Origin of the sequence: Massilia agilis (assembly GCF_024756255.1) — a bacterium.
GTDB lineage: Bacteria > Pseudomonadota > Gammaproteobacteria > Burkholderiales > Burkholderiaceae_D > Telluria > Telluria agilis.
The window spans coordinates 1,078,466-1,131,504 of sequence record NZ_JANUHB010000002.1 but is presented as its reverse complement, the minus strand read 5'-3'; the positions used below and the strand labels follow the sequence as shown (position 1 = coordinate 1,131,504).

The following is a 53,039-nucleotide window of genomic DNA, read 5'->3' as shown; positions in this document are numbered from 1 at the left end:
TTCGAAGAAGGCAAGCGACACACGAAAGTCAAACTGAACGGCAGAACGAGCTTCCTACCGAGGCACCCAAGCAAGGAACTAGCAACAGGGCTTGTAGAGGGTGTGAAGAGGCAACTAAAACTAAAGTGAGGGGAGCCCCGAAAGGGGTTTCCCTACGATCACCACATCAAGATTCAACGCACCTAGAAAAGGGCAAACCTATGAAATATCCAGCGACCTTTACCCGAGAGCCCGAGGGAATAGTGGTTGCGTTCCGAGATCTTCCCGAAGCAATTACTCAAGGGGATGACGAGGATGACGCAATGGTTATGGCACGCGATGTGCTGCGTGAGACCATGGGGGTTTATCTGTCTGAAAAGCGCCCCGTACCACTTCCTTCAAAGGCACGTCGAGGTGAGCAACTTGTAGAGCTACCGCCAAGTGTGGCCGCAAAGGTTTTTCTTATGAACGAAATGCTTGCGCAAGACGTGGCGCCATCTGAGCTTGCGCGGCGAATGGGAACGACCAGGCAAGAGGTCAATCGGCTCACGGACTTGGAGCATTCGACGAAGATTGACCGTATTGCGGATGCGATCTCAGCTCTCGGTAAGCACTTGGAACTCGGGATCGGAAACGATCAGAGCCTGTTTGCTCAGCCCTAGTGGTTCGATCTTCGAACCATGGTGAGGATTCCGCATCAGATATCGTTCGCAAGTCTGGTGCGGAATCTCTTTTGCTGATCGCGCAAAGCTGCAACTTCTTTCGGGTGCAATTTGCGCCAGCGCTGCCAGCTTTCGTCCTTGAGCTTGTGTCTTATCCAAGCGGGGAGGTCAGGCTTCGGGCTGAATGGAGCCCGGTGGCGAGTGCACCGCTCGCAATGGCCAGAGGCAAGATGCTGCTCGCAAAAGAACAGACCGCAACCAGTTTCGCCTCCGTACGGCTCGCCACCGCAGACGTAGGCTAAGCCACGGTCAATGGCCTTATTGCAATCGGGATGATCGCAATGCGCTGGCACGCCGTAACCGATGTCGCGGTTCCACTTCCTATCAAACCCTACCGCCCAGCCCATCATGCCTCCAGAGTTAGAAGTTTTTCGATTGCCGCTTTCGCCTCGGTCATCGCTTGGTCAAAATGGAGTGACGGCCGGACGCGGATCCGCAGGCGCCGGCATGTGATGTCCGCTGGTAGGCGAGTCACGTAGTACATCTTCAACAGTAGGAACTGCTTTGGAATGAGCTTCACCACGGTTCGCTCGAGCAGCACCGCGTCTACCTCGTCCACCGGATCGCTGACCTCGTGTCCACTCCAGACATTCCCCAGCGCTGCCTTGCGCATCCGGTCGCAAATAAAGCCCGTGATGCTGTTGGCGTCAGAGGGCCGTGTGCGGACCTGGCACCAGCGGGACCAGTTCTGCAGGCGGCTCTCAATGTCTTTTTGTTGGCTCAAGCGGCCTCCTTTTGTAATTCCTTCAGCTTCCGCCGATACGTGGTGATGATTTCCCTGAGCTCGGGAATAGAATATTTGCGCTCGGTTTGGTCGGCTTCCAGCGCTTCCACCGCCGCCTGTCCAATACGAGCGATCAGACCAATTCGGTAGCTGACGTGGTTGCCGGCCAAGTGCTTGTTGCAGTGCTTGCATTGAGCCCATACGTTCTGTTCTACGAAACGGAGGTGAGCAGCACTGCCCACGCTCCGGTAATGGCCCGCGTCGACTTGATTTCCGCTCCAGTCCAGAGGTAGACCACACGAAATGCAGCGATGACCAGCAATCCGGCATACCTCGCGGCGGTAGGCGTTGAATACTTTCTGAGCCTCGAGCAGCCACGTTGGCTTGCGCTTGAACTTCTCCAGCGCCTTCTTCGTGGCAGCTCGATCTTCCTGCTCCTGTTTTCTCTCGGCTCGTTGTCGCTGTGCGACTGCTAAGAGTTCTGCGCATACCGAACCGCATGCTTTGTGCGAAATCGAGCGGGGCTCAAACTCTGCCCGGCACGACTTCACCGCACATTTGCGCTTCCTACGTTTGCGCGGCTGGTCGGAGGTTCTAGAAAAGGTCAAGCTGCCACCCTCAGGCATTGTTGAACCTGCCGCGGTACCACAACGACACCAAGCGACGACAGTGGCGTCAGGTCAACATTGAAGCCAAACAGAGCAGAACCGTGGCTCGCTGCCTCCTGGCGTCCGTTCTCTCGCAACACCCCGAACTTGAGGCGCCCTTTGAAGAACAGGATTGAGTCGGCAGCGAGCAAAGCCTTCTGGAACGTCCGCGTGTCGGGATGCGCTGGGATCAGCAGGGCGACTCGCTTGCCCATCCGTGCCTCAGCGATACACCGAGTTACCCAGCGATCTCGAGCTTCGCCATAAGGCGGGTTGCACCAGACCGTATCGCCATCCCAAGGGAGCGAGCATCCGTCCTGGGGAAGACAGTAGAAGGCGCGGGCGTCGGTCGGGTTACCAGGCTCAGTACACGGATCTAAATCAAAGCCGCCGAGCAATGATCGCACCGGCTCAAGTACATATGCTGGAGTAAGCATCGCTTGGCGGGCGTGATCGTCTGGCCGGCGACGCTTGGCGTTGTCGAAACGATGCGATGCGCTCATGCACTAACCCTCCGCGACCACTCGGGTTCGTCGCTGCGTGCTATTCGCTTCGGCGGAACGTACGGTTGCCGGATCATGACATTGATGGAGCGGGGCAGGGCGATTTCTCCGGCGGGCTTCCGTGCTACCGGTCTTTCCTCCTGCTCCAGCATCTCCAGTGCAATCTGCGTCAGGTCGTATTTCCCGTCAGTGCGAACTTCGAGCCAACCGCTGTTGACCGCTTCCCGCAACATAGCGGTGCGCTTGGCCGGCTGATCGCCAAAGTCGACCGCTGAATAGAGCTCTTCGCGGGATTTTGGCCCTTCTGCGAAAATTAGTTGGGCGGCGCTACGTGCTGCCGAAGGGCGCTTGGTGAGTTTGCTCATGGTCTGATTTGTGTTGTTAAGCACGACGGAAGCTCGGCCAGTCGAACGAGCACACGAAGCTGTTCTCGTGCAGTCGGTCGTCTACTCGGTCGGTCACGTACTTGCCCAGGTTCTCGAAAGCCTGGTTGCTGATCACGACGACAGGCAGCTCGGCGTTGTACCGGCGGTTGATGACTTCCGTGAGCAGCAGCTTCGAGTTCTCGGTGTCCGGGGTGGCGTCGATCTCGTCGAGAATCAGGAGGTCATAGCGGCAGAAGCGCTGAACCTCGCTTTCCTCAGTCATCCCCTGGGCTTTGCCGGACGGGCTGTACGCCACCTGAATCTCGGAGATCATCTGCTTGGCCGTGCAGTAGCGGACGCTAATCGACAGGCTGTTGATCAGCGATTCGGCCAGCTCGGACGCAACGAGCGTCTTCCCCGTGCCTGGGAGGCCGATCAACGCGAGGACGGCCCACTTACGGCCAGCGGCGATCGCGTCACGGAATGCCTTGACCTGCATCCGGACGGCCCGGTGCGGTGCCGTCGTCGCCTTAAAATCTTGGCCGCGGTAGCGCTTTGGCACATCCGCGATAGCGTGGAGATCCTTTGCGCGCTCCTTGCGCTGGCGCTCGGCATCGGCGTCACGGCACGCCTTGAAGTGGCATTCGGGGCAGTACCAGGCGCGAGCGCCGAAGTTCGGGTGCAGGTAGACGATCTGCATGCCGTGGGTTTCGCAAGTGCCGTCCACCTCGTGGAAGCCGGCGGGCATCGGTGCATTGAGTCGGTCCATGTTCTCCCCCTAGTTGAACGTGATTTCGCCATCTACCGGCACGGTTACGCCGTGGCGCTGCATGCTTTCGGTCATAGCTGCGGTGGTGCTGCTGTGGTCAAGTCCGGCCACGTTGAACTTTCCGCCGGTAGCGGATGGCGCCGGCGTGGCGAGCAGTTGGGCGACGATGGGCTCGAGGTAGCCGATCGATACATCGCTCCGGTTCTTCTTGCCCAGCGCTTCCTTCGCCCGGCCAACGGCGGCGATCAGCAGGGCGTCGGTCACGGCGTCGTTCTGCGCCCAGGTGACAGCCACGGTCGGATGGCTTGCAGTAACTCTGACGCCTTGGGCACGCAGCAGCAACGAGATCTGCACGTTGCGGGCGAGCTGTAACGGTTCGCTTGGGTGATCTCTCTCCGGCGGTGTACCAGCGCCAGCATCAGTTGAGGCTTGTAGAGAGATTGCAGAATCTATTTCTGGTGTTTGGGTATTGGGTATTGGTGATTGGGTAGCCGTTGCAGGCGTTGCAGGTGCCGTTACAGGTGACGTTACAGGTGACGTTACAGGTTCCGTTGCAGTGGCGCGTCCAGTAGTTGCAGGCAGCTTCTTCACCAGCTCGCGCAGCTCCTGCATGCTGATGTTCCAGGGCGCGTGTTGGCCAGCCTCGGTAAGAAGCTTGAACAGGCGTGCACGCTCTTCCCGGTGACGCTTGACGCGGTTCTCTTCGTTCGCCTTCTTGATCTCGCGTTCCGGCTCGCCCGCGATAAAGCGCGCAATCTCAGCATCGCAGCGCTCATTGTGCCAGCCGTCGTCCTCCAGGGTGAAGAACTCATTGAGGACCGTTACGACGGCGTCGCGTTCTTCTTTCGATCTAGCCGCTACCAGGCGCTGGACGGCCTTTACGTCCGCCGGCAAAGGCTTCTCGGTGGCATAGCACTTGCGAAGCAAGCGGATATAGGCCGCGTCCTCAACGAACGAAAGGTGCGCCGTCGCCTCGGCATAGTCGCCAATGTGGAGCTCGAAGTAGTTCATTCGCAGAGGCCGTGAAGTGAGCTGCACATTGTTGGCATCTGGTCGTCGACGCGGAGGATGTCGTACTGTTTTCCGCCACGGCTGGTCTTCGACCACTCGACAACTTCGTCGATGCCAATACCGCGACCATCGGCAATTGGGAAGAACGTGGCCGGCATACCCATCTTGCTAACCAAGGTGACGATCCGTTCCCATTCACGTAGACGCGCGATCGCTTCAGGGAAGTGCCTCGACAGCAGCAATACGCTGTCCTTTACCTCGTACTTACATGGGCCGCAGCCAACACGCTTAAAGCCTTTCGCATATAGCGGGTTCAGCTTCAGGCCCATGTACCGATGCGCCTCGAACACGTCATTGATGTTCCATCGAAGGATGGGCCGATAGTTGAACAGTCCGCCGCCGACCTCGTCACACGTTCGTACGCACGCCCCCGTTCCTTGCAGCGATAATCGTCTCCGCGGGCTTTCGTCGATTCGCACTCCTTGCCATGACAGCACCATGCCGCCGGCTTCACAGGCCGGTAGCAGCACCTGCTCGATAAGCACGTCGCGTTTGAGACGTTCCGAACACCAGTCGCCCTTGAGCGAAGGGAACATCCCTTTAATCATGCACAGGTCGAGGAAGACATTCCCCGTCGGGGACATTAGTTCGGCGGCCCGTGCTGCCAGCTCCGGCGTCCACCTGTGCTTGCCGCGCTTATCGACCTCTTCGCCGGCGGCAATGCGCAGCAAGAACTGCCGCTTTGCCTCCATTTCTGAGGTGAGATCAGCCCTTACGATTCGTAACGGCTTATAGCCATGCTGCACCAGCCACTCGCTAAAGTAGGACCAGTGGTCATACGTCACCTGAAGTTCGTTTTCGGTATCAGCACTGACAGCTTCGAAGGTTTCGGGATCGACTTCCTGCGCTATTGCGACGCAAGCAGTAGCGCCACTGTCCTTGCCGCCGCTGTACGAGAGAATGTTGCGAACCTTCACGGCTTGACCCCGTCCAGCCGTGCAGCAGAGGTAAGGGAAGCCCACACAACGGCTTGCCCGTAAGGGCGCAGCTTTGCGAACAGTTCCGCTACCTGATGCGGGTCAATGACCGGGCCGTTGCTTGGAGCAGACTGTACGTTGGGGGAGCTGGCGTCTCGAGCGCGAGGACGGCAAAGATCGCAGTGGGGATTAGCGCACATTACGCGGCCTCCAGCTCGTCCTGGTTCTCCGCTTGGCAGCGGTCCCACTCGGCCTGCCATTCGGTGATGGCGCCGTACTGGTGGCTTTCAAAGCCGTGCTGGTCACGGTCGGCACCGCGTGCAAACGCATCGCGGGCCCGGGCGCGGATCGTATCGCGCGAGATCATCGGTTCATCCATCAGGGTTCCCTCGTTATCGGTTTGGCGCTCTTTGGCGCCTGTCAAAGTAAAAAAATGCTTCGGCCTTATCGCCGTGCTAAATTGCCGTTTCCTAGCAAGAATCCCTGAAAGGATCGACATGGACTTCACCCTCATCTCCCAAGCGACGAGTAGCCTTAATGCCGCGGTCACACTTGTGAAAGGTTTCGTGTCGCTCCGTGATGAAACCCAACGCCTCACAGCGGTGAATGAAATGCTGGCAAAACTCTTCGAGGCGAACAGCAAGCTCAATGACCTCGTGATTGCAGACGCGGAGAGAGCGGCCGAATATCAAACGCTCTTGCGTGAGAAGCGCGAACTGGAAGATGAACTTGGTCGAGTCAAGGCCGAAAAGGCGGACTTCGATCGCTATGAGCTTGCGGAGGTGGCGCCGGGCGTACTCGCCTACGCATTGCGCGATGCTCATCGTGGACTGGAGCCGATGCATTACATATGCCCGGCTTGCCGCAACAACAGTAAGAAGTCGATCCTCAAACGCACCGAGAATGCGACACAGATCGCGCTGGTCTGCCAAAACTCCGATTGCAAAGTTCATCTTCAGATTTCCACTAAAACACCGAGACCGATTGCCTACTCGAGCACTGGCTGGCCGGGCTAACCCACAGCGCGCAGCTTGTTGTCGTGCTTTGCCAGCTCAGCATCGATCGCACGGATCGTGCTGGCGGTGGATTCGGCTAGGTCAACTGCTTCTTTCCGGGCCGCGATCAGCGCCTCGGGCGTTTGGTTGTTGCCGGCGGCGAGAACCGCCACCACTGCCTCGGACTGCTCCTTGACCAGTGAACTTGCCAGTGTGGCGGCATCAAGGCAGCCTTCGAATGTCTGTTCAGTGCTACGGGCTTCCAGCGCCAGCGGACGCATGATCTGGTTCAGGACGTGCAGCTGCAGATCGGCAGGCAGGATCGCCACGACTGAAATCAGCATATCGGCCGGCAGGTTGCCCGCCTCATCGAGCCAGCGATACAGCTTTTGTGCCGCGGTCTTCGCTCGGTCGTACGCATCCTTCTTGCTCGAGTCGAACGTGATCCCGGTCGCGATGTCGGCGCCCAGGCGTGCGTGTGCCTCGATGACGCTGATCGCCACACTCTCGCGGCTCAACCCATTGGCATTGCGCCAGTTCTCGATCTCGGTGCGGAGAATCGAGGTAGCGGCCTGCGGCTGAGGATTGCTCTTCATGACTGTTTCCCCTTGTGAATTTATTCTTGTGTTAACAACTAGAAGACAGGGACCTGAAAATGAACAAAGACGACTTCGTCCACCAAGCCCGAACTACTCATCCGGTCCGGCGCGTGGCTACCTCATCCGCGTACGTTGTGAGCTTGATGAGCACCGAGCTCTTCGGATCCTCGTGCTCGCCAGAGAGAATCCGGCTGATCGTCGGCTGACTCACGCCAGCGATATCGGCTATCTCCACTTGCGAGCAGCCGGCGTCTAACAGCTCTTTAACCAGCGCTTGAGGGGTACGTAGTTCCATGGCCACCGAGAAAGTTGTTTCTGGACATTCTATACGAAAACGTATTGCTGTCAATGCGAAACAGCATAATGTGTTGCGTGATGAGTATGCGCTAACGCATATTTGTCAGATGGATAAACCCAACCTTCAGGTAAAGAAGAACCTCGAGTGGCTGATCGCGCGCGCTCGCACGAACCCATACGAGCTTCAGAAGAAGGCCGGGGTCCCCCAACCGACCATTCACAGGATCCTCACAGGGGAAAGCACCGACCCGCGTACAAGGACGCTTCAGCCCTTAGCCGACTTCTTCGGCGTTACCGTGGCGGACCTCCGAGACAAGGACCTGGCTAACGACCAGGCGGGTCGCGGGTTGTCACCCGGGACTTTCCAACGAGTGGAGGCGGCAGGGGAGGATGATGCTGGGTTAATTCACATTGCCAAGGTACGTCTCCGCCTCTCCGCTGGGATCAAAGGGTTTCAGGTTGAACCAGAGCCTTATGATGGGACAACCCTTACTGTGCCCGTTGCGTGGATCGAGCGCCGCGGTTACGACCCTAAGAACCTGATCGCGGTAAGGGTTAAGGGAGACAGCATGGAACCGACCCTCTATCAGGACGACCTGGTCATCGTTAATACGGCCGATACCAAGGCAGTCGACGGGCAGGTCTATGCCTTCAACTATGAGGGGGAGCCTGTCATTAAGCGTCTAACGCGCGACGCAGGCCGCTGGTGGCTGACGTCTGATAATGCCGACCAGCGCAAGTACCATCGCAAAAGCTGCGAAGGTAGCGAGTGCATCATCGTTGGGCGGGTGGTAAAGCGAGAGAGCGAACGACTATAAAGGGGATAGGGATGGGGCGCACCGGCTTCGTTGCTGTAGTAGCGGCTGTGATTTTGATTACAGCCGGCGGCATCTATCTGTCCAAGCGCGAAGCCTGGTTTGCTATCCCTGCCGCACGGGGGCCCATTCTTGAAGTTCTTCGCGACCCCGATAGTGCCCAATTCCGCAATGAGTTCCTCGGCCCTACCGGCACCCTATGCGGGGAGGTGAATTCGAAGAACGGCATGGGTGGATATGTCGGGTTTAAGAAGTTCATCGCCAATGTTCAGATCGGTCCCTATCTGGAGGATGAGGGCCCGCTTGGCCCGGAGACGCATGAGAAGACGATGGCGCTGCTCGACCAAGAGACCACTATCCTCCACCGGTTTAACAAGTACCGCGACCAGATACCAGGTCTCACAGCTCCGCCTAAAGACGAGCTCGAGAAGATGGCGCGCAGTGACCTCTTCAAAGCAAAGTGGAGTGAGCTTTGCGTGAAAGGCGCTTGAGTGACCATTGCGAAGGTCCAAGCTGCGATTGCAACGCTCAACCAAGTCCGACTGATAGTCGCTCTCGTGCCCTGCGATCTTATTTGCGGAGAGGGAGAAGAGGTATTGCGTCGGCTCGATCTCCACTTCCCTGGGTATCCCGTCACGCTCATCTGCAGAGACAGAGATTGCCTCAGTGTACAGGCGCCACCGGCTGGTGCGGCTTCGTTTTGATGCCAATAGAAACAATTGGTGAGTTTGCTTCGGTTGTGAAAAGATAAACTGTAGGCGGTTCGGTATAAGAATTGATACAAGCGCGCCATGACTTACTACACATACGATTACCTACCCGACTTATCGCTAGCCGCTATGCAGTCGGCGCGAACGCTGACACTGGTTAAGGAGACTGATCCTTCATTGTCACGTTGGGAAAACGCAGCTCTGTTTGCCTCCACGGAAAACTATGCAATTCTTCACGACACCTTCGTGTTCAGTGGGGTCAAGGGCGCAACTTATGACGTGGTGAGCTCCAGCTTTTTCGACCCGTTTATCCTTGAGGTCTACGACAACAAGGGTAATGTTATCGCCGTTGATGATGGCCAGATGGCTTACGGGTACGACCACACTAGTTTCATAGCACCCTATACAGGGCTCTATTATTTCAGCGCGTCATGGTATCAGGGCTCTTCAAGCTCGAACAAGGCAGTGGCAGCAGGCGTGTTTGAAGACTTGGACACCGTTCCAGGGATGAAGAAGAACATCATTGCCGGGAGTGACGGAAACGACAGGATATTAGGCACCGAGGATAGCGATGACGTGAATGGAGGCGCGGGTACCGACACTTTCGTATTGGGTCGCCAGCGAGCCCATTACTCAGTCATCGTTAAGGACGGGGTCGTTACCGTGACTGATACCGATGGTTTAAGCGGCACAGATACCCTACAAAACGTCGAGCGCATCCAGTTTTTTGATGAAATCATGTCTTTCGAGACCAGCGGCATCCCGGCGCAAGCGTATCGGCTATACCAAGCAGCTTTTAACCGTGCCCCTGATGCTGCAGGACTAGGTTACTGGGTAGGGCAGCTCAATCACGGCGCGACAATGCAATCCGTTGCGACCGCGTTTGTCGGGTCAAATGAGTTCAGGTCGATGTTCGGTACAACGCCGACGAACTCTCAGGTTTTGTTAGGCGTGTACCAGAACGTCCTGCACCGGCCGCCCGACCAGTCCGGATTTGACTTTTGGCTGGGCTTACTCAATAACAAATCGATCACTGTGGTTGATATGTTACTTTCGTTCAGCGAAAGCCCCGAAAACCAGGCACAAGTAATTGGCTCCCTGCACGCTGGGTACGAATATACCTTCTAGCCGTAGAGGTCCCGCATCCCGGACGCCCGCCGAGAGCGGGCTTTTTTACGACAAAAATTATGCGTTTTCGCATTGACTTTGACGATACGCAATCGTATAGTATCTCCAACGCAACGAGCTCAGCAGTAGCTAAGGTGAGGCGAAGGAGAGTAGGGATGAACAGCAGCGGGACGAAAGTAGCGCATACCAAAGGGCCATGGAAACGCGACGGCCAGGACCGAACCATCAGTTCGCCCACGGGCGTGATCTGCGAGTGCCGGTCGCACATGGGCGTTGATGAAGCAGAGGCGAACGTATGCCTGATCTCCGCGGCGCCCGAGCTGCTTGAAATCGCTGAGGAAGTGTTGGTCGATGACCTGTTTCCGTACCTCCCGGCCGAGTTCGTCGCGAAAGTCCGAGACGTGATTGCCAAGGCTACTGGAGCAGCGGAATGAGTGCCAGCTTTCGCAAAGCGCTCAAGCGCCCGCTGCTTTGGCTGAACGCTTGGCGCTTCAAACGTAGTGAGGGCGCCTGCGCTTCGCTTCTCGGGCGCCACGGCAATACGACTGCGAAGCTCTATCAGCAGCACCTCCGCCAGATGAAGCTGCGTGCGCAGCGTGAGCAGATCCGCAACTGGTAGCACAAAACACAAACCAAACTTCCAAAACAGGGGATGCAGATGAGCGACAGTATCAAAGACAATCCGGCCGCAGACGAGGTGATAGTTTCTTACAAGGGTTTCGACCAGAACTGGCGGTGCCGCGGCTTTCAGTATGCACTCGGTGAGACCTTCACCCATGACGGCAAGGTCGAGGCTTGCGCTTCCGGCTTTCATGCCTGCGAGTATCCCTTGGACGTGCTCAACTACTATCCGCCGGCCGGTAATAAATTCGCGATCGTGGAGCAGTCGGGCGAGTTGAGCCGGCATAGCGAAGATACGAAGGTGGCGAGCAAGGTGCTCAAGGTCAGTGCCGAAATAACCCTGCCTGGCCTGATCAAAGCCGCCATCGAATACACGGTTTCGCGCTGCAATCCGGTCGATCCGGAGTCGCCAGCGTACTCAAAAGAGGCGCAAGGTGCGGCTTCGGCCACCGGCACCCGCGGTGCGGCTTCGGCCACCGGCTACAGCGGTGCGGCTTCGGCCACCGGCGACAGCGGTGCGGCTTCGGCCACCGGCTACAGCGGTGCGGCTTCGGCCACCGGCTACAGCGGTGCGGCTTCGGCCACCGGCACCCGCGGTGCGGCTTCGGCCACCGGCTACAGCGGTGCGGCTTCGGCCACCGGCACCCGCGGTGCGGCTTCGGCCATCGGCGACAGCGGTGCGGCTTCGGCCACCGGCGACAGCGGTGCGGCTTCGGCCACCGGCACCCGCGGTGCGGCTTCGGCCACCGGCTACAGCGGTGCGGCTTCGGCCACCGGCGACAGCGGTGCGGCTTCGGCCACCGGCACCCGCGGTGCGGCTTCGGCCACCGGCGACAGCGGTGCGGCTTCGGCCACCGGCCCTCATTCTGTCGCGATGGCTAGTGGTTACGCTGGGCGGGCGATGGCTGGCGAAACAGGTGCCATCGTTCTCGTCTACCGGAACGACGAAGATCAACTGGTCCATATCCGCGCAAGCAAGGTCGGTGATAACGGTATCAAGGCCGGAGTCTGGTATTCGCTCGATGCAGAAGGACAATTCGTAGAGTGCGTGGATGCAGAGAATGACTAAGTCGATGGATCAAGCATACCTGCGCGCGCTCTTCGCTGATGAAGTCGAGTTGGCTGGCCTGCTCAAGTACTACAAGGTAAGTATGCCGCCTGACCTAACGCCTACTACCTGGCTTTATCCAAAGCGTAGGGATACCAGTGGTGCTCGTGATGCGATTCCTGTTCCGCGGTGGCGCCGCGAGTGGCAGAGCGCGGGTCCGCTCCTGGGAAGGTATGGGTTGAGCATCGCGCAGAACACCGTCGAGGGCTCGGTAACGGCTTTTAGCCGGACGGCGACTCAATCGGTAACCGAGAGGTTTGCAGACCATCCTGACGAGCAACTAGCAATCATGGCGGCGATCGTCCGCACCGTAATCCTGTGCCTTCAAGGTGTCGAGATCAGCCAATGAGATACCTGATCACCGTCCGCGATGAGAGCGGAGAACGCACGTACGACGCGATCGGGAACCGCGATGCACTGATGGATGCAGCGTACGACGCCGGCGCCCTGGGCGTGTCGATTCGCCGCGCCTGAGCAATTCCAACAACCATAAGACTAGGGGAAGACCATGTTTTTCAAGAACCTGCAGCTGTACCGCCTTCCGGCACCGTGGAACGTCGAGCCCAATGCGCTCGCAACCATGCTCAAGACGCAATCGTTCGTCCCGCCCAGCAGCAACGAACTGCTGCGCTACGGGTGGGATTCACCCCGCAAAAATGGCGGCCTGGTGCATGTGGTGAACCGTCAGATGCTGCTGGTGCTGGCCACCGAAAAGAAGATCCTGCCGGCGGCAGTCGTGAAACAGGTCGCAGCAGCGAAAGCGGCTGAACTGGAAGAGCAACAGGGCTTCCCGCCGGGGAAGAAGGCGATGAAGGAACTGAAGGAGCGCGCCGCCGACGAGCTGCTGCCGCGCGCCTTTCCGAAGCGCGAGAACACCTGGGTGTGGATCGATCCCGTGAACGGCTGGCTGGTGGTGGACGCCGCGATCCCGAGCAAGGCTGACGACGTGATCAAGTTTCTGCTCAAAGCTGTGGACAAGATGCCACTGGAATCCCTACGCGTGCAGCGCTCGCCGGTAGCGGTGATGACCGGCTGGCTGGAGATGGATGAGGCACCGGCCGGCTTCACGATCGACCAGGACGCCACCATGCGCGCGACTGGCGAGAGCAAGGCCCAAGTCGGCTACCGGCGCCATGCGCTCGAGCCGGACGACATGCGGCGCCATATCGCGGCCGGGAAGCAATGTACGCGCCTTGCGCTTACCTGGATGGACCGGATCTCGTTCGTCCTAACTGAGAATCTTTCGCTGAAATCCGTCAAGCCGCTTGACGTGATTGCAGAAGGGAAATCCGCGACATATGACGACGCGGAACGTTTCGATAATGACTTTGTGCTGATGGCTGGTGAGCTCGCGGAACTGTTCCGCGACCTGGTCGCGGCGCTTGGAGGTGAAACATGCCAGCAAAACGACGCCGTATCTACCGAGCCGAAACCGAGCAAGAGCGCCGGGACCGGGAAGAAATAGCTAACGCGAGAATGCTTTCTCGTCTTCGATCAACCAACCATCGCGTGGCCCGCGAATTCCAAGCCGAGATGGATCAGATCGATCAGGAAGCAGCCAAAGCTGAAAAGGCACAGGTCAACGATGAGAAAGATCCCCAGCCCTGAACAGAATGAGCCGCTAGATGAGGCCGGCTACCAGCACCAGCTTTTGCTATTGAAGTCGTTTCACTGCGCCAGGCCGGTAATCCATGAAGGGCTCAACCAGTTCATCAATGGCCTGACGATGAACCGTGCTGGCGGACACATCGAGATGACGGTGTACCTCGCAGGCAAGGCTGATGGGATCGATAGCGCTCAGGTTCAGATAACGCGGACGGGAAAATCTGCGGCGTAGCAGCACTGCAGCACGACCATTACAAAAAGAAGATTGGGGAAACTATGGAAGCGAATCGGCAACAAAAGTTCGTAAGCTCAGACTTGTGCTCATCCGAAATACGGAGGCGCATGCTTTTCCGCTATGACTATAGGTTACGGGTACTCGCCGTCGATCCAAACACCAGCATGCTTAAGTGCGCTTTCGACAGCCTCCTTCTCGGTGTTGTACTCGGTGGCTTCCGAAATCGAGCGCTGGTAGACCGTGACACGCAAATCGGGCTCGCCGTCGACGTGTTTATGCACAGAGAAGGCGTCACGGAATCGCCCTTCTGGAGCACCCGTTGGGTTCACTACCACGGTGTAATCCCGATAAATGGTACCTCGCATGATGCGCATCTTGTCTCCTTTGGATCTATTAAGACGGGAATCGTAGCACATCCCATTACGCGGCGGACTAGCCGCTGCATCAGCTGCCATCAGCCCCTTGGCAAACCACATTTGGCCGGCTGCCAGTTTGCCCGCTACACCATTCACTGAACGGAGAAACGATGAATAGCAAAACTAATGTTCCTGCAGTGAGCGGGTTGACTAAAGAGCGGGTCTTGGAGCTGGGTGAGAAAAACGCCTATGACGTGATCGAGGATGGGGGCAAGCCGGTATATATGTTCGGGCCGGCTACGCTGGTCGAGTTTGCCCAGGCGGTTGAGCGCCATGTTCTTTCGCAACGCGCCGCTGACGGTACGAGCGGGTTGACGCGGTACGGGTTGATCGGCTCGCTGATGAATCCGATGTCGCATGGCGCCTACTACCGCGTCGAGGACGTTCAGGCGCTTCTCGCCACCAAGGCAGCACAGCCAGCAGTGCACGCAAGCGATTGCGCCATGCACAACGAACCGGCCATGCCGAACGGGCCGTGCGATTGCGGGGCACGGCCAGCTGCGGGGCAGGTGCCGGAAGATCGTAAGGCGCTGCGCGATGAGGCGCTGTCGGCAGCGCGCGAATTGGGCGACTGCGAGCATGAGCATGCCCGCAACCTCGGCAAAGGCGGACCGGGCGTCGAGGAAAAGGTGCGTCGGGCCGAAGCGCGCGTAGTGGCCGCTATCAATGCGCTCGCCGCCGTCCCTGTCCCACCAGTACCTCAAAAAGATTAACGAGGGAAATGGTATGACCGCTACGAAAGAAATCAGTGTCGATTATCTCCGCGAAAAATTCAGGTATGACCCAGCAACTGGCGAGTTGTTTCATAGGCCTTCTGGTCGCCATGTAGGAGCGCCTAGCAAGGGCTATCTCAAACTGAATCTGCTCGGCACAACGAGAACTGCCCACCGCGTTGCTTGGGCGCTTTATTACGGGGAGTGGCCCCGATTACAGGTCGATCATTTAGACAGGGACCGATCGAATAACAGGATAGAAAATCTTCGCTTGGCAAGCCCCAGCCAAAACAACATGAACATGGGCGTAAAGGGCGCGGTTAAAGCTAAAGGCGTTTCTCTAGATGCGAAACGGAGGAAGTTCAAAGCCGAGATAAAGCTCAATGGCGTCACTCGGTTCCTTGGGTATTTCGAATCAGTTGATGAGGCTGCCCATGCTTATAACAAGGCTGCCATCCAATACTTTGGTGATTTTGCATGCCTTAACCCGATTGGAGAAGATAAATGAGCGACAACAAGTATAGCGGTGGCGCAGCCGAGCAGCCGGGCACGAACCTCGCGACGCAGGGGATGGCCGACTGTATGGACATGGTGCGCCAAGAGCTGATCGAGGCAGGGATTATCGACAAGAGCGTGCCGCCGATGATGGTAGCAAACGCGGTCATCGCCCACCTCGCGCGCCAGGCTAAGGCTGGGGCGGTGGATCAGGTGGATGAGCAGGCGCTGAACGACGCGGCATGGGAGTTCATCGAGAAAGCTCCTGAAAACTCGATCACCGGCCAGCTTTGGAACAACCTCAAGCAGGCACTTCGACCGGCAATCCAGAAATACATCGCATTGGCCGCTCCCACGCAGGCCAGCGCAGCGCAATCCGCCCCGGTCGCGCAGGAAGGCGAGCAGAGTGACAACCGTGGCGATCTGCTCGACTACTGCGCGGACATCTCCGGCGCTGCACCAGATGCCAGCGCACAGGCCAAATCGGCCGGTCTGGTGAAGCACGGCGACGTTCCCACAATCGAAATCACGCTGCGCCAAGCGAAGGCACTTGTTGAGTTCTTCGGCGGCCATGACGGGGAAGTGTCGATCATGGAGCGCCCTGCCGTGTGGGCCGATCAACCAGAAGGTCTCTATGCCTACTGCACCGAATACCCAGACGAGGGTAGCCAGTATCTCGGTCCGACCGAAGTTGACGACGATCTCGCAATGAATGGTGAGCCTGCCAGCGCACAGCCCGCACTGGCTGCTGGGCAGGTTGCTGGCGTAATCCTTGACCTGATCCACCGCACCCATGACCTGAACTGGTTCAGCCGGGGCGACGAGGACGAGCCGTTCAGCAGCGATGCACACGAGCGTGCTCACCTGGTCGAGTGCATCTTGAAAGTCGCACCGCAATTTGGCGCACAGGCCGTACAAGCCGATGCCCTGCACCTCGCAGCACGCGAAGTTCTGGCAACCGAGCTGGGTGAAATGGCATCGACCGGGAGCATGGTGCCGTGCGAGCACGCGCTTGGCCTGCTGCGTGATGCGGTGGAGGGTAAGGCCGCACAAGCCGAGGTGAGGGATGCGCTGAAGCTGTCGGGCAACCTGTGCGAGATCGGCCAGCTTGAGGATGAGGATGGCGAGCATGGCATTGTCATCAAGCGCGAGTTCAACTTTGTGACCATCAAGGGCTTGACGATGGACGAGGTGCGCAAGCTGGCACCGCTCGCGTTCGATGACGCAACCATCAGCATCAGCCGCCGCACCCCGGCAGACGACAGCCAGAACGCTGTGGGCGGTGCGTGATGGCCCTACGCTGGAAGAAGAACCCTCGCCCGAAAGGACTTGCCGGAGTGGTGGCTGGTCCGCAGGGCAGTGAGCTGCGCGACGGAGAGCGGCGCTACGCTACCACTGGATACATCGACGGCCGGATCAACAAGGGCAGGAAAAGTGGCTGGTATTGGGTAGCTGGTTGGCAGTCCGGCGTTCCGCACAAGAACACATGCGACAACCCGGTTCTTGATGAAGAAACAGCGAAAACAGCCGCGTTGGAGTACGTGCGCAAGTACCTGAAGACCGCCGACAGCCAGAAAGGGGGCGGCGATGCGTGACTGGAAGCGTATCCCGACAAGTGCAGAAGTGGCGGCAGTGATCCGCGCTCGCCACGGCAAGGAACTGGTCGTGTTTTCCTCGTTCAGCGACCCTGATGGCACGTTCAATGGTGGCGCAGGCGTGCGCGGAAGGATGGAAACCGCGTGGGGATTCAGCGGTGCCGATGCGCCGATCCTTGAGGCGCGCACCACATGGGACATCGACATCGAACAGCAATACGGGCGCGCAAACGAGAAGCACGAATATTGGCTCTGCGCCGCAAAAACCGACGACTAAGGACAACCATGACCACCACCACCCACACGGATACCCCGGACAGCAGCGCAACGAGCGGTAACCTTTTGCCATGCCCTTTTTGTGGCAGCCAGCCAAAGTTGCAGACCGATGGCGAAAGCGGCTACTGGATCGAGTGCACGAACTCAGCCTGTGGCAGTTCCACGAACATGCGCATCGCGTTGATGGATAGCGTTGACGGATTGCTTGCAGAGCAGTGGAACCGCCGCGCCACCCCGGCACCGCAAGCGGCCACCACGGAGCAGGCCGAGGACGCCAGCTACGCATGGATGGCTTCCGAGCAGCAGAAGGGACGCACGGTGAGCAACGCCATGCGTGAAGCGTACTGCGAGGGTTTGCTCGCATCCCCTGCGGCCACCACGGCAAGCGCGAGCGGGGAGCGTGAGGCTGCTCTGGAAGAAGCAGCAAAGCTGTGCGAGCGTCAGAACGACACGGAATGGCCGACGCCGCTTGGTTGCGCAAAAGCCATCCGCATCCTTAAAGGTAGCGCCCCAGCACCAAGCCGTGAGGCTGCTGGCCAACGCATCGACCGCCGCGAAAGCATCGCGGACAACCCCGACGCCATGATTATCCTCACGCAGAACTACCCGCGTGAGGACAAAATCAGGATCGTTGACGCCCACACGGAACGCAATGTGCGTGCCGCCCTTGCTGGCCGTGAGGTTGCTGGCGTTGATTGGCTGGGGCTGGCCCTGGAACTGGAAGCGCAAGCCAAGAGTGTCGAGTCGCAGAGCGTCGAGCGGGCCATGGCTGCTGCGGCCCACGGACTGCGATTGATGGGCGCTGGCCGCGCAACAGCGCCGCTGGATGAACGGTCGCTCGAGGCGGCGTGGGACAAATACCGAAACGGGGCCGACCTGTCGTTACGCAAAGCAACCGCATTTACAGCGGGATATCGCGCCGCACTCGCCCAGCCAGCAGCGCCTGTAGTGGACGGGGAGCTGCCGCCGCTGCCGAAGCCGAAGTACGCCGCTGATGATCTCGCGGACATCTTCACCGCCGACCAGATGCGCGAGTACGGGGCCGCATGTGCCGCCGCCGCTCGCAGCGCACCAGTGGCGCCGGAAGGGTGGAAGGTGGTGCCGAAAGACCCCAAAACCGGAACCATGCTGCATCGTGCATGGCTTGCTCTGGCAGGCGACAATCAGCCGAGATGCACCGAGATGTGCCGCATCTACGACGCCATGCTTGCCGCCGCCCCATCGCACCCCGAGCCAGCAGGCGGTGCAGCATGAGCCGCTTTTCCAAGACCATTGAGCAGGCCGATACCGGCATGGTGATTGCCGAGGTGTACAACGCAGCCACCGGCCGGCGCGTCGGGGTTAGCTTTTTCTGCTGGCCCCCGTTCTCGCAGCGCCGCCGGTTGCAGCGCGCGCATGCATGGGCGGACAAGTGGATCGAGAATTGCGACGCGTTTTGCGTTGAGGCGGGGCCAGTAGGCGGGAAGGAGCAGGCATGATCGCACCCCTGAAAGAGGTCACGAAGAACGAGTTCGACCGCTTCATTTCGGCATACCCTCGTCCACTGTCCTACGGCGTCACGAGGGTATGCGAACCGCCGATGGCGCACTACTACGACGAGCAACTACCGTCGCAAGCGCAGCGCGGGTCAGTCGAGTATTCCCAAGATACCGAGGCGGCGCGCGTCACGATGGATTGGATGGGGCCGAACGGGCAGGTTGATAAGGACGGTCATCAAAAGTTTTGGCGGTACGAAATCCGCATGGAGGATGCATGAGCGCGCTCGATATCGGAAAGGAGCCGCTGCCATGCCCTTTTTGCAGCGCCAAGCTGGGAGGTGATGATGGATATTACACGCACCCGAAGAACGGATGCTTTTTCAATGGATGGGAATTCGACATGTTAGATCAGCAGATTGACGCATGGACCCGCCGCACCACCCAGCCCGCACCCATTCCAGCGCAAGCGGGGGAGCTGGATTTGCTTGGCGAGCTGGACTGGTGCATTGCCGAAGGCCATGGAGGACCGCGTACCAAGCAAGCGCTGATCCGTGCTCGCGCCGCCATCAAAGCAGGCGGGCAAGGCGGGGAGGATGCGAGGGATGCGGCAAGGTATCGGTGGCTGCGCAGCGATGACATTGAACTGCAACCCGGGCAACGTGAGATATGCGCTGTCATGTTCCGCCTTCCCTTCTGCGAAGACCAAACCGACGAAGTGCTCACCGAGTCGGCACTTGATGAGGTCATTGACGCCGCCATCGCAGCCAAGGAGGGCAAGGCTACCCCAAGGACCAAGGACTGATCGTTTCAGCAAGTACTATGCTGCGCTATGTCACAATTCCCAAGTTTTCAGCTGAGTCGGGGTACACCGAGGACGCCATCCGGACCAAGATAAGGGATGGGATCTGGCTGGAAGGGGAGGTCTGGATTAAAGCTCCAGACGGAAGAAATCTGATCAATACCGAAGGGTACGAACGATGGGTAGAGACGGGAGAGGGGTTAAAGGTGCATCGGAAAGTAGCATCGAAATCACCTTCATGTTTAATGGCGTCAGGTGCCGAGAGCGAATACCGCTCAAGCCCACCTCCGCTAATCTAAAGCGCGCCGAGCAGCACCGCGCGGCGGTCATGCACGCGATCGCTACAGGCTGCTTCGATTACGCCGCGACGTTCCCCAACTCCAAGAACGCCGCCAAGTTTGCCGACCAGAAGGGCGACGTCACCCTGATCGAGCCCTATCTGGAGCAGTGGCTTGAGCGCATGAAACTGCAGCTCAAGGCCAGCACCTACGCCACCTACCGCAAGATCGTGCTGGGCCGCCTGATCCCCTGGTTCGGCGCGCTGCGCCTGTCTGAGTTTGGGCGCCAGCACATGCGCGACCAGCTGGTCAAACTCGAGGCCGGCAACAAGACCCTGGGAAATATCCAGAGCGTGATGCGCTGCGCCCTCGAGGAGGCGGTGGAGGTCGATGGCCTGCTTCGTTCCAACCCGCTGGCCGGCTGGACCTACCGCAAGAAGGATGCGCCTAGGAAGACCGACGAGATCGACCCGTTCACCAAGGAGGAGCAGGCGGCGATCCTGGGCGTACTCGCCGGCCAGAACCACAACCTGATCAAGTTCGCGTTCTGGACCGGGCTGCGCACTTCCGAGCTGGTCGCGCTCGACTGGTCGGACATAGATTTCGTGGCCGGCGTCGTACGCGTGAGCCGTGCGATCACACAGTATTCGGACGAGGCCGAGGTGACCAAGACCGACGCCGGCATGCGCGATGTAAAGCTACTGGCTCCGGCGCTGGAGGCGCTGGACGCGCAAAAGCAGTACACCTGGCTGGCCGGAAAGGAAGTGTTCCAGAACCCGCAGACGCTTGAGCGCTGGGCCGGCGACCAGCCGATCCGCAAGACCATGTGGCAGTACGCGATCAAGAAGGCCGGCGTACGCCCGCGCTACCCGTACCAGACCCGACATACCTACGCCAGCATGATGTTGTCGGCCCGCGAGCACCCAATGTGGGTCGCGCAGCAGATGGGGCATGCCGACTGGACGATGATCGCGCGCCGCTATGGGCGCTGGATGCCGGATGCCGACAAGCTGGCCGGCAGCCGGGCGGAGGCGCTCTACGGGGCCAGACAGTCTAGCGAAGTAGGAATCAAGACCGGACCGTGATGCTGTCATTTTGTTGGCATTCTGGAGCCAAAACGGCCCCAAACAGCCCAAATTAATGACATCGCGTATTTGCTAAGTCCTTGATTATAAAGTGTAAGGTGGTGGAGGCGGAGGGAATTGAACCCTCGTCCGCAAGCCCTCTACAGGCAGTTCTACATACTTAGCATCGCCATTTAATTTAACCCGTACAGCCCGGACGTGCGCGGTTTGGACAGGCGAGTTACCTTAGATTTAAGGTCGGACCAAGTAACCCGGTCAAACCCGAGCCCCTGTAAATGACTCTTCAGCCTTGCGGCACACCCCAGGGGCGAGGTGTTGAAGAGCTAGCAGCAATTAAGCTGCGAGTGCGTACGAGTTATCGTTTGCAGTTATTGATTTCTGGGTGTATTTACGAGGTAACCAGCCCTCGGTATGCCCTGCGCTGCTTTGTAACCCACGTCGAAACCAGGTCGCCCCCAGCGAAAGTAAAACCATTGTACTCCAATCCGTGGGCGTTTGCATGCCCCCACTGGGGCAGCGCAAACGCCCTGCGCCACGGCCCTTATTGCTGGTTGCGGTTGGCGACTTCGTTGCCGAGCATGCCGCCGCCGATGATGCCGGCCACCGTGGCCAGCTTGCGGCCGTTGCCGCTGCCGATCTGGTTGCCGACCAGGCCGCCGATCACCGCGCCAGTGCCGATCGCCATGTAGTTGGGCTGGCGCGGCGCAGGGGCGGGCTGCTGTGCATAGGTCGGGTGGTCATAGCGCGCTTCCTGCGTGTAGTGGTGCACCACACGCTTGGGCGCCGCCTTGTGGACGACCGGGGCGCGTTGCTCCACGGCCGGGGCCACCTGCTGCACGGCCGGGGCCGGCTGGACATAAGTGGCATTCGCCGGAACCAGCACCGGTGCCGCCTGGGCTACCATCGGTTGCTGGGCCTGCATGGCCGGGGTTGCGCTCATGCCATACGCGGTCTGCGTCGGTGCCGTGTAAGCGGCGGGCGCCGCGCCGTACGGGCTGACGGCCGGCATGGCCTGCGGTTCGGGCGCGCTGTGCGAGCTGGGCAGGATGCCGGTGATGGCGGCGGTGCCCGCCGCGCAGACGACGATCACGGAAGCGGCAGCCGCTGCCATCAGGGGGTGAATACGGGTGGTGGTCTTGATCGCTTCCATCTTTAGCTCCTGCTGTGTTGGTTGGTGCAGGAGTAGATTACGGCGCAGCTGACCCGGGAGCTAGACGGATTGCTGTATCAATCGTAATCAGATGTAAGGATTCAGGCCGTTGCCGCCTTCAAGGGCGCGCCGGCAAGACCGCGCAGGGTCTCCAGCAGGTCGGTCGGCGTATCAAGCAGGTAGTCTGCGCCCCAGGTGGCCGGATCGATTTCGCCGCAGTAACCCCAGGCGCAGGCCACCGTGACCATGCCGGCCGCGCGCCCCGCCTCGACGTCGCGCAGGTCGTCGCCGACGTACCAGCAATGCTCCGGCGCAATGCCCAGGCGGCGTGCGCCTTCCAGCAGCGGGGCAGGGTGTGGCTTGGAAAAACCGGTGGTGTCGCCGGACACCACGCAACCCGCGTGCGCCAGCCCGATCTGAGGGAGCAAGGGGTCGGTGAAGCGCGCCGGCTTGTTGGTGACAATGCCCCACGCCATGCCCGCCGCCTGGATGCCGTCGAGCAGCTCGACCACGCCGCCGAACAGCGTCGAGTGCACCGCCATGGCCGATTGGTAACGGTCGAACCATTGCAGGCGCAGCGCTTCGTAGCCGTCGTCGCCCGGCGCAAGACCAAACGCGGCGCCGATCATGCCGCGCGCGCCGGCCGAGGCGGTCGGGCGCAGCACGGCGTAGGGCGTGGGCTCCAGCCCGCGCTCGGTGCGCAGCCAGTTGACGGCGGCAGCCAGGTCGGGCGCGGTGTCGGCCAGCGTGCCGTCCAGGTCGAACAGGACGGCACGCGGTGCGGGCGTGCGGACAGGAAAAGTCATGTCAGGTCAGAGCGGTTTGCTGCAGGCCACCATGTAGTTCACGTCGGTGTCGTTGTTGAGCGAATAGAACTTGGTGAGCGGGTTGTAGGTCAGGCCCTTCAGGCTGTCCACCTGCAAGCCGGCGCTGCGCACGAATTGCGACAGTTCCGCCGGGGTGATGAATTTGCCGTAGTCGTGGGTGCCGCGCGGCAGCAAGCGCAGCACATATTCCGCGCCGACCACTGCGAACAGGTAGGACTTCAGGTTGCGGTTGAGCGTGGAGAAGAACACCTTGCCACCCGGCTTGACCAGCGCGGCCGCGGCACGCACCACCGATGCCGGGTCCGGCACGTGTTCGAGCATTTCCATGCAGGTGACGACGTCGAACTGGCCCGGTTCCTGCGCGGCCATTTCCTCGGCGGAGATGAGCTTGTAGCGCACCTCGATGCCCGATTCCAGGCTGTGCAGGTCGGCCACTTTCAGGGCCTTCTTGGACAGGTCGATGCCGGTGACCTTGGCGCCCTTGCGCGCCATTGCTTCGGTCAGCACACCGCCGCCGCAGCCGATGTCGATCACGTTCTTGCCGGCAAGCGGGGCCAGCGAATTGATCCACTCAAGACGCAGCGGGTTGATTTCGTGCAGCGGACGGAATTCGGAGGTGGGATCCCACCAGCGATGCGCCAGTTCGCTGAATTTGTTGATTTCGAGTTGGTCGACGTTCGTAGTCATAGGTCGGAATAATAGCTGGAAACCGCGAAGGAGCGTAGCTCCGCAGCGTCCCCGCGTTGGCGGGGACCCATGCTGAGCGCGCTCACCCGCAACGTGCACATGATGCGCCCAGACGCTTGCGGTCCATGGGTCCCCGCCTGCGCGGGGACGACGGAGCGAAATTTTGTGGTCATAAAAAAACCCCGCCGCAGCGGGGTTGTTGGGCATGCAGCCAGATTACTGCTGCTGTGCCGGCTTGGTCACCGTGCGGGTGCCAACCACTTCGATCTCCACGCGGCGGTTCTTGGCACGGCCGGCGGCGGTCTTGTTGTCGGCGACCGGCTGCTTCTCACCCTTGCCTTCGGTGTAGATGCGGGCCTGGTCCACGCCTTTGGACTTCAGGTAGGCCTTGACCGCTTCGGCGCGGCGCACCGACAGCTTCTGGTTGTAGGCGTCGGTACCGATCGAGTCGGTGTGGCCGACGGCGATGATGACTTCCAGGTTCATGTCGCCCAGCTTGCTGGTCAGTTCGTCCAGCGACTGCTTGCCGGCCGGCTTGAGCACGGCTTTGTCGAAGTCGAAGAATGCATCAGCCTGGTAGCTGACTTTCTCGGAGGTCGGGACCGGAGCCGGTGCCGGGGCCGGAGCCGGGGCAGGGGCCGGAGCTTCAACCGGCGGCGGCGGCGGAGCGACGCACTTGCCGTTTTCGAGTTTTTCCGGCGGCACGCAGATCGGCGCGTCGCAACCCGGGACGGCGTCGGCCGGGGTCCAGTAACCGGTGCGCCAGCACAGGCCGAAAGGATCGCGTGCGATCACGCCGCGGGCATCCTGCACGTAAGCGCTGTAGGGCGTCGGTGCCTGGATGTCGGTCGTCAGCGGTGCATACGGCGGGGTGGTTTGGGCCAGCGCACTGCCAGCCAACGCCGCCGAAGCTGCGAGCACGAGGGTTGCAATTTTTTTCATGTTTTTCTTCCTTTCGGTGATATCCGGCGAAACCGCACAAAACTGGTGCGTACATGTTCAGGATGGTAACACCATGCCTGTTGTGTTTGTTTCGCATTGTGAAACAAGCAATTAAGTTCTCGGCCATTTTGCCATATCGGCCAGAGCAGCACGTCTCGCGCTAAATCAAACCCAGCGCATAAGTACGGCTGCGTTGTTTCCTCGCAACATGACGGACTCGTGCGCGGGGGTGCTTGACAACTCGCCCGCGCGTCATGTCGCTCCGGCTGCTGCCCAGAGCGAATTGCGCAGTTGCCATAGCGCGCGTGGTAGAATCGAACGCTTGTAACTCACAACCACAGCCTGAAAGCAGTCGACCCTTCCAATGGATCAATTCGCAAAAGAAACAGTCCCCATTTCCCTCGAAGAAGAGATGCGCAAGAGCTACCTCGATTACGCGATGAGCGTGATCGTGGGGCGCGCCCTTCCGGACGTGCGTGACGGCTTGAAGCCGGTGCACCGGCGCGTGCTGTTTTCGATGCACGAAAGCAATACGGTGTACAACCGCCCGTATGTGAAGTGCGCGCGCGTCGTGGGCGACACCATGGGTAAGTACCACCCGCACGGCGACGCTTCGATCTACGACACGCTGGTGCGCATGGCGCAGGACTTTTCGCTGCGATACACGCTGGTGGACGGGCAGGGCAACTTCGGTTCGATCGACGGCGACAGCGCCGCGGCAATGCGTTACACCGAGTGCCGCCTGGACCGCATCTCCAACGAGATGCTGGCCGACATCGACAAGGACACGGTCGACTTCCAGCCCAACTACGACGGCAAGGAGAAAGAGCCGACCGTCCTGCCGACCAAGTTCCCGAACCTGCTGGTCAACGGCTCGTCGGGTATCGCGGTGGGCATGGCCACCAACATTCCTCCGCACAACCTTTCCGAAGTCATCAACGGCGCACTGCACGTGCTGCGCACTCCGGACTGCTCGGTGGATGAGCTGATCGAACTGATCCCGGCGCCGGACTTCCCGACCGCCGGCATCATCTACGGCGTCTCTGGCGTGCGCGATGGCTACCGCACCGGCCGCGGTCGCGTGGTGATGCGCGCCAAGACCCACTTCGAGGAAGTGGGCCGCGACGGCAACCGCACCGCGATCATCGTGGACGAGCTGCCGTACCAGGTGAACAAGAAATCGCTGCTCGAGCGCATCGCCGAAAACGTGCGCGAGAAAAAGCTCGAAGGCATCTCCGACATTCGCGACGAGTCCGACAAGTCGGGCATGCGCGTGGTGATCGAACTGAAGCGTGGCGAAGTGCCCGAGGTGGTGCTGAACAACCTGTACAAGCAGACCCAGCTGCAGGATACCTTCGGCATGAACATGGTGGCGCTGGTCAACGGCCAGCCGAAGCTGCTGAACCTCAAGCAGATGATCGAGTGCTTCCTGTCGCACCGCCGGGAAGTGGTCACCCGCCGCACCGTGTTCGAGCTGCGCAAGGCGCGCGAACGCGGCCACATGCTGGAAGGCCTGGCCGTCGCACTGGCCAACATCGACGACTTCATCGCGATCATCAAGGCCGCGCCGACGCCGCCGATCGCCAAGACCGAACTGATGCAGCGCGCCTGGGACTCTTCCCTGGTCCGCAACATGCTCAGCCGCAGCGAGACCGGCGCCGCCGGCGGCATCGAGGCGTTCCGCCCCGAGCACCTGCCCAAGCACTACGGCATGCAGCCGGACGGCCTGTACAAGCTGTCCGACGAGCAGGCCCAGGAAATCCTGCAGATGCGCCTGCAGCGCCTGACCGGCCTGGAGCAGGATAAGATCGTCAACGAGTACCGTGAAGTGATGGAACACATCGCCGACCTGCTCGACATCCTGGCCAAGCCCGAGCGCGTGACCACGATCATCAGCGACGAGCTCACCCAGATCAAGACCGACTACACCGAAAACGGCAAGGACACCCGTCGCTCGACCATCGAGCACAACGCGACCGACCTGGAGACCGAAGACCTGATCACCCCGCAGGACATGGTGGTCACGCTGTCGCACTCCGGCTACATGAAGGCGCAGCCGGTGTCCGAATACCGCGCGCAAAAGCGCGGCGGCCGCGGCAAGCAGGCCATGGCGACCAAAGAGGACGACTGGATCGACCAGCTGTTCATCGCCAACACGCACGACTACATCCTGTGCTTCTCCAACCGCGGCCGCATGTACTGGCTCAAGGTGTGGGAAGTACCGCAGGGCTCGCGCAACTCGCGCGGTAAACCGATCGTGAACATGTTCCCGCTGCAGGACAACGAGAAGATCACGGTGGTGCTGCCGCTGTCTGGCCCGAACAGCAAGTTCCCTGAAGACCACTACGTGTTCATGGCCACCTCGCTGGGCACGGTGAAGAAGACCCCGCTGAAGGACTTCTCCAACCCGCGCAAGGCCGGCATCATCGCGGTGGACCTGGATGAAGGAGACTTCCTGATCGGCGCCGCGCTGACCGACGGCGAGCACGACGTGATGCTGTTCTCGGACGCCGGCAAGGCCGTGCGCTTCGACGAGAACGACGTGCGCCCGATGGGCCGCAACGCGCGCGGCGTGCGCGGCATGAACCTGGAAGATGGCCAGCAGGTCATCGCGCTGCTGGTGGCAGAGAACGAGCAGCAGTCGGTGCTCACCGCCACCGAGAACGGCTTCGGCAAGCGCACCCCGATCCTGGAATACACCCGCCACGGCCGCGGCACCAAGGGCATGATCGCGATCCAGACCAGCGAGCGCAACGGCAAGGTCGTCGCTGCCACGCTGGTGTCGCCGAAGGACGAGATCATGCTGATCACGACCGGCGGCGTGCTGATCCGCACCCGCGTGTCCGAGATCCGCGAGATGGGCCGCGCGACCCAGGGCGTGACCCTGATCGCGGTGGAGGACGGCACCAGGCTGTCCGGCCTGCAGCGCGTGATGGAAAGCGACGTCGAGGAAGAAGCCGAAGGCGACGCGCCGGCAGAGCAGGGCGACCAGTAAGCCTTATAAGTTAGCCCAAGACCGTCGTTCCCGCGGAGGCGGGAACCCATGGACGACACGAATACTCGCGCTGTCCATGGGTCCCCGCCTGGCGCGGGGACGACGGTAGAAGTGGCGGGTTTGTGCGACAATCAATCGCACAGCTTGCCCTCAACATCGTAGAAACCCATGACCGCCACCCCCATCTTCAACTTCTCCGCCGGCCCCGCCGTGCTGCCGCGCGAGGTCCTTCAACAAGCCGCGTCCGAAATGCTCGACTGGCACGGCAGCGGCATGTCGGTGATGGAGATGAGCCACCGCGGTCCCGAATTCATCTCCATCTACAAGCAGGCCGTGGCCGACCTGCGCGAACTGCTGAATGTCCCGCCGAACTACAAGATCCTGTTCCAGCAGGGGGGCGGGCTTGGCCAGAACGCGATCGTGCCGCTGAACCTGGCCGGGCGCCGCGCGCAGCCAGCCACCATCGATTTCGTGCACACCGGTTCGTGGTCCGGCAAGTCGCTCAAGGAAGCGGCGCGCTACGCCAACGTGAACGTGGCGGCCAGCTCCAAGGACCAGGCCTTCACCGCCGTGCCGCCGCAAGCGTCGTGGAAGCTCACGCAAGATGCGGCCTACCTGCACATCTGCACGAACGAGACCATCGACGGCGTCGAGTACAACTTCGTGCCCGAGGTGCCGGCCGACGTACCCATCGTGGCCGACATGTCCTCGCACATTTTGTCGCGCGTGATCGACGTGTCCAAATACGGCGTGATCTTCGCCGGCGCGCAGAAGAACATCGGCCCGGCGGGCTTGACGCTGGTGATCGTGCGCGAGGACCTGCTCGAGCATGCGCTGCCGATCTGCCCCTCGGCCTTCCACTGGAAGACGGTGGCCGAGCACGAGTCGATGTACAACACGCCGCCGACCTACGCGATCTACATCGCGGGCCTGGTGTTCGACTGGCTCAAGCGGCAGGGTGGCGTGGCCGCGATGGAGCAACGCAATATCGAGAAAGCGCGCCTGCTGTACGCGGCGCTGGACGCCGACGATTTTTACCAGAATCGGGTGGCGAAAGAAAACAGGTCGCGCATGAACGTGCCGTTCTACCTGCGCGACGAAGCACTGAACGAACAATTCCTGGCCGGCGCGAAGGCGCGCGGGCTGCTGCAACTGAAGGGCCACAAGTCCGTCGGCGGTATGCGGGCATCGATCTACAACGCGATGCCGATCGAGGGTGTGCAAGCCCTGGTCGATTATTTGAACGAGTTTGCGGGGCGTTGAGCCGCCCGATACCGCAATCAACGTCGTCCCGGCGAAAGCCGGGACCCATACGTCGTGTGCAGGTAGGTCGAGCGCGTAGCACCAGCAAACTCAGCATGGGTCCCGGCTTTCGCCGGGACGACGCGGTGGTGAGGTCACAGCCGCGTCCTAACCCGAGCAGATAAAGCAGAACGATGACAGACAAACTGAAACCCCTGCGCCAGCAGATCGACGAGATCGACGCGCAAATCCTGGAACTGCTGTCGCGCCGTGGCCGCGTGGCGCAGGAAGTCGGCCACGTGAAGGCCGAAACCAACGCCCCCGTGTTCCGCCCCGAGCGCGAAGCGCAGGTGCTGCGCGGCGTCGCCGACCGCAATCCGGGCCCGCTCAAGAACGGCGACGTCCAGACCATCTTCCGCGAGATCATGTCCGCCTGCCGCGCGCTCGAAAAGCGCGTGACCGTGGCCTACCTCGGCCCGGCCGGTACCTTCAGCGAAGAAGCCGTGTACAAGCAGTTCGGCAGCGCCATCGAGGGCATGCCCTGCGCCTCGATCGACGAGGTGTTCCGCGCCACCGAGGCCGGCACCGCCGACTTTGGCGTGGTCCCGGTCGAGAACTCGTCCGAAGGCGCGATCAACCGCACGCTCGACCTGCTGCTTGGTACCACCACCGTCATCAGCGGCGAAGTGTCGATCCCCGTGCACCACAGCCTGATGACCCGCACCGGCACCATGGAAGGCGTCACCGTCGTGTGCGCGCATTCGCAGGCGCTGGCGCAGTGCCAGGTCTGGCTCAACCTGCACCACCCGAATATCGAGCGGCGCGCGGTGGCCTCGAACGCCGAGGCGGCCCGCATGGCCAGCCAGGACCCGAGCATCGCCGCGATCGCCAGCGAGATGGCGGGCGAGCAGTACAAGCTCGGCGTGGTCGAGGCACACATCCAGGACGACCCGCACAACCGTACCCGCTTCGTCGTCATCGGCAAGCTGCACACCAACCCGTCCGGCCGCGACCACACCTCGCTGGTGCTGGCCGTGCCCAACAAGGCCGGCGCCGTGTACGACCTTCTGGCCCCCGTGGCAAAGCACGGCGTGTCGATGACGCGCTTCGAGTCGCGCCCGGCGCGCATCGGCACCTGGGAGTACTACTTCTATGTTGACGTCGAGGGCCATGTGCAGGACGCCAACGTCGCCAGGGCGCTCGAAGAGCTCAAGCAGAACGCCGCCTTCTTCAAGGTCCTCGGTTCCTACCCGGTCAGCCTTTAAACCATCATTCGAGAGTACTTATGTCGCAATTCGGTCCAGATTACGTTCGCGCCATCGCCCCCTACCAGGCCGGCAAACCCATCGCTGAAGTCGCCCGCGAGTTCGGGCTCGACGAAGCCAATATCGTCAAGCTCGCCTCGAATGAGAACCCGTTCGGCATTCCGGAGTCGAGCAAGCAGGCGATGGCGCAAGCCGCGGCCGAGCTGGGTCGGTACCCGGATGCGAACGGTTTCGAGCTCAAGGCCGCGCTGTCCAAGCGCTACGACGTGCCGGCCGACTGGATCACGCTGGGCAACGGCAGCAACGACATCCTCGAGATCGCCGCGCACGCGTTCGTGCAGAAGGGCGAGTCGGTGGTGTTCTCGCAGTACTCGTTCGCCGTGTACGCGCTGGCCACGCAAGGCGTGGGTGGCCGCGCCATCGTGGTGCCCGCGGCCGAGTACGGCCATGACCTCGATGCGATGGCCGATGCCATCGAGGCCGACACCAGGCTCGTGTACATCGCCAACCCGAACAACCCGACCGGCACCTTCATCCCGGCTGCGCGCATCGAAGCCTTCCTGGCCAAGGTGCCGGCCAACGTGATCGTGGTGCTGGACGAGGCCTACAACGAATACCTCGCGCCGGAAAACCAGTTCGAGTCGTCGCAGTGGGTGCGCAAGTTCCCCAACCTGATCGTCTCGCGCACCTTCTCCAAGGCGTATGGCCTGGCGGGCCTGCGCGTGGGCTTTGCCATCGCCCAGCCGGCGGTGACCGACCTGATGAACCGCATTCGCCAGCCGTTCAACGTGAACTCGCTGGCGCAGGCTGCCGCGGTCGCGGCGCTGAACGACAAACAGTTCCTGGCCAAGGGCGCGCAGAACAACGCCGACGGCTACAAGCAGCTCACCGCCGCGTTCGACGAGCTGGGGCTGGAATACGTGCCGTCGTACGGCAACTTCGTGCTGGTCAAGGTCGGCAACGACGACGGCGCGGGCGCGCGCGTGAACCTGGCGCTGCTCAAGCAGGGCGTGATCGTGCGCCCGGTCGGCAACTACGGGCTGCCGCAGTGGCTGCGCATCTCGATCGGCCTGCCGGACGAGAACGCAAAGTTCATCGCGGCGCTGAAGAGGGCGCTGGGCTGAATGTTCGATAAGATTGTCATCGTTGGCGTTGGCCTGATCGGTGGCTCGTTCGCGCTGGCGCTCAAGCAGGCCGGCGCGGCCAGGACCGTGGTCGGCATGGGCCGCTCGCCGGGCGTGCTGGCGCGTGCGCAGGAGCTGGGCATCATCGATGCGGTGGCGCAGTCGCCGCAAGAAGCGATGCAAGGCGCCGACCTGGTGCTCATCGCCGCCCCGGTCGCGCAGACCGGCCCGATCCTGGCGACGCTGCTGCCGTGGCTGGAGCCGCACACGATCCTCACCGATGCGGGCAGCACCAAGTCCGACGTGGTCGCCGCCGCGCGCGCGGTGCTCGGCGGGCGCATCGCCCAATTCGTGCCGGGCCACCCGATCGCCGGGCGCGAGTCCAACGGTCCGGACGCGGCGCTGGCGGGCCTGTACCGCGGCAAGAAGACCGTGATCACGGCGCTGCCGGAAAACCCCGCCGCATCGGTCGAGCGGGTGGCCCTGGCGTGGCGCCTGTGCGGCGCGATCATCCACCGCCTGACGCCCGAAGAGCACGACAAGGTGTTCGCCGCCGTGAGCCACCTGCCGCACCTGCTGGCCTACGCGCTGGTGGACGACATCGCCGCCAAGCCGCACGCCGACTTGCTGTTCCAGTACGCGGCCAGCGGCTTTCGCGACTTTACCCGCATTGCCGGCTCGTCGCCGGAGATGTGGCGCGACATCAGCATGGCCAACCGTGACGCGCTGCTCGTGGAGCTGGACGCGTATCTGGCACAATTGACCAAGCTGCGGGCCATGCTCGCGGCCAGCGATGCGGCCGCGCTGGAAGGCGTGTACGCCAATGCCCAGCGCGCGCGGCGCAACTGGATCGAGACGATCGAGGCCGCCGAGCCGCGCCCTGCCCAAGAATCAGGAAACTAAATGACGCAGCAAAAACACTACCCCGAGCACCTCGACCTGCCGCCGGTGATGCACGTGGAAGGCACGGTGCGCCTGCCGGGTTCGAAAAGCATCTCCAACCGCACGCTGCTGCTGGCCGCGCTCAGCGAGGGCAACACCGCCATCCACGACCTGCTGGCCTCGGACGACACCATGGTCATGCTGGGCGCGCTGCGCTCGCTGGGCATCAAGTGGGACGAGGTCGATGAGCGGACCAATTTCGTGCATGGCGGCGCTGGCGTGCTGCCGGTGCGCGAGGCCGATCTCTTCATGGGCAACGCGGGCACCGCGATCCGGCCGCTGACGGCGGCGCTGGCGGTGATCGGCGGCGACTACAAGCTGCACGGCGTCTCGCGCATGCACGAGCGCCCGATCGGCGACCTGGTCGATGCGCTCAACGCCGTCGGCGCGCGCATCGAGTACACCGGCACGCCGGGCTATCCGCCGCTGCACATCCGCCGTGGCCACATCGAGGCCGACCGGCTGTCCGTGCGCGGCAACGTGTCGAGCCAGTTCCTGACTGCGCTCCTGATGGCTGCGCCGCTGATGGCCAAGGACCACGCCGTCAGCATCGACGTGGTCGGCGAACTGATCTCCAAGCCCTACATCGAGATCACGCTGAACCTCATGCGCCGCTTCGGCGTGACCGTGGAGCAGGACGGCTGGCAGTCGTTCACGGTGCAGCCGGGCCAGCGCTACAAGAGCCCGGGCAGCATCCATGTGGAAGGCGACGCCTCGTCGGCCTCGTACTTCCTCGCGGCCGGCGCGATTGCCGGCGGCCCGGTGCGGGTGGTGGGCGTGGGCCGCGACAGTATCCAGGGCGACGTGCGCTTTGCCGACGCGCTGGAAAAGATGGGCGCGACCATCACGCGCGGCGAGAACTGGATCGAGGCCCAATCGAACGGCGTGCTCAAGGCCATCGACGCGGACTTCAACCACATTCCCGACGCGGCGATGACGATCGCGGTGGCCGCCCTGTATGCGGACGGCACCAGCACGCTGCGCAACATCGCCAGCTGGCGCGTGAAAGAGACTGACCGCCTGGCGGCGATGGCGACCGAGCTGCGCAAGCTGGGCGCGATCGTCGAAGAGGGCGCGGACTACATCCGCATCACGCCGCCGGAGGAGATCCGGCCGGCTACGATCGACACCTACGACGACCACCGGATGGCGATGTGCTTTTCGCTTGCCACCCTGGACGGCAAGGCGCGGCGCGGCAATGCGATTCGCATCAACGACCCCAAGTGCGTGGCGAAGACCTTCCCCGAATATTTCGAAACGTTTTCGAAGATCGCCAAAAGCGAGCTATTTTGAAGCCAGCTGGACGTAGGGTGGGCAAATCCTGCCCACGCGTTCAACCAGCCATTGCGTTCACGAAGAACTAAAAATGCCCAACTCCAACATCCCGGTAATCGCCATCGACGGCCCGACCGCCTCCGGCAAAGGCACGGTGGCGGCCAAGGTGGCCGAACGGCTCAGTTTCCACCTGCTCGATTCGGGCGCGCTGTACCGCCTGACCGCGCTGTCGGCGCTGCGCCGCGCGACCGACATGAGCGACGAGCACGCGCTGGCCAAGGTGGCCGAGCACCTGAACTGCAGCTTTGTCGGCCACGACGTGTTCCTGGGACAGGAGAACGTGACCCAGGCGATCCGCGTCGAGGAGGTGGGCAACACCGCGTCGAAGATCGCCGCGCTGCCGGCCGTGCGCCAGGCGCTGTTCGGCCTGCAGCTGCGCTTCCGCACGGCACCAGGGCTGGTCGCCGACGGGCGTGACATGGGCACGGTGATCTTTCCGACTGCCAAGTTGAAGGTGTTCTTGACCGCAAGTGTTGCTGCGCGCGCCGAACGCAGGTATAAGCAATTGATTGGCAAAGGGTTTTCTGCTAATATGGACGATCTGCTGGCCGATTTGCAGGCACGCGACGAGCGCGATACCAAACGCGCGGTCGCGCCACTTGCGCCGGCGGCAGATGCGTATATCCTCGATTCCTCCAACATCACGGCCGAAGAGGCGGTGGAGCAGGTGTTGCGGTGGTACGCCGAAAAACAATAATTCGCCGCTGAGGGGAGGTCCGCTCAGTGGCCGTCGTCGTCCCCGCGCAGGCGGGGACCCATGCTGAGGTTGCAGAAGCGCTGGCGGTGATTCTGCCGGGTGGCGTGTCGGTAAGCTCAGCATGGATCCCGGCTTGCGCCGGGACGACGTTGGTGAATGTGGGGGCTGCGTCTGCGTCACCACACCGGTTTAAGTAGTTGGATGTTTTCGCGCCACAAGCGCTGTTTTGGTGCCTGGGATGTCCCAGGTTTGTTTAACCCTGACCCAGTTCAGTGCCGCATATTGCCGGCCTGCTGGCTAACCTTAAAGTACCTTTTTACATGTCTACTGCAACCACCCAAGCTTCTGGTATGGAAAGCTTTGCCGCCCTCTTCGAGGAATCCCTGTCGCGCCAGGACATGCGTTCGGGCGAAGTGATCTCCGCCGAAGTCGTGCGCCTCGATCACAACTTCGTGATCGTTAACGCCGGCCTGAAGTCGGAAGCTTTCATCCCCATCGACGAATTCAAGAATGACCAGGGCGAACTGGAAGTCAAAGTAGGCGACTTCGTTTCCGTGGCCATCGAATCGCTGGAAAACGGTTTCGGCGATACCATCCTGTCGCGCGACAAGGCCAAGCGCCTGGCATCGTGGCTGGCCCTGGAAAAAGCAATGGAATCCGGTGAAATCGTCACCGGTACCGTGAACGGTAAAGTCAAAGGCGGCCTGACCGTCCTGACCAACGGCATCCGCGCATTCCTGCCGGGTTCGCTGGTTGACACCCGTCCGGTCAAGGACACCACCCCGTTCGAGGGCAAGACCCTGGAATTCAAGGTCATCAAGCTGGACCGCAAGCGCAACAACGTGGTGCTGTCGCGCCGCGCCGTGATCGAAGCCTCGATGGGCGAAGAGCGCGCCAAGCTGATGGAAACCCTGAAGGAAGGCACCGTTGTCACCGGCGTCGTCAAGAACATCACCGACTACGGTGCGTTCGTTGACCTGGGCGGCATCGACGGCCTGCTGCACATCACCGACCTGGCATGGCGCCGTGTGCGTCACCCGTCGGAAGTCCTGTCGGTTGGTCAAGAGATCACCGCCAAGGTCCTCAAGTACGATCAGGAAAAGAACCGCGTCTCGCTGGGCGTCAAGCAACTGGGCGACGATCCGTGGACCGGCCTGTCGCGTCGCTACCCGCAAGGCACCCGCCTGTTCGGCAAGGTCACCAACCTGACCGACTACGGTGCGTTCGTGGAAGTGGAGCAGGGCATCGAAGGCCTGGTGCACGTCTCGGAGATGGACTGGACCAACAAGAACGTGGCCCCGAACAAAGTCGTGCAGCTGGGCGATGAAGTCGAAGTCATGGTCCTGGAAATCGACGAAGAGCGTCGTCGTATCTCGCTGGGCATGAAGCAGTGCAAACCGAATCCGTGGGACGAGTTCGGCATGACCCACAAGAAGGGCGACAAGGTCAAGGGCCTGATCAAGTCGATCACCGACTTCGGCGTGTTCATCGGCCTGCCGGGCAACATCGACGGCCTGGTGCACCTGTCGGACCTGTCGTGGACCGAGCCGGGCGAAGAAGCCGTGCGCAAGTTCAAGAAGGGCGACGAGCTGGAAGCTGTCGTGCTGGCCATCGACGTCGAGCGCGAGCGTGTCTCGCTGGGCGTCAAGCAGCTCGAAGGCGACCCGTTCAACAACTTCGCAGCCCTGAACGACAAGGGTTCGCTGGTCACCGGCACGGTCAAAGCGGTTGAGCCGAAAGGCGCCGTGATCGCGCTGAACGACGAAGTCGAAGGCTACCTGCGTGCGTCGGAAATCTCGCGCGACCGCGTGGAAGATGCCGGCACCCACCTGAAAGTGGGCGACAAGGTCGAGGCGATGATCATCAACGTGGACCGCAAGTCGCGCAGCATCCAGCTGTCGATCAAGGCCAAGGACAGCGCCGACACCCAGGAAGCCATGCAGAAGCTGGCTGCTGACACCAGCGCCGCATCGGGCACCACCAGCCTGGGCGCGCTGCTGAAAGCCAAGATGGAAAACAAAGGCTAATTTGCCTTAAGGCGAACAGATGACCAAGTCCGAGCTGATTGCCCGCCTGGCTGAGAGATATTCGCAGCTGGTGGCGAAGGATGCGGAGTTTGCTGTCAAGACCATCCTCGATGCGATGACCAACGCGCTAGCTTCCGGCCAGCGCATCGAGATCCGCGGTTTCGGCAGCTTTGCGCTGAACAGCCGGCCGCCGCGCATCGGACGCAACCCCAAGTCCGGCGACAAGGTGATGGTGCCCGAAAAACGGGTGCCCCACTTCAAGCCGGGCAAGCAGTTGCGTGAGCGGGTGGACGCGATGGTCGGGCAACCGATCATCGAAGACTGAGTCGTCTGCCGCGCGCAGACCGAAAACGGCATCCGCGGATGCCGTTTTTTTATTGTTGGCCCGAGATTCGTCGTCCCCGCGGAGGCGGCGACCCATGCTGAGTGTGCATGCACGCGGCGCGGCTCCGGGATACGGTCTATGGGTCCCCGCCTTCGCGGGGACGACGCTCGGGCGCGGCCCCGACCGTCGTTTTTTGATATATCGTCTCAGATATGCGACACTGCCATGTTTGCTGAACCACCCGACAGGACCCGTTGATGAAACTTGTCACCACGATCATTGGATTTATCCTGTTCGTCCTGTTTTTCGGGTTCGCCCTGAAGAACACGCAGGAAGTCGATCTTCACTTTTTCCTGAATTACGAGCTGCGCGGCCCGCTGGTGCTGATGCTGCTGGCCTTTTTCGTCGCTGGCGCCGCGCTGGGCATCCTGGCGCTCACGCCGACCGTGTTCCGCCAGCGCCGCCAGACCTCGCAGCACAAGAACACCATCCAGGCCTTGCAGAGCGCCGCCGGCACCGCCAGCAGCCAGCCGCAGCCGGATGCCGTGAACACCCGCTGATACGCCATCAACACAAGAACACAAACGCATGGAATTTGAAATCTGGTGGCTGCTCGGCATCCCCGTCTTTTTCGCCCTCGGCTGGATCGCGGCCCGGGTCGATATCAAACAACTGGTGTCCGAATCGCGCAGCCTGCCGCGCGGGTATTTCAAGGGCTTGAATTTCCTGCTCAACGAGCAGCCTGACAAGGCGATCGACGCCTTCATCGAAATCGTCAAGCTCGACCCGGAAACGGCCGACATGCACTTTGCGCTGGGCAACCTGTTCCGCCGCCGCGGCGAGACCGAGCGCGCCATCCGCGTGCACCAGAACCTGCTGTCGCGTCCCGACCTGCCGCTGGAGCAGCAGGTGCACGCCCAGTACGAGCTGGGCATGGACTACCTGAAGGCCGGCTTGCTCGACCGCGCCGAGGAAACCTTCAACCTGCTGGTGGACACGCAATACGCCGTGCAGGCGCGCCGTGCGCTGCTGGAAATCTTCCAGCGCGAAAAGGAGTGGCGCCGCGCGATCGAGGCGGCGGTGGGCCTGCAGGAATCGGGCGCCGGCGCCATGCACCGCGAAATTGCCCAGTTCTATTGCGAGCTGGCCCAGGACGCATTGGTGCACATGGACACCAAGGAAGCCGTGGCGCTGCTCGAGAAGGCCCTGCATTCGGACCGCAAGAGCGTGCGCGCGATGATCCTGTACGGCGATGCGTTGCTGGCCGACGGCGATGTCGAAGCCGCGCTCAAGGCCTGGCGCCGGGTGGAGCAGCAGAGCGTGCCGCACGTGGCGCTGGTCGCCGCGCGCCTGATGGACGGCTACCGCAAGGTCGGCCGGGCGCAGGAAGGGGTCAACCTGTTGCGCTCCTACCTGGCCGAAGCGTCATCCATTGATCTGGTCGAGGTCGTTTTCAAGGCCGTGATTGAACTGGACGGCGTGGAAGCTGCCAAAGAACTTGTGGTCGAGGAACTACGCCGCAATCCGACTTTGCTCGGCCTGGACAAGCTGCTCGAAGCGCGCCTGATGGACGCACCGGCGCACGTCTGGGAAGAGCTGTCGATGGTCAAGAACCTCGTCCACGGCTACACGCAGAAGCTGGCACGCTACCAGTGCAGCCACTGTGGTTTCAAGGCGCGCCAGTTCTACTGGCAGTGCCCGGGTTGCAACCGGTGGGAAACCTACCCGCCGCGCCGCACCGAAGAACTCAACGTCATGAACTAAACAATGAAGATCACCATCATCGGCACAGGCTATGTGGGCCTGGTCACCGGCGCCTGCCTCGCCGAACTGGGCAACGACGTTTTCTGCCTGGACGTCGACCAGAAGAAAATTGACATGCTCAACAGCGGCGGCATCCCGATCCACGAGCCGGGCCTGGAAGAAGTCGTCGCCCGCAACCGCGCTGCCGGCCGCATCCGCTTTTCCACCGACGTGGCCGCCAGCGTGGCGCACGGCGTGCTGCAGTTCATCGCGGTGGGCACCCCGCCGGACGAAGACGGCTCGGCCGACCTGCAGTACGTGCTGGCCGCGGCGCGCAACATCGGCCGCCACATGACCGGCTTCAAGGTCATCGTGGACAAGTCCACGGTCCCGGTGGGCACTGCCGACCGTGTGGCCGCAGCGGTGCGCGAAGAGCTGGCCGCGCGCGGCGAACACACCGAGTTCTCGGTGGTGTCCAATCCCGAATTCCTGAAAGAGGGCGCGGCGGTCGAGGACTTCATGCGCCCGGACCGCATCGTGATCGGCCACGACGACACCCACGCCGGCCTGCGCGCGCGCGACATGATGAAACTCCTGTACGCGCCGTTCAACCGCAACCACGAGCGCACCTACTGGATGGACGTGCGCTCGGCCGAATTCACCAAGTACGCGGCCAACGCCATGCTGGCGACCCGCATCTCGTTCATGAACGAGCTGGCCAACCTGGCCGACCAGGTGGGCGCAGACATCGAGGCGGTACGCCAGGGCATCGGCTCAGACCCGCGCATCGGCTACAGCTTCCTGTACGCCGGCGCCGGCTACGGCGGCTCGTGCTTCCCGAAGGACGTGCAGGCGCTGGAGCGCACCGCGCGCCAGTACGACCGTGAGCTCCTGATCCTGCGCGCGGTCGAAGCGGTCAACGACCGCCAGAAGCGCGTGCTGGGCGAAAAAGTGGTGACGCGCTTCGGCGCCGACCTGGCGGGCAAGCACTTCGCCGTGTGGGGCCTGGCGTTCAAGCCGAACACCGACGACATGCGCGAGGCGCCCTCGCGCGTGCTGCTGGCCGAGCTGGTCGAGCGTGGCGCCACCGTGTCGGTGTACGACCCGGTGGCCATGCCGGAAGCGAAGCGCGTGCTGGCGCTGGACCTGGCGCCGGAGAAGCTGTCGCGCATCCGCTTCGTCGATGCGCCGATGGACGCGCTGGACGGCGCCCAGGCACTGGTGATCGTCACCGAGTGGAAGGCGTTCCGCAGCCCGGACTTCGAAGAGATCAAGACCCGCCTCGTGCAGCCGGTGATCATCGACGGGCGCAACCTGTTCGATCCGCGCCTGATGACCGAGCAGGGCATCGAATACCACGGCATCGGCCGTTCCATCCTGACCCGCAAATGACGACCGTGATCCCAAGCCGCCTGCTCGACACCGACGCCTACCGGCAGGCCAGCGCGCCGCAGCTGTCCGACGTGCGCGTGCTGGTGGTGGGCGACGTCATGCTCGACCGCTACTGGTTCGGCGACGTCTCGCGCATTTCGCCCGAGGCCCCGGTGCCGGTGGTGCGCATCGAAAAGCGCGAGGAGCGCCTGGGCGGGGCCGCCAACGTGGCGCGCAACGCGGCCGCGCTGGGCGCCAACTGCGGCCTGCTGGGCGTGGTGGGCGCGGACGAGGCAGGCGAGCAGGTCGAACGCCTGCTGGCCGAGTCGTCGATCCACAGCTACCTGCAGCGCGACGCCGGGAACTCCACGATCATCAAGCTGCGCGTGATCGGGCGCCAGCAGCAGATGGTGCGCATCGACTTCGAGGACGCGCCAAGCGATACGGCGCTCAAGTCCAAGCTCACGCAGTTCCGCGCACTGCTGCCGCAAAGCGACGTGGTGATCTTCTCCGACTACGGCAAGGGCAGCCTGGTGAACGTGGCCGAGATGATCCAGGCCGCCAGGGCGGCCGGCAAGATCGTGATGGTGGACCCAAAGGGCGAGGACTTCACGCCGTACGCGGGCGCCACGCTGGTCACGCCCAACAAGGCCGAGCTGCGGCGCGTGGTGGGCGGCTGGAAGAGCGAGGAGCAGCTGGCGGCCAAGGCGCAGGCGCTGCGCGAAGAGCTGGGGCTCAAGGCGCTGCTCCTGACGCGCTCGGAAGAGGGCATGAGCCTGTTCACGGCCGACGAGATCCTGCACGTGCACGCCAACGCGCGCGAGGTGTACGACGTGTCCGGCGCGGGCGACACCGTGATCGCCACCATGGCCGTGATGCTGGGCGCGGGCGCCCCGATGGCCGAGGCGCTGGCCACGGCCAACCGCGCTGGCGGCATCGTGGTCGGCAAGCTGGGCACCGCGACCGTCACGCGCGAGGAGTTGTTCGGCTGACGGCTTGATCGGTAGCCCGAATACCGTCGCCCCTGCGCAGGCCGGGACCCATGCTGAGCGTGACTGGCCTGCGGCGGTACGTTAGCAAAAACGCCGTCGTCCCGGCGCAGGCCGGAACCCATGCCGAGCGTCACGGGCCTGCGGCGCTGGCTTTCGACTGCTCAACCGGTGTATGGGTCCCGGCCTGCGCCGGGACGACGGGTTGAGGGTAACGAAGAGAAATGCGCTGGTGATGCTCAGCGGAAACCCTTCGCCCCGCTTGAGCCCGCTCAAGCAAACCCCTGTCAACGCCGCTCGTGTCCGCCTCGTTAAGTACCGGTGGACCGGCACCCGCCGTCCCGCTACCGACAGGGAGACAATCAATGATCAAGAAACTGATGCTGGCAGTTGCAACGCTGGTCGCGACGATGAGCTTCGCGTTTGCCCAGGTTGACGTCAACAAGGCCGATGCCGCCGCGCTGGATTCGGTCAAGGGCGTGGGCCCGGCAATGTCGAAGAAGATCATCGACGAGCGCACCAAGGGCGGCGAGTTCAAGGACTGGACCGATTTCCAGAAGCGCGTGAAGGGCGTGGGCGACAAGAACGCCGCCAAGCTGTCCGCCGCCGGGTTGCAGGTGAACGGCAAGTCGAAAGACGGGGCGCCGATGACCACCGAGACCAAGACCGCCAAGACCGAGAAAACCGACAAGGCCGCCAAGCCCGCCAAGCCTGAAGCCAAGAAGCCGGCCGACGCCAAGGCCGCCATGTAAGCACCGCGCGGCGGCCACCCGGCTGCTGCCGCATGCCGTCCGGCCTCGCGCCGGACGCGCCACCTTTCCGCAACACCAGGGCCGCCACCTGATCCCGCGGCCCACCATCTTGTCATTCATACATATGTTTTTTTGCATGTAATGACATCCAGCTTGCCATTTTGCATGAGAAGATATTGCGGCTTGATTGAAGCGCAACGATAACAAGGATACTCATGCCCCACGCCCGCCTTTCCAGGACCCTGCTGGCCGGCCTGATCGCCGCCGCTACCGGTTCGGCATTCGCTGCCGACGCCAAAGCGCCCGACGTCACCCGCCATCAGGCCGACATCGACAAGATCGTCTCCGAAATCTCGCCCAAGCGCATCGAAGCCTACGTGCGCAAGCTGGTCAGCTTCGGCACCCGCCACACGATGTCCGACACGACCTCGGACACGCGCGGCATTGGTGCTGCGCGCCGCTGGATCAAGAGCGAGCTGGAGCGTTGCGGCGCCGGCACCCGCATGCAGGTCGCGTTCGACAGCTACATGGACCAGGGCGGCCCGCGCATCTCGCGCCCGACCGAGCTGGTCAACGTGGTCGCGACCCTGCCGGGCCTGCAAGCCGAATCGAAGGACCGCATGTACGTGGTGAGCGGCCACTACGATTCGCGCGTGACCGACGTGATGAACTTCACCGACGACGCACCGGGCGCCAACGACGACGCTTCCGGCACCGCCGCGGTGATGGAAATGGCCTGTGTGATGGCCAAGCACAACTTCGACGCGACCCTGGTGTTCATGGCGGTGGCGGGCGAAGAGCAGGGCCTCTTGGGCGCGAACCACTACGCGTCGGAAGCGAAGAAGAACGGCTGGAACATCGCCGGCATGCTGGACAACGACATCATCGGCAGCTCGCACGCCGACGACGGCCGCAAGGACGACACCCAGGTGCGCCTGTTCGCACAGGGCGTGCCGCCTGCCAAGGAGATGAGCGACGCGATGCGCACGCTGGTGTCCACCGGCGGCGAGAACGACACCATCTCGCGCCAGCTCGCGCGCCACATCAAGGAGCAGGGCGAGCGTTACGTGAAGGGCTTCAAGGTCAACGTCATCTATCGTACCGACCGCTACCTGCGCGGCGGCGACCACAGCCCGTTCCTGTCGAATGGCTATGCGGCCGTGCGCTTTACCGAGCCGAACGAGAATTTCGACCACCAGCACCAGGACCTGCGCACCGTGAACGGCAAGGTGTACGGCGACCTGCCTGAGTTCAACGACTACAACTACATCGCCAAGGTGGCCAAGGTGAACGCGGCCACGCTGGCCTCGCTGGCGCTGGCCCCGGCCGTGCCGCAGAAGGTCGGCGCGCGCACCGACAAGCTGGAAAACGACACCACCCTGGTGTGGGAGCCGAACAAGGAACCGGACCTGGCCGGCTACCGCATCGTCTGGCGCGAAACCACCGCGCCGTTCTGGCAGGGCGCCAAGTTCGTCGGCAACGTCACCGAGGCCAGCCTGAAGCTGTCGAAGGACAACTACTTCTTCGGCGTGCAGGCGGTGGACAAGGACGGCAACGTGTCGCCGGCAACCTACCCGATGCCCAAGCGCTGACCGGTAGGGTGGGCGGGTCCCCCGCCCACGCGTTCAACGGTGGCCAGCGTCACCGCGTCGTCTGCTTATCCGGACGTTGAACGCGTGGGCAGGAGGACCTGCCCACCCTACGAAACGGCCGCGTATATCCATACCGGCCGTGACCCCTCTCATACGCCATCTTGCGTCTCGGATTAGAATGGCTTCTTGCAGACCCCGCAAGACACGCAAAGAGAGCAAGCAATGGCATACAAGACCATCGAAGACACGATCGGCAATACCCCGCTGGTGCAACTGGTGCGCCTGCCCGGCGCCGAGATCGCCGCACGCAACAACGTCATCCTGGGCAAGCTGGAGGGCAACAACCCGGCCGGCTCGGTGAAGGACCGCGCCGCGATCTCGATGCTCAGGGGCGCCGAGGAGCGCGGCCAGATCAAGCCGGGCGACACCCTGATCGAGGCGACCAGCGGCAATACCGGCATCGCGCTGGCCATGGCGGCGGCGATCCGCGGCTACAAGATGATCCTGCTGATGCCCGATAACCTGTCGGTCGAGCGCCGCCAGAGCATGGCCGCGTACGGCGCGCAGATCATCCTCACGCCCAAGACCGGCGGCATGGAATACGCGCGCGACATGGCCGAGCAGATGCAGCGCGACGGCCAGGGCGTCATCCTCGACCAGTTCTCCAACTTCGACAACCCGCGCGCCCACTACGAGACCACCGGCCCCGAAATCTGGCGCGATACCGGCGGGCGCATCACGCACTTCGTGTCCGCCATGGGCACCACCGGCACCATCATGGGCGTGTCGCAGTTCTTGAAGGAGAAAAACGAGGCGGTGCGCATCATTGGCGCCCAGCCGGAAGAGGGCTCGTCGATCCCCGGTATCCGCAAGTGGCCGGAAGCCTACCTGCCCAAGATTTTCGACAAGTCGCGTGTGGACCAGGTGGAAAACGTCAGCCAGGCTGCCGCCGAGCACATGGCGCGCCGCCTGGCGGCCGAAGAGGGGATTTTCTGCGGCATCTCGGCCGCGGGCGCGTGCGAAGTCGCACTGCGGGTCGCCCATACCGTGGAGAACGCGACGATCGTGTTCGTCGTCTGCGATCGCGGGGACCGGTATCTGTCCACCGGCGTGTTTCCTGCCTAAACCATCATCATCCTGGCCGGCGGCCGGGATGTCTTAACGCCCGCACCGCATGGCGCCGCGTCATGCGGCGCCGGGCGGCGCGCACGGCGATCAAACCTGCTCGTCGTTGCCGGTGGCCGGCTTGGCGCCTTCCTTCGGCTTGAACTGCTTGTCGCTGATGCGGAACTTGGCGCGGCGGTCGCCCATCAGGTAGCGCAGGTCGCGGATCGACAGGTCGCTGACCTCGTGCATGCGGATCAGCAGCGATGCGCCGACCGGCAGGCGGTGGTGGCGGATCTTCGAGATCACCGGCGGTGCCACTTCCAGTGCGCGCGACAGGGCAGCGTCGTTTTTCAGGCGCAGGTTCTCGATCAGCGTGTCCAGCAGGCGGTTGGGGTTGTACTGCAGCAGCTCATCCGACTCGGAATCGCTATTCATATCAATGCCGACTTGGTTTGTCATGATTCGTTCATTCCTATTTTGGGGTTGCGGAACTCGCTGGCGGCGTTTCGACTTCCGGTAACACTTTTGAAAGAGTTCTATTCAATTGTACAACTAATTTCCGGTTTTCAACGTCGGATTACTGTTGAAAAAAATGAAGCATCGTCTCGTCTCGTTGTCTTAGCGCAACAATGGCCGCAATGCAATTCTCTCACAAAGTCACCGAAAAAATAATTGTTTTTTTTGTAAATGAAAGTGTATGGCAATCCCGTTGAAACCGCCGCACGTTTCAAAAAGTTAATTCATTCGAGGCAACAAAAGCGGGAGTATCTGAGCGCGAGGGAAATTTCGCCAGAGAATGCTCTGGCCGAAGGATGGGTACTCCCCGGTAGTATCGGTGACCGGGAAGCCGGATATTTCAGTTATGCAGGAAACATTGTCGTTACAAATCATTACAAATCTTTCCGGCTCGGCAACGGTTATGTGCCTCTGGCAACCCTTACGGCCCGTCCCAGCTCGATCACGGACATGGCGTAGAAGAAACTCCGATTGTAGTTTGTAATAGCAAAGAAGTTATCGTTGGCCGCCCAGTACTCGGTCGGCTCGGCGCCGTTCTGCAGGTCCACGAGGCCATACAGTCGGTCGTCGGGTAATGCAAGCTGCATGGTGACGCCGGCCGCGGCCAGCTCGGAAGGCTTGTAGCGCGCCGCCAGCGGGCCGCCGAGCATGGCCTCCCACGCGCGGTTCGGCGAGACCTCGACCGGGATCGCCGGCGGACCACCCGCGTTGCGGTCCCAGCCGTGGCGGGCCAGGTAGTTGGCCACGCTGCCGATCGCGTCGGCGGGCGAGCCGCGCAGGTCGATGCGGCCGTCGCCGTCGAAGTCCACGCCGTACTTCAGGATATTGCCGGGCATGAACTGGGGCATGCCCACCGCCCCCGCGAACGAGCCGGACAGCGACAGCGGGTCGATCCCGGCCTCGCGCGCGAACAGCAGCGTGTTTTCCAGCTCGCTGCGGAAGAACGCCATGCGCTCGACCCGGTTGGGCGCCTCGGGATAGGCAAAAGCGAGCGTGGCCAGCGCATCGAGCACGCGAAAGCGCCCGGTGTCGCGGCCATACAGGGTTTCGATGCCCAACAGGCCCACCAGGATCTCGGCCGGCACGCCGTATTGGGCCTGGGCGCGCGCCAGCGTGTCGGCGTTCTCGTCCCAGAAGCGCACCCCGGCGTTGATGCGGATCGGCTCGATGAAGCGCTCGCGGTAGGCGTGCCAGTTCTTCGGCTTGCCCGGCGGCGCCGGCTTGATCAGGGTGACGGCCGATTCGACATAGCGCATCTGGCGCACCAGGGCGTCCAGGCCGGCGCGCTCGAATCCGTGCCGGGCCACCATCTCGTCTTCGAACTCGCGCACCGCTTGCCAGTCACTGAAATTGACCTGTTCGCCCTCGTAGTCGATGGCGGGCTTCTTGATCACGGGGGCGGGCTTGGCGTGGCGGGCGTGGTGTGCGCTGGCGCGCGGGTGCGCGCGGCTGTCCTCTGCCACCGCCCCCGCGTTGGTTGCCACCAGGGCGAGCAGGGCGAGGCAAAGCGGGACGTTCGGTTTCATCTGAGCTGCGAGAGTAGGCGTTTGAGTGTCGGGGCGAGGTTGGCGTCGGCCGCATGGCGGCCGTAGCGGAAGGCGCTGTAGCGGCGCAAAAATTCGCCGGCGGCGGCCCGGTAGCGGGGCGCCAGGCTGGAGGCGGCCACGCGCCCGGCAAAGGCGCTGGGGCCTTCGTCGATCGCGCGCGCAAGGCCCAGCTGGCCGAGCCGCTTGCACAGCGCCGAGTATAGCGCATCGACCGGGTCCAGGCGGCGGCGCCGGCGCCACAGATCGCCGAAAAACAGCGCCGCGCACACGAGCGCGAACGCGCCTGCGGTGCGCCAGTCGAGCAGGCCCGATTGCAGGTTTTGCAGCAGGCTGCGCTGGCGCTCGGGCGTGTAGTTGAGGACCCACTGGTTCCAGCCGTTGTTCACCGCGCTCACCGCGTAGCGCAGCTGCGCCAGCCAGCTGCTGCCGCCGGCGTCCAGCTGCATCAGGCGGCCCAGGCCCTCGATCCCGAACGGGGGCGGCGGCGGCAGCGCCCGTGCCAGGCTGCGGCGCACGCGCTCCGGCGCCACCGCTGCGGTCGGGTCCACGCGCACCCAGCCGCGCCCGGCCAGCCAAACCTCGGCCCACGCGTGGGCGTCGGACTGGCGCACCGTCAGGTAGCCGTCGATCGGGTTCATCTCGCCGCCCTGGTAGCCGGTCACCACGCGCGCCGGCACGCCCGCCGCGCGCATCAGGAACACGAACGCGCCGGCGTAGTGCTCGCAAAAGCCGGCGCGGGTCTGGTACAGGAATTCGTCGATCGAGTCGGCGCCCAGCCGCGGTGGGTCGAGCGTGTACACGAAGTTTTGGCGCGCGAAGCGGCGCAGCACCGTCGCCACGCGCTGTTGCGGATCGGGTTCGGCGCGCAGCGCCTGTCCTTCGGCCAGCGCGCGCGGGTTGGTCCCGTAGGGCAGCAGCAGCCACTGGCCGTCCCTGCCGGCCTGTTCTCCCGCCTGCAGGCTGTACTGGGTGAACGAGGACAGTTCGTAGCGCACCCGCTGCTCGAGCGGGTAGGCGGCGGTCAGCTCGAATTCGGCGCTGACGAAGGCGAGGTTGCCATCGAGCGAGGGCACGCGGTCCGGCATCTCGAGCGCGAACAGCCAGCGCGCGCTGGAGGGCTCGAGCGTGACCTGGTAGCGCACCGGGCGCCCGCGCACCGACAGCGCGAGCGGCCGCGCCGCCGCCGGCCGCGGCCGCACCCGGGTCCAGGCCTGGCCGTCGAAGTCGCCCAGCACCGGGCCGCGCCAGTAAAGCTGCGTCTGCTGCGGCACGGGGCCGTCGAACTTGACGCGGAAGGCCGTGTCCTCGGACTGCGCCAGGTGCGAGATCTGGCCCGGCGCCATGCGGTCCGACAGGCCGCCGTGGCCGCTGGCATGGCCATCGCCCGGCATGCCCCACAGCGGCCCCTGCACGCGCGGGAACAGCACGAACAGCAGGAGCGCCAGCGGCGCGGCCATGCCCAGCATGCGTCCACCCATCAGCAGCCGCGCCGACAGCGGCGGCACCTTGCCGGTGAACTGGAACGACAGCTGGGTGGTCAGCAGCGCCACCACCGACGCGATCATCATCAGCGCGGTGCCGATCGCCTGCGAATAAAAGAAGTTCGTCAGCACCAGGAAAAAGCACAGGAACACCACCACGTACAGGTCGCGCCGGGCGTGCATCTCGAGCGTCTTGAACGCGACCAGCAGCACCAGCATGGCGACCCCGGCGTCGCGCCCGAGCAGCGTGTGATAGCTGTGCATGACGCCGGCCATCGCCAGCGCGGCCACCGGCAGCATGAGCAGCGAGGACGGCATGCGCCGCCCCTGCAGCGTGATCGCGGCGCGCCAGGCCAGCGTGGCCGCGCACAGCAGCGTGACCCACAGCGGCAGGTGCAGCGTGTGCGGCGCCAGCACCAGCACGGCCGAGAGCAGGAGCAGCAGCGTGTCGGCCTTGTCGCGCGGGAGTGGCGTGGCCAGCGTCGGCAGCTTCATCGCGCGCCCCCGAACAGCGCCAGCGCGCGCAGGCAGGCCGCCTGGTGGGCCGCGCCGAGCGCCGCGTCGAATTGCTCGGCGCCGAGGTGGAAGGCATAGGGCAGGGCGCGCTGTTCGGCATCCAGCACCCAGCGCGCCATGCGCGACAGGCGCAGTTCCAGGTCGAGCTGGGGCGCCAGCAGCGCAAAGTCGATCACCAGCTGTTCGGCCGCGCCGCCCTCGAAATGCTTGGTGGCGAGCTGCCCGCCCAGTTCCTGGTCGAGCCGCGCGATCTGGCGCCAGGCCAGGCGCCGCAGCGGGTCGCCGGCCTGGTAGCTGCGCACGCCGGCGAAGTCGTCCTCGCCGCTGCGGCCCGGTCCTTCGCCGCGCCCGGCACCGGAGGTCGGCAGCGGCGGCGCAACGGCCTCCGGGGCGGGGTAGACCAGCGCCTTGAGCTCCGGCTGCCAGTAGCACCAGGCGCGGAACAGCCCGAGCGGAAAGCGGGTGGACAGCCGCACCCGCGGCGAACGCAGCCAGCCGCGCCGCTCGGTCGGCATGGCCAGGGTCACACGGGCGGTGCCGCGTGCCGGCACGTCGGCCATGTGCGCGGCCGTGCCGCTGCCGTCAAATTCGACGCCGATCGCGTAGCGCTCGCGCCCGGTGCGGTTCACCAGCAGCAGCTCGAACTGCGCCTCCTCGCCCGCGAACACGCTGGGCGCGCGGCCGGCGGCCAGGTGCAGGTGCGCCAGGTTGCGCCAGGTGGAGATCATGTCCACCAGCGCGCACGCGCCGGCGGTGAAGGTGAGCGCAAAGCCCAGGCCCAGGCTGTAGTTGATCGAGCCGATCAACAGCACCAGCAACAGCGCGGCAAAGCCGACACCGGCGCCGGTGGGCACGATGTACACGCGGCGCTGGCCGAGGAATACTTCGCCGGCGTCGCGGCTGGTCGTGCGGGCGGCCCAGGCGCCGGCCTTCTTGCGTAGCCAGGTTTCGGCCGTCATGGGGGCTTTACACCGGCACCGACTTTTGCAGCTGCAGCACCAGGTCGCGGCTGGCCAGCGCCATCCCGTGCGCCGACTTGAGCGGCCGCAGGCGGTGCGCGCAGACCGGCACCAGCACGGCCTGGATGTCCTCGGGGATCACGTGGTCGCGACCCTCCATCGCAGCCCAGGCGCGGCCGGCCTGCAGCAGCGCGATCGCGCCGCGCGGCGACAGCCCTTCGGCGAACAGGCCGCCCTGGCGCGAGGCCTGCGCCAGCGCCTGCACGTAGTCGATCAGGCTGCTGGAGGTGTGCAGCTCGCGCAGCGATTGCTGGGCCGCGGCCAGCTCCTCGGGGTGCATCGCCGGCACGATCGACTTGAGCATGCTCCTGCGGTCCTCGCCCATCAGGAGCGCGCGCTCGGCTTGCGCGTCGGGGTAGCCCAGCGACAGGCACATCAAAAAGCGGTCCAGCTGCGACTCGGGCAGCGGGAAGGTGCCGACCTGGTGCGCCGGGTTCTGGGTGGCGATCACGAAGAACGGCTCGGGCAGCGCGCGCGTGACGCCGTCCGCGGTGACCTGGCGCTCCTCCATCGCTTCGAGCAGGCCCGACTGGGTCTTGGGCGTGGCGCGGTTGATCTCGTCGGCCAGCAGTACCTGGGTGAAGATCGGGCCCGGGTGGAACACGAAGCCGTTCTTTTCGCGCTCGTACACCGAAATGCCGGCCACGTCGGCCGGCAGCAGGTCGCTGGTGAACTGCACGCGGTTGAACTTCAGGCCCAGCGACAGCGCCAGCGCATGCGCCAGCGTGGTCTTGCCCACGCCGGGCAGGTCTTCGATCAGCAGGTGGCCGCCCGCCAGCAGGCAGGTCAGTGCCAGCCGCACCTGCTGGTCCTTGCCTACCACGATCTGGCTGATTTGCGTCGCACAAGCATGCAATTTATTGAACATGTATCGATTCCGTCGATCCAAAGTGGGCTGCGGCCAATGTGCCAGGGCAGGATGCGGCATGGTAGATTACTGCTGGTAGCAATATTTTTAGCCTTTCTGTCATGCCCGTTCCGACAGATTCTATGCGAGAACCGTTGTTCCCGTGCACATGGATCAGCACGGGGAGCGGCACCACACGATGAGCACAGCAATTTACAGCCACCCCGACTGCCTGCGCCACGAAATGGGAGACTGGCACCCGGAGTGCCCGGGCCGCCTGCAGGCGATCGACGACCAGATCATCCTGGCGCGCCTGGAGGGCTTGTTCGAGCAGCGCAGCGCGCCGCTGGCCAGCCTGGAGGCGATCCGCCGCAACCACACCGATGACGCCATCGCAATGGTGCGCGACCACACGCCGCCGCCCGGCAACTACTACCCGATCGACGCCGACACGGCGCTGTGCCACGACAGTTACCAGGCCGCGCTGCGTGCCGCCGGGGCTGCCGTGGCGGCAACCGACGCGGTGATCGACCGCGAGATCGCCAACGCCTTCTGCTCGGTGCGCCCGCCGGGCCACCACGCGCGGCCGGGCGTGTCGATGGGCTTCTGCCTGTTCAACAACGTCGCCATCGCGGTGCGCCACGCGCTCGACGTGCGCGGGCTGGAGCGGGTGGCCATCATCGATTTCGATGTCCACCACGGCAACGGCACCGCCGAATCCTTCCAGGGCGACCCACGCGTGCTGATGGCCAGTTTCTTCGAGCACCCGTTCTATCCGTACACCGAGCCCGAGCCGATCACGCCCACCTGCGTCAACGTGCCGTTGCCCGCGCGTAGCACCGGCGAGGCGGTACGCAAGGTGGTGCAGGAGCAGTGGCTGCCGGCGCTGCACGCGTTCCGTCCGCAAATGATCTTCATCTCGGCGGGCTTTGACGCGCACCGCGACGACGACATGGGCGGCATGGCGCTGGTGGAGGCGGACTATGCGTGGATCACGCGCCAGGTGATGCAGGTGGCAAAGGAGCATGCGCAGGGGCGCATCGTCAGCTGCCTGGAGGGTGGCTACAACCTGTCGGCGCTGGGCCGCAGCGTTGTAGCGCACCTGAAGGTGCTGGCCGAGCTGGACTGACGGGGCGGGCAGGGCGCCCGCTCCCGGATGCGCGCGGCGTGCGCGCGCGGTGCCGCCGTTGTCAGCGGTCGAGCGAAGCCTTTTGTGCCGGGGACAGCCGCTTGCCGGTCACGATCACCACCGGCACCTGGGCGCCGTCCAGGCCCGCCTGGGCCCGGGCCGCGTCGTCGCCGCCGCGGGGCTGCGCCACCAGCGCCGCCGCGCAAATGAGGCCGAAACAGAGCATCAGCACCACTTCCATGTTCCTGAACATTTCCATTTTGCTCTCCTTGGCGAGGCACCCGGTCGGGCGGTAAGTCCAGTTTGCCTTTTAAGCATAGGATGTTTTTGCCCAAGATCAAGGAGAAACCTTACTCGGCAGCAACCAGGGCAAGGCGATACCGGGGCGACGAGGCCGCCCGGGCATCGTAAAATAGCGGTTTGAACGAAGAAGCGAGAGCACAGCATGTCGATACAATGGTTTCCGGGTCATATGAACGCCGCGCGCAGGCAGGCGCAGGAGCAGATGGCCAGCACCGACCTGGTGATCGAGGTGCTGGACGCGCGCCTGCCCGAGGCCAGCCGCAACCCGATGGTCGAAGAGCTGCGCAAGCAGCGCAGCCGGCCTTGCCTGAAGGTGCTCAACAAGGCCGACCTGGCCGACCCCGTGGCCACCGCCGCGTGGAGCGCCTTCTACGACGCCCAGGAAGGCGTGACCGCGTACGCGATGACGACCAAGAAGCCGGCCGACGTCGCGCGCATTCCCGACATGTGCCGCAAGCTCGCCCCGCACCGCGGCACGGCCGAGAAGCCGCTGCGCATCATGATCATGGGGATCCCCAACGTCGGCAAATCGACGCTGATGAACGCGCTGCTCAAGAAGCGCGTGGCCAAGGTGGGCGACGAGCCGGCCGTGACCAAGGCGCAGCAGAAGCTCTACCTGGGGCAGAACATCGTGCTGGTCGATACGCCGGGCATGCTGTGGCCAAAGATCGAGATGGCCAGCGACGGCCTGATGCTGGCGGCCAGCCATGCGATCGGCTCGAACGCGCTGATCGAGGAAGAGGTGGCCGAGTTCCTGGCCGGGGTGCTGCTGGCGCGTTATCCGCAGCTGCTGGCGGCGCGCTATGGCCTCAAGACCGAGGGCATGGACAACGTGGCCGTGATCGAAGGCGTGGCCGCGCGCCGCGGTTTTCGCGTGCGCGGCGGCGAATTCGACTACGAGAAGGCATCGCACACGCTGCTGCAGGACTACCGCACCGGTGCGCTCGGGCGCATCAGCCTGGAGACGCCGGAAACCCGCGCCGTCGCACTGGCGCGCCACCAGGAAGAGGTGGCGGAGCAGGAGCGCATCGCGGCCGAAAAAGCTGCCCAGCGCGCGGCCGATGCGGCGCGCGGCAAGCGCGGGTCGGTGCAGGAATAGCCCTTGGCCCTTGGCCCTGGCGCGCCTGCGCCTGGACCGGCATCCCCACCGTCGCGGACGTTCGCTAGCGCTTGCCGGATCGCTCACGCGCTTCGGCAAGCGCCTGCCGCACCAGGGCTTGAGCCGCCCAGCCACAGGCTGCGAGCGCCTCGTCGATGCTGGCGCCGGCCACATCGCGTAGCGACAGCGCCGCCTCCGTTCCCATCACCGTAGCCAACGCATGGGCGAGCCGGCGGCGCGCCGCCGGCGTCAACTCGCCCTTCAATGAATCGACGATCGGACCGATGTACTGCATCCGCCGCGCTGGCCGTGGCGGCCGCGATTGCTGCGGGTTGTCCAACCATGCGGACATGAACGACCGCTCGACCGCGTGCAGTCCGACCTCATCGTCGAGCAACAGCTTGTTCATGGTCCGCGCGGCGCGCGCGGCCATCTCGGCCGGATCGTCTTGCCCGGGACTGCAGAAGCTTTCCAGCGCGGGCACTGCCCGTTCGAACATCGCGTCGCTGATCAGGTCCTCCACCG

At 63.1% G+C, this 53,039-nt stretch carries 64 protein-coding genes and 1 other RNA gene (2 of these 65 running past the window's edge); 42 read left to right on the top strand and 23 right to left on the bottom strand.

Annotation, left to right across the window (positions count from 1 at the left end; genetic code table 11):
* A protein-coding gene (locus NX774_RS12145; RefSeq protein ID WP_370660423.1) for a type II toxin-antitoxin system HicA family toxin crosses the window boundary here: on the top strand, positions 1–129 show its 3' portion. The gene continues 51 nt to the left of window position 1, outside the view; only the last 129 of its 180 coding nucleotides appear in the window; its start codon lies off the left edge, out of view; the stop codon is at positions 127–129.
* A 71-nt stretch (positions 130–200) separates the two neighbouring features.
* Positions 201–641 (top strand): type II toxin-antitoxin system HicB family antitoxin, encoded by a 441-nt coding sequence (locus NX774_RS12140; protein WP_258822434.1) that lies wholly within the window; start codon positions 201–203, stop codon positions 639–641.
* Between the two features lie 406 nt (positions 642–1,047).
* On the opposite strand, the gene NX774_RS12135 is transcribed toward NX774_RS12140, so the two are convergent.
* The 8 genes from NX774_RS12135 to NX774_RS12100 all read right to left on the bottom strand — a co-directional run bounded on the left by NX774_RS12135 (position 1,048) and on the right by NX774_RS12100 (position 6,196).
* Complete coding sequence (locus NX774_RS12135) at positions 1,048–1,425, bottom strand: hypothetical protein (RefSeq protein WP_258822433.1); 378 nt, start codon at positions 1,423–1,425, stop codon at positions 1,048–1,050.
* Positions 1,422–2,033 carry a recombination protein NinG gene (locus NX774_RS12130; protein WP_258822432.1) on the bottom strand — a complete coding sequence of 204 codons (612 nt, stop codon included), beginning with the start codon at positions 2,031–2,033 and terminating at the stop codon, positions 1,422–1,424. The genes NX774_RS12135 and NX774_RS12130 overlap by 4 nt, the downstream gene beginning before the upstream one ends.
* Complete coding sequence (locus NX774_RS12125; RefSeq protein WP_258822431.1) at positions 2,030–2,575, bottom strand: DNA N-6-adenine-methyltransferase; 546 nt, start codon at positions 2,573–2,575, stop codon at positions 2,030–2,032. Before NX774_RS12125 ends, NX774_RS12130 begins: the two co-directional genes overlap by 4 nt.
* Positions 2,572–2,940, bottom strand: coding sequence for a hypothetical protein (locus NX774_RS12120; RefSeq protein WP_258822430.1), 369 nt, complete (start codon positions 2,938–2,940; stop codon positions 2,572–2,574). Before NX774_RS12120 ends, NX774_RS12125 begins: the two co-directional genes overlap by 4 nt.
* A gap of 16 nt (positions 2,941–2,956) precedes the next feature.
* Entirely contained in the window at positions 2,957–3,709 is a 753-nt protein-coding gene (locus NX774_RS12115) for an ATP-binding protein (RefSeq protein WP_258822429.1), read from the bottom strand.
* A gap of 9 nt (positions 3,710–3,718) precedes the next feature.
* On the bottom strand, positions 3,719–4,720 hold the full coding sequence (locus tag NX774_RS12110; RefSeq protein WP_258822428.1) for a YdaU family protein: 1,002 nt from the start codon (positions 4,718–4,720) through the stop codon (positions 3,719–3,721).
* Positions 4,717–5,697, bottom strand: coding sequence for a phosphoadenosine phosphosulfate reductase domain-containing protein (locus NX774_RS12105; protein ID WP_258822427.1), 981 nt, complete (start codon positions 5,695–5,697; stop codon positions 4,717–4,719). The genes NX774_RS12110 and NX774_RS12105 overlap by 4 nt, the downstream gene beginning before the upstream one ends.
* Before the next feature lie 199 nt (positions 5,698–5,896).
* Complete coding sequence (locus tag NX774_RS12100; protein ID WP_258822426.1) at positions 5,897–6,196, bottom strand: hypothetical protein; 300 nt, start codon at positions 6,194–6,196, stop codon at positions 5,897–5,899.
* Here NX774_RS12100 and NX774_RS12095 point away from each other — a divergent pair.
* Complete coding sequence (locus tag NX774_RS12095) at positions 6,195–6,713, top strand: hypothetical protein (protein ID WP_258822425.1); 519 nt, start codon at positions 6,195–6,197, stop codon at positions 6,711–6,713. The two genes, NX774_RS12100 and NX774_RS12095, sit on opposite strands and share 2 nt — an antisense overlap.
* Here NX774_RS12095 and NX774_RS12090 read toward each other — a convergent pair.
* Both NX774_RS12090 and NX774_RS12085 read right to left on the bottom strand, forming a co-directional pair.
* Positions 6,710–7,288: a toxin YdaT family protein gene (locus tag NX774_RS12090; protein ID WP_258822424.1), complete on the bottom strand. Its 579-nt coding sequence runs from the start codon at positions 7,286–7,288 to the stop codon at positions 6,710–6,712. The two genes, NX774_RS12095 and NX774_RS12090, sit on opposite strands and share 4 nt — an antisense overlap.
* A 97-nt stretch (positions 7,289–7,385) precedes the next feature.
* The gene (locus NX774_RS12085; RefSeq protein WP_258822423.1) at positions 7,386–7,586 is read right to left on the bottom strand and encodes a helix-turn-helix domain-containing protein; all 201 of its coding nucleotides are present in this window, start codon (positions 7,584–7,586) and stop codon (positions 7,386–7,388) included.
* Between NX774_RS12085 and NX774_RS12080 the strand changes: the two genes are divergently transcribed.
* From NX774_RS12080 to NX774_RS12035, 10 genes are all read left to right on the top strand, one after another.
* The gene (locus tag NX774_RS12080; protein ID WP_258822422.1) at positions 7,585–8,406 is read left to right on the top strand and encodes an XRE family transcriptional regulator; all 822 of its coding nucleotides are present in this window, start codon (positions 7,585–7,587) and stop codon (positions 8,404–8,406) included. The two genes, NX774_RS12085 and NX774_RS12080, sit on opposite strands and share 2 nt — an antisense overlap.
* 11 nt (positions 8,407–8,417) lie before the next feature.
* On the top strand, positions 8,418–8,894 hold the full coding sequence (locus NX774_RS12075; protein WP_258822421.1) for a hypothetical protein: 477 nt from the start codon (positions 8,418–8,420) through the stop codon (positions 8,892–8,894).
* 300 nt (positions 8,895–9,194) lie between these two features.
* Positions 9,195–10,241, top strand: coding sequence for a DUF4214 domain-containing protein (locus tag NX774_RS12070; protein WP_258822420.1), 1,047 nt, complete (start codon positions 9,195–9,197; stop codon positions 10,239–10,241).
* Positions 10,242–10,396: 155 nt separating this feature from the next.
* Positions 10,397–10,675, top strand: coding sequence for an XkdD/Y8K6 family phage-associated protein (locus NX774_RS12065; RefSeq protein ID WP_258822419.1), 279 nt, complete (start codon positions 10,397–10,399; stop codon positions 10,673–10,675).
* A complete protein-coding gene (locus NX774_RS12060; protein ID WP_258822418.1) occupies positions 10,672–10,860 on the top strand; it encodes a hypothetical protein in 189 nt (62 codons plus the stop codon). The genes NX774_RS12065 and NX774_RS12060 overlap by 4 nt, the downstream gene beginning before the upstream one ends.
* 39 nt (positions 10,861–10,899) lie before the next feature.
* The gene (locus NX774_RS12055) at positions 10,900–11,931 is read left to right on the top strand and encodes a DUF7666 domain-containing protein (RefSeq protein WP_258822417.1); all 1,032 of its coding nucleotides are present in this window, start codon (positions 10,900–10,902) and stop codon (positions 11,929–11,931) included.
* A complete protein-coding gene (locus NX774_RS12050) occupies positions 11,924–12,319 on the top strand; it encodes a hypothetical protein (RefSeq protein WP_258822416.1) in 396 nt (131 codons plus the stop codon). Before NX774_RS12055 ends, NX774_RS12050 begins: the two co-directional genes overlap by 8 nt.
* Positions 12,316–12,444, top strand: coding sequence for a hypothetical protein (locus NX774_RS12045; protein ID WP_258822415.1), 129 nt, complete (start codon positions 12,316–12,318; stop codon positions 12,442–12,444). Before NX774_RS12050 ends, NX774_RS12045 begins: the two co-directional genes overlap by 4 nt.
* 34 nt (positions 12,445–12,478) lie before the next feature.
* The gene (locus NX774_RS12040; RefSeq protein WP_258822414.1) at positions 12,479–13,435 is read left to right on the top strand and encodes a recombination-associated protein RdgC; all 957 of its coding nucleotides are present in this window, start codon (positions 12,479–12,481) and stop codon (positions 13,433–13,435) included.
* 120 nt (positions 13,436–13,555) lie between these two features.
* Positions 13,556–13,807, top strand: coding sequence for a hypothetical protein (locus tag NX774_RS12035; RefSeq protein ID WP_258822413.1), 252 nt, complete (start codon positions 13,556–13,558; stop codon positions 13,805–13,807).
* Positions 13,808–13,941: 134 nt separating this feature from the next.
* On the opposite strand, the gene NX774_RS12030 is transcribed toward NX774_RS12035, so the two are convergent.
* Complete coding sequence (locus NX774_RS12030) at positions 13,942–14,184, bottom strand: hypothetical protein (protein WP_258822412.1); 243 nt, start codon at positions 14,182–14,184, stop codon at positions 13,942–13,944.
* 152 nt (positions 14,185–14,336) lie between these two features.
* On the opposite strand from NX774_RS12030, the gene NX774_RS12025 reads away from it, so the two are divergent.
* Genes NX774_RS12025 through NX774_RS11980 form a run of 11 tightly spaced genes read left to right on the top strand, consistent with a single transcriptional unit; the run spans position 14,337 to position 20,945 of the window.
* Entirely contained in the window at positions 14,337–14,939 is a 603-nt protein-coding gene (locus NX774_RS12025) for a hypothetical protein (RefSeq protein WP_258822411.1), read from the top strand.
* Positions 14,940–14,952: 13 nt separating this feature from the next.
* Positions 14,953–15,447 carry an HNH endonuclease gene (locus tag NX774_RS12020; RefSeq protein ID WP_258822410.1) on the top strand — a complete coding sequence of 165 codons (495 nt, stop codon included), beginning with the start codon at positions 14,953–14,955 and terminating at the stop codon, positions 15,445–15,447.
* Positions 15,444–16,724 (top strand): hypothetical protein, encoded by a 1,281-nt coding sequence (locus NX774_RS12015; RefSeq protein ID WP_258822409.1) that lies wholly within the window; start codon positions 15,444–15,446, stop codon positions 16,722–16,724. The genes NX774_RS12020 and NX774_RS12015 overlap by 4 nt, the downstream gene beginning before the upstream one ends.
* Complete coding sequence (locus NX774_RS12010) at positions 16,724–17,029, top strand: hypothetical protein (protein ID WP_258822408.1); 306 nt, start codon at positions 16,724–16,726, stop codon at positions 17,027–17,029. Before NX774_RS12015 ends, NX774_RS12010 begins: the two co-directional genes overlap by 1 nt.
* Positions 17,022–17,306, top strand: a complete 285-nt coding sequence (locus NX774_RS12005; protein WP_258822407.1) for a hypothetical protein — start codon at positions 17,022–17,024, stop codon at positions 17,304–17,306. Before NX774_RS12010 ends, NX774_RS12005 begins: the two co-directional genes overlap by 8 nt.
* A gap of 8 nt (positions 17,307–17,314) precedes the next feature.
* The gene (locus NX774_RS12000) at positions 17,315–18,559 is read left to right on the top strand and encodes a Lar family restriction alleviation protein (RefSeq protein ID WP_258822406.1); all 1,245 of its coding nucleotides are present in this window, start codon (positions 17,315–17,317) and stop codon (positions 18,557–18,559) included.
* Positions 18,556–18,783 (top strand): hypothetical protein, encoded by a 228-nt coding sequence (locus tag NX774_RS11995; protein ID WP_258822405.1) that lies wholly within the window; start codon positions 18,556–18,558, stop codon positions 18,781–18,783. The genes NX774_RS12000 and NX774_RS11995 overlap by 4 nt, the downstream gene beginning before the upstream one ends.
* On the top strand, positions 18,780–19,061 hold the full coding sequence (locus NX774_RS11990) for a hypothetical protein (RefSeq protein ID WP_258822404.1): 282 nt from the start codon (positions 18,780–18,782) through the stop codon (positions 19,059–19,061). Before NX774_RS11995 ends, NX774_RS11990 begins: the two co-directional genes overlap by 4 nt.
* A complete protein-coding gene (locus NX774_RS11985; protein ID WP_258822403.1) occupies positions 19,058–19,585 on the top strand; it encodes a hypothetical protein in 528 nt (175 codons plus the stop codon). Before NX774_RS11990 ends, NX774_RS11985 begins: the two co-directional genes overlap by 4 nt.
* Positions 19,586–19,602: 17 nt before the next feature.
* Complete coding sequence (gene xisR / locus NX774_RS23545) at positions 19,603–19,881, top strand: excisionase family protein (RefSeq protein WP_502572651.1); 279 nt, start codon at positions 19,603–19,605, stop codon at positions 19,879–19,881.
* The gene (locus tag NX774_RS11980) at positions 19,821–20,945 is read left to right on the top strand and encodes an Arm DNA-binding domain-containing protein (RefSeq protein WP_460829384.1); all 1,125 of its coding nucleotides are present in this window, start codon (positions 19,821–19,823) and stop codon (positions 20,943–20,945) included. The genes xisR and NX774_RS11980 overlap by 61 nt, the downstream gene beginning before the upstream one ends.
* 99 nt (positions 20,946–21,044) lie before the next feature.
* Here the strand turns inward: NX774_RS11980 and ssrA are convergent.
* The 5 genes from ssrA to ompA form a co-directional block, all read right to left on the bottom strand.
* Positions 21,045–21,402: a transfer-messenger RNA gene (ssrA, locus tag NX774_RS11975) on the bottom strand.
* A gap of 84 nt (positions 21,403–21,486) precedes the next feature.
* Positions 21,487–22,095: a glycine zipper 2TM domain-containing protein gene (locus NX774_RS23385; protein WP_307731194.1), complete on the bottom strand. Its 609-nt coding sequence runs from the start codon at positions 22,093–22,095 to the stop codon at positions 21,487–21,489.
* A 101-nt stretch (positions 22,096–22,196) separates the two neighbouring features.
* The gene (locus tag NX774_RS11965) at positions 22,197–22,901 is read right to left on the bottom strand and encodes an HAD family hydrolase (RefSeq protein WP_258822401.1); all 705 of its coding nucleotides are present in this window, start codon (positions 22,899–22,901) and stop codon (positions 22,197–22,199) included.
* Between the two features lie 6 nt (positions 22,902–22,907).
* The gene (ubiG, locus tag NX774_RS11960) at positions 22,908–23,609 is read right to left on the bottom strand and encodes a bifunctional 2-polyprenyl-6-hydroxyphenol methylase/3-demethylubiquinol 3-O-methyltransferase UbiG (RefSeq protein ID WP_258822400.1); all 702 of its coding nucleotides are present in this window, start codon (positions 23,607–23,609) and stop codon (positions 22,908–22,910) included.
* A gap of 216 nt (positions 23,610–23,825) precedes the next feature.
* Positions 23,826–24,551 (bottom strand): outer membrane protein OmpA, encoded by a 726-nt coding sequence (gene ompA / locus NX774_RS11955; RefSeq protein ID WP_258822399.1) that lies wholly within the window; start codon positions 24,549–24,551, stop codon positions 23,826–23,828.
* 364 nt (positions 24,552–24,915) lie between these two features.
* Here ompA and gyrA point away from each other — a divergent pair, with 364 nt between their 5' ends.
* The 16 genes from gyrA (at position 24,916) to cysM (ending at position 44,075) form a co-directional block, all read left to right on the top strand.
* A complete protein-coding gene (gyrA, locus tag NX774_RS11950) occupies positions 24,916–27,546 on the top strand; it encodes a DNA gyrase subunit A (protein WP_258822398.1) in 2,631 nt (876 codons plus the stop codon).
* A gap of 168 nt (positions 27,547–27,714) precedes the next feature.
* Positions 27,715–28,809: a 3-phosphoserine/phosphohydroxythreonine transaminase gene (gene serC / locus NX774_RS11945; protein ID WP_258822397.1), complete on the top strand. Its 1,095-nt coding sequence runs from the start codon at positions 27,715–27,717 to the stop codon at positions 28,807–28,809.
* 173 nt (positions 28,810–28,982) lie between these two features.
* Positions 28,983–30,053: a prephenate dehydratase gene (gene pheA, locus NX774_RS11940; protein WP_258822396.1), complete on the top strand. Its 1,071-nt coding sequence runs from the start codon at positions 28,983–28,985 to the stop codon at positions 30,051–30,053.
* A gap of 20 nt (positions 30,054–30,073) precedes the next feature.
* The gene (hisC, locus tag NX774_RS11935) at positions 30,074–31,177 is read left to right on the top strand and encodes a histidinol-phosphate transaminase (protein WP_258822395.1); all 1,104 of its coding nucleotides are present in this window, start codon (positions 30,074–30,076) and stop codon (positions 31,175–31,177) included.
* Positions 31,178–32,080: a prephenate dehydrogenase gene (locus NX774_RS11930; protein WP_258822394.1), complete on the top strand. Its 903-nt coding sequence runs from the start codon at positions 31,178–31,180 to the stop codon at positions 32,078–32,080.
* Positions 32,081–33,412 carry a 3-phosphoshikimate 1-carboxyvinyltransferase gene (gene aroA, locus NX774_RS11925; protein ID WP_258822393.1) on the top strand — a complete coding sequence of 444 codons (1,332 nt, stop codon included), beginning with the start codon at positions 32,081–32,083 and terminating at the stop codon, positions 33,410–33,412. It abuts the gene before it with no gap.
* A 73-nt stretch (positions 33,413–33,485) separates the two neighbouring features.
* Positions 33,486–34,151 (top strand): (d)CMP kinase, encoded by a 666-nt coding sequence (gene cmk, locus NX774_RS11920; RefSeq protein WP_258822392.1) that lies wholly within the window; start codon positions 33,486–33,488, stop codon positions 34,149–34,151.
* 320 nt (positions 34,152–34,471) lie between these two features.
* Positions 34,472–36,178, top strand: coding sequence for a 30S ribosomal protein S1 (rpsA, locus tag NX774_RS11915; protein WP_258822391.1), 1,707 nt, complete (start codon positions 34,472–34,474; stop codon positions 36,176–36,178).
* Positions 36,179–36,197: 19 nt separating this feature from the next.
* On the top strand, positions 36,198–36,503 hold the full coding sequence (locus NX774_RS11910) for an integration host factor subunit beta (RefSeq protein ID WP_258822390.1): 306 nt from the start codon (positions 36,198–36,200) through the stop codon (positions 36,501–36,503).
* Positions 36,504–36,760: 257 nt separating this feature from the next.
* Positions 36,761–37,063 carry a LapA family protein gene (locus tag NX774_RS11905; protein WP_258822389.1) on the top strand — a complete coding sequence of 101 codons (303 nt, stop codon included), beginning with the start codon at positions 36,761–36,763 and terminating at the stop codon, positions 37,061–37,063.
* A 28-nt stretch (positions 37,064–37,091) separates the two neighbouring features.
* Positions 37,092–38,267: a lipopolysaccharide assembly protein LapB gene (gene lapB / locus NX774_RS11900; protein ID WP_258822388.1), complete on the top strand. Its 1,176-nt coding sequence runs from the start codon at positions 37,092–37,094 to the stop codon at positions 38,265–38,267.
* A 3-nt stretch (positions 38,268–38,270) separates the two neighbouring features.
* Positions 38,271–39,638 (top strand): UDP-glucose dehydrogenase family protein, encoded by a 1,368-nt coding sequence (locus tag NX774_RS11895; RefSeq protein ID WP_258822387.1) that lies wholly within the window; start codon positions 38,271–38,273, stop codon positions 39,636–39,638.
* Positions 39,635–40,609, top strand: coding sequence for a D-glycero-beta-D-manno-heptose-7-phosphate kinase (rfaE1, locus tag NX774_RS11890; RefSeq protein WP_258822386.1), 975 nt, complete (start codon positions 39,635–39,637; stop codon positions 40,607–40,609). The genes NX774_RS11895 and rfaE1 overlap by 4 nt, the downstream gene beginning before the upstream one ends.
* 362 nt (positions 40,610–40,971) lie before the next feature.
* Positions 40,972–41,358: a ComEA family DNA-binding protein gene (locus tag NX774_RS11885; RefSeq protein ID WP_258822385.1), complete on the top strand. Its 387-nt coding sequence runs from the start codon at positions 40,972–40,974 to the stop codon at positions 41,356–41,358.
* Between the two features lie 215 nt (positions 41,359–41,573).
* On the top strand, positions 41,574–42,950 hold the full coding sequence (locus tag NX774_RS11880) for a M28 family peptidase (protein WP_258822384.1): 1,377 nt from the start codon (positions 41,574–41,576) through the stop codon (positions 42,948–42,950).
* 222 nt (positions 42,951–43,172) lie between these two features.
* Positions 43,173–44,075 carry a cysteine synthase CysM gene (gene cysM, locus NX774_RS11875; protein WP_258822383.1) on the top strand — a complete coding sequence of 301 codons (903 nt, stop codon included), beginning with the start codon at positions 43,173–43,175 and terminating at the stop codon, positions 44,073–44,075.
* A 90-nt stretch (positions 44,076–44,165) separates the two neighbouring features.
* Here the strand turns inward: cysM and NX774_RS11870 are convergent, their stop codons facing one another.
* From NX774_RS11870 to NX774_RS11850, 5 genes are all read right to left on the bottom strand, one after another.
* On the bottom strand, positions 44,166–44,516 hold the full coding sequence (locus NX774_RS11870) for a hypothetical protein (protein ID WP_258822382.1): 351 nt from the start codon (positions 44,514–44,516) through the stop codon (positions 44,166–44,168).
* Between the two features lie 458 nt (positions 44,517–44,974).
* Positions 44,975–46,099 (bottom strand): lytic murein transglycosylase B, encoded by a 1,125-nt coding sequence (mltB, locus tag NX774_RS11865; protein ID WP_258822381.1) that lies wholly within the window; start codon positions 46,097–46,099, stop codon positions 44,975–44,977.
* Positions 46,096–48,096, bottom strand: coding sequence for a transglutaminase TgpA family protein (locus tag NX774_RS11860; protein ID WP_258822380.1), 2,001 nt, complete (start codon positions 48,094–48,096; stop codon positions 46,096–46,098). Before NX774_RS11860 ends, mltB begins: the two co-directional genes overlap by 4 nt.
* Complete coding sequence (locus NX774_RS11855) at positions 48,093–49,076, bottom strand: DUF58 domain-containing protein (RefSeq protein WP_258822379.1); 984 nt, start codon at positions 49,074–49,076, stop codon at positions 48,093–48,095. The genes NX774_RS11860 and NX774_RS11855 overlap by 4 nt, the downstream gene beginning before the upstream one ends.
* Positions 49,077–49,083: 7 nt before the next feature.
* Positions 49,084–50,004 (bottom strand): AAA family ATPase, encoded by a 921-nt coding sequence (locus NX774_RS11850; RefSeq protein ID WP_258822378.1) that lies wholly within the window; start codon positions 50,002–50,004, stop codon positions 49,084–49,086.
* Between the two features lie 178 nt (positions 50,005–50,182).
* Between NX774_RS11850 and NX774_RS11845 the strand changes: the two genes are divergently transcribed.
* Positions 50,183–51,112 carry a histone deacetylase family protein gene (locus tag NX774_RS11845; protein WP_258822377.1) on the top strand — a complete coding sequence of 310 codons (930 nt, stop codon included), beginning with the start codon at positions 50,183–50,185 and terminating at the stop codon, positions 51,110–51,112.
* A gap of 61 nt (positions 51,113–51,173) precedes the next feature.
* Here the strand turns inward: NX774_RS11845 and NX774_RS11840 are convergent, their stop codons facing one another.
* Positions 51,174–51,371 carry a hypothetical protein gene (locus tag NX774_RS11840; protein ID WP_258822376.1) on the bottom strand — a complete coding sequence of 66 codons (198 nt, stop codon included), beginning with the start codon at positions 51,369–51,371 and terminating at the stop codon, positions 51,174–51,176.
* 186 nt (positions 51,372–51,557) lie between these two features.
* Here NX774_RS11840 and ylqF point away from each other — a divergent pair, with 186 nt between their 5' ends.
* Positions 51,558–52,514, top strand: coding sequence for a ribosome biogenesis GTPase YlqF (gene ylqF, locus NX774_RS11835; protein ID WP_258822375.1), 957 nt, complete (start codon positions 51,558–51,560; stop codon positions 52,512–52,514).
* A gap of 64 nt (positions 52,515–52,578) precedes the next feature.
* Here the strand turns inward: ylqF and NX774_RS11830 are convergent, their stop codons facing one another.
* On the bottom strand, positions 52,579–53,039 hold the 3' portion of the coding sequence (locus NX774_RS11830) for a TetR/AcrR family transcriptional regulator (RefSeq protein WP_258822374.1). The gene runs 196 nt beyond the window's last position; the window shows 461 of its 657 coding nt (coding positions 197–657); its start codon lies beyond the right edge, outside the window; the stop codon is at positions 52,579–52,581.

Excerpts from the sequence above, each read along its gene's own strand:
- NX774_RS12140 (WP_258822434.1), top strand. The coding sequence starts at position 201 with ATGAAATATCCAGCGACCTTTACCCGAGAGCCCGAGGGAATAGTGGTT.
- NX774_RS12125 (WP_258822431.1), bottom strand. The coding sequence starts at position 2,575 with ATGAGCGCATCGCATCGTTTCGACAACGCCAAGCGTCGCCGGCCAGAC.
- NX774_RS12120 (WP_258822430.1), bottom strand. The coding sequence starts at position 2,940 with ATGAGCAAACTCACCAAGCGCCCTTCGGCAGCACGTAGCGCCGCCCAA.
- NX774_RS12115 (WP_258822429.1), bottom strand. The coding sequence starts at position 3,709 with ATGGACCGACTCAATGCACCGATGCCCGCCGGCTTCCACGAGGTGGAC.
- NX774_RS12110 (WP_258822428.1), bottom strand. The coding sequence starts at position 4,720 with ATGAACTACTTCGAGCTCCACATTGGCGACTATGCCGAGGCGACGGCG.
- NX774_RS12095 (WP_258822425.1), top strand. The coding sequence starts at position 6,195 with ATGGACTTCACCCTCATCTCCCAAGCGACGAGTAGCCTTAATGCCGCG.
- NX774_RS12100 (WP_258822426.1), bottom strand. The coding sequence starts at position 6,196 with ATGTCGATCCTTTCAGGGATTCTTGCTAGGAAACGGCAATTTAGCACG.
- NX774_RS12090 (WP_258822424.1), bottom strand. The coding sequence starts at position 7,288 with ATGAAGAGCAATCCTCAGCCGCAGGCCGCTACCTCGATTCTCCGCACC.
- NX774_RS12080 (WP_258822422.1), top strand. The coding sequence starts at position 7,585 with ATGGCCACCGAGAAAGTTGTTTCTGGACATTCTATACGAAAACGTATT.
- NX774_RS12085 (WP_258822423.1), bottom strand. The coding sequence starts at position 7,586 with ATGGAACTACGTACCCCTCAAGCGCTGGTTAAAGAGCTGTTAGACGCC.
- NX774_RS12075 (WP_258822421.1), top strand. The coding sequence starts at position 8,418 with ATGGGGCGCACCGGCTTCGTTGCTGTAGTAGCGGCTGTGATTTTGATT.
- NX774_RS12070 (WP_258822420.1), top strand. The coding sequence starts at position 9,195 with ATGACTTACTACACATACGATTACCTACCCGACTTATCGCTAGCCGCT.
- NX774_RS12065 (WP_258822419.1), top strand. The coding sequence starts at position 10,397 with ATGAACAGCAGCGGGACGAAAGTAGCGCATACCAAAGGGCCATGGAAA.
- NX774_RS12060 (WP_258822418.1), top strand. The coding sequence starts at position 10,672 with ATGAGTGCCAGCTTTCGCAAAGCGCTCAAGCGCCCGCTGCTTTGGCTG.
- NX774_RS12055 (WP_258822417.1), top strand. The coding sequence starts at position 10,900 with ATGAGCGACAGTATCAAAGACAATCCGGCCGCAGACGAGGTGATAGTT.
- NX774_RS12050 (WP_258822416.1), top strand. The coding sequence starts at position 11,924 with ATGACTAAGTCGATGGATCAAGCATACCTGCGCGCGCTCTTCGCTGAT.
- NX774_RS12045 (WP_258822415.1), top strand. The coding sequence starts at position 12,316 with ATGAGATACCTGATCACCGTCCGCGATGAGAGCGGAGAACGCACGTAC.
- NX774_RS12040 (WP_258822414.1), top strand. The coding sequence starts at position 12,479 with ATGTTTTTCAAGAACCTGCAGCTGTACCGCCTTCCGGCACCGTGGAAC.
- NX774_RS12035 (WP_258822413.1), top strand. The coding sequence starts at position 13,556 with ATGAGAAAGATCCCCAGCCCTGAACAGAATGAGCCGCTAGATGAGGCC.
- NX774_RS12030 (WP_258822412.1), bottom strand. The coding sequence starts at position 14,184 with ATGCGCATCATGCGAGGTACCATTTATCGGGATTACACCGTGGTAGTG.
- NX774_RS12025 (WP_258822411.1), top strand. The coding sequence starts at position 14,337 with ATGAATAGCAAAACTAATGTTCCTGCAGTGAGCGGGTTGACTAAAGAG.
- NX774_RS12020 (WP_258822410.1), top strand. The coding sequence starts at position 14,953 with ATGACCGCTACGAAAGAAATCAGTGTCGATTATCTCCGCGAAAAATTC.
- NX774_RS12015 (WP_258822409.1), top strand. The coding sequence starts at position 15,444 with ATGAGCGACAACAAGTATAGCGGTGGCGCAGCCGAGCAGCCGGGCACG.
- NX774_RS12010 (WP_258822408.1), top strand. The coding sequence starts at position 16,724 with ATGGCCCTACGCTGGAAGAAGAACCCTCGCCCGAAAGGACTTGCCGGA.
- NX774_RS12005 (WP_258822407.1), top strand. The coding sequence starts at position 17,022 with ATGCGTGACTGGAAGCGTATCCCGACAAGTGCAGAAGTGGCGGCAGTG.
- NX774_RS12000 (WP_258822406.1), top strand. The coding sequence starts at position 17,315 with ATGACCACCACCACCCACACGGATACCCCGGACAGCAGCGCAACGAGC.
- NX774_RS11995 (WP_258822405.1), top strand. The coding sequence starts at position 18,556 with ATGAGCCGCTTTTCCAAGACCATTGAGCAGGCCGATACCGGCATGGTG.
- NX774_RS11990 (WP_258822404.1), top strand. The coding sequence starts at position 18,780 with ATGATCGCACCCCTGAAAGAGGTCACGAAGAACGAGTTCGACCGCTTC.
- NX774_RS11985 (WP_258822403.1), top strand. The coding sequence starts at position 19,058 with ATGAGCGCGCTCGATATCGGAAAGGAGCCGCTGCCATGCCCTTTTTGC.
- xisR (WP_502572651.1), top strand. The coding sequence starts at position 19,603 with ATGCTGCGCTATGTCACAATTCCCAAGTTTTCAGCTGAGTCGGGGTAC.
- NX774_RS11980 (WP_460829384.1), top strand. The coding sequence starts at position 19,821 with ATGTTTAATGGCGTCAGGTGCCGAGAGCGAATACCGCTCAAGCCCACC.
- NX774_RS23385 (WP_307731194.1), bottom strand. The coding sequence starts at position 22,095 with ATGGAAGCGATCAAGACCACCACCCGTATTCACCCCCTGATGGCAGCG.
- NX774_RS11965 (WP_258822401.1), bottom strand. The coding sequence starts at position 22,901 with ATGACTTTTCCTGTCCGCACGCCCGCACCGCGTGCCGTCCTGTTCGAC.
- ubiG (WP_258822400.1), bottom strand. The coding sequence starts at position 23,609 with ATGACTACGAACGTCGACCAACTCGAAATCAACAAATTCAGCGAACTG.
- ompA (WP_258822399.1), bottom strand. The coding sequence starts at position 24,551 with ATGAAAAAAATTGCAACCCTCGTGCTCGCAGCTTCGGCGGCGTTGGCT.
- gyrA (WP_258822398.1), top strand. The coding sequence starts at position 24,916 with ATGGATCAATTCGCAAAAGAAACAGTCCCCATTTCCCTCGAAGAAGAG.
- serC (WP_258822397.1), top strand. The coding sequence starts at position 27,715 with ATGACCGCCACCCCCATCTTCAACTTCTCCGCCGGCCCCGCCGTGCTG.
- pheA (WP_258822396.1), top strand. The coding sequence starts at position 28,983 with ATGACAGACAAACTGAAACCCCTGCGCCAGCAGATCGACGAGATCGAC.
- hisC (WP_258822395.1), top strand. The coding sequence starts at position 30,074 with ATGTCGCAATTCGGTCCAGATTACGTTCGCGCCATCGCCCCCTACCAG.
- NX774_RS11930 (WP_258822394.1), top strand. The coding sequence starts at position 31,178 with ATGTTCGATAAGATTGTCATCGTTGGCGTTGGCCTGATCGGTGGCTCG.
- aroA (WP_258822393.1), top strand. The coding sequence starts at position 32,081 with ATGACGCAGCAAAAACACTACCCCGAGCACCTCGACCTGCCGCCGGTG.
- cmk (WP_258822392.1), top strand. The coding sequence starts at position 33,486 with ATGCCCAACTCCAACATCCCGGTAATCGCCATCGACGGCCCGACCGCC.
- rpsA (WP_258822391.1), top strand. The coding sequence starts at position 34,472 with ATGTCTACTGCAACCACCCAAGCTTCTGGTATGGAAAGCTTTGCCGCC.
- NX774_RS11910 (WP_258822390.1), top strand. The coding sequence starts at position 36,198 with ATGACCAAGTCCGAGCTGATTGCCCGCCTGGCTGAGAGATATTCGCAG.
- NX774_RS11905 (WP_258822389.1), top strand. The coding sequence starts at position 36,761 with ATGAAACTTGTCACCACGATCATTGGATTTATCCTGTTCGTCCTGTTT.
- lapB (WP_258822388.1), top strand. The coding sequence starts at position 37,092 with ATGGAATTTGAAATCTGGTGGCTGCTCGGCATCCCCGTCTTTTTCGCC.
- NX774_RS11895 (WP_258822387.1), top strand. The coding sequence starts at position 38,271 with ATGAAGATCACCATCATCGGCACAGGCTATGTGGGCCTGGTCACCGGC.
- rfaE1 (WP_258822386.1), top strand. The coding sequence starts at position 39,635 with ATGACGACCGTGATCCCAAGCCGCCTGCTCGACACCGACGCCTACCGG.
- NX774_RS11885 (WP_258822385.1), top strand. The coding sequence starts at position 40,972 with ATGATCAAGAAACTGATGCTGGCAGTTGCAACGCTGGTCGCGACGATG.
- NX774_RS11880 (WP_258822384.1), top strand. The coding sequence starts at position 41,574 with ATGCCCCACGCCCGCCTTTCCAGGACCCTGCTGGCCGGCCTGATCGCC.
- cysM (WP_258822383.1), top strand. The coding sequence starts at position 43,173 with ATGGCATACAAGACCATCGAAGACACGATCGGCAATACCCCGCTGGTG.
- NX774_RS11870 (WP_258822382.1), bottom strand. The coding sequence starts at position 44,516 with ATGACAAACCAAGTCGGCATTGATATGAATAGCGATTCCGAGTCGGAT.
- mltB (WP_258822381.1), bottom strand. The coding sequence starts at position 46,099 with ATGAAACCGAACGTCCCGCTTTGCCTCGCCCTGCTCGCCCTGGTGGCA.
- NX774_RS11860 (WP_258822380.1), bottom strand. The coding sequence starts at position 48,096 with ATGAAGCTGCCGACGCTGGCCACGCCACTCCCGCGCGACAAGGCCGAC.
- NX774_RS11855 (WP_258822379.1), bottom strand. The coding sequence starts at position 49,076 with ATGACGGCCGAAACCTGGCTACGCAAGAAGGCCGGCGCCTGGGCCGCC.
- NX774_RS11850 (WP_258822378.1), bottom strand. The coding sequence starts at position 50,004 with ATGTTCAATAAATTGCATGCTTGTGCGACGCAAATCAGCCAGATCGTG.
- NX774_RS11845 (WP_258822377.1), top strand. The coding sequence starts at position 50,183 with ATGAGCACAGCAATTTACAGCCACCCCGACTGCCTGCGCCACGAAATG.
- NX774_RS11840 (WP_258822376.1), bottom strand. The coding sequence starts at position 51,371 with ATGGAAATGTTCAGGAACATGGAAGTGGTGCTGATGCTCTGTTTCGGC.
- ylqF (WP_258822375.1), top strand. The coding sequence starts at position 51,558 with ATGTCGATACAATGGTTTCCGGGTCATATGAACGCCGCGCGCAGGCAG.